This window comes from Caloranaerobacter longqiensis, from assembly GCF_050286925.1.
In the GTDB taxonomy this organism is placed as follows: Bacteria; Bacillota; Clostridia; order Tissierellales; family Thermohalobacteraceae; genus Caloranaerobacter.
In genome coordinates this window covers 115,344-173,014 of sequence record NZ_JBFWFX010000002.1, presented here as the reverse complement: position 1 = coordinate 173,014, position 57,671 = coordinate 115,344, and the positions used below count along the sequence as shown (strand labels likewise).

Here is a 57,671-nt window from a genome sequence, read left to right as displayed (position 1 = left end):
TCAATTTAAATCAATCTCACATTGGTTATGTTTTTACATTAACTGCTTTGGGAACTGTAATAGGAGTTACTATAGCAGCTATATTGAGCGATAAAATAGGAAAAATAAAATACAGCATATTAAGTTTCATTTTAATGACTTTAGTTCTAGCACCACTACCTTACATTAAATCAATACATCTAGTTATCCCATTAACATTTCTTTATGCATTAGGTCTAGATGGTGGATGGTCAGCATTTCAGACTATATGCTCTGAAATATACCCAAACAGAAGAACTGTATTTATGACACTACTATATTTCGTTATCTCTATATGTTCATTATTATTTACTATTATAGGTCCATCATTATTTGAATTAGGTGGATATAAGTTAGTTATAGGCATTGGAACTATAAGTAATATACTTTCTGTAATATTATTAATTGATGTATCGAAAGATAAAGGTTTTAATATAAAATAAAACAGAGAACAGAGCCTATGGTTTCTGTTCTCTGCTTGTTACTTAACAATTTTATTCTTTATTACAGAATTCTTCAGATATATTTTCAATTAATACTGATGGTTTGTCTTTATAATATATATACAATTCATGTAGAGGCCTTGTTATTGAAACATACAAAAGTTTTATATGCAGCTCATTGTTTGGATAAGATTTTTCTGAACAATCATGAACAAAAACTGCATCAAATTCTAACCCTTTAGCAAGGTATGTCGGAATTACAACTACCTCACTTTCATAAGCGGTATCTTTATCGGTAATCAAATGTAAACCTGTTATTTTATATTTTTTAAGACTTTCGTAAACTTCTTTGCTCTCTTTATTTGTCTTACATATTACTGCTATTGACTTATATCCCTTATCTTTTAATCCCTTTACTCTTTTCGCTATATCTTCAATAATTTCATCTTCACTATTCTTTCTTATTATATAAGGTTTATCTCCTGATCTTAAAACTGGCTCTGCTAAAGTAACATCTTCTTTTTTCCAATTTTTTATCACTTCGTTAGCAAAATTCATAATCTCCATAGTAGAACGATAGCACTTCCTTATTGTTAAATATTTAGTTGAATCTTCATCGAATACTTCTTTTATTAAATCACGCCAACTGTCGATTCCTTTATACGAATGTATCCCTTGAGATAAATCTCCTACAATCGTAAAAGAATTTCCGATATTTAACTTCCTTAAAATATACATCTGTAACTGGCTGTAATCCTGTGCTTCGTCTACTATAATGTGACTAAATTTACCTTTCAAATCTAAACCCAACAGTTTCATTTTCAGATATAATATAGCTGGTAAATCTTCTCTTTCTACTTCATCATTTTCAAAAATTTCTTTGCAGTAGCTTGTTATAAACTTAATTTTTCCATCCTCAATTTCCCCATTTGAATATTTATTCATTACATCAAAATCTGTAATAATACTTTTATAAAGCTCATCTATATCGATTTTAGGCCATATAGAAAAGTATTTATTTATAGAGTTTTGAACGGCTTTTTTTATCTCATTTATTTTTTTGTCCCTTTCGTCATATATATTAATAAGCTCCTTTTTTATTGCATCTTCGTTTAAATCCGATTTCTTTATCTTATCTACTAATTTTTCATAATCTTCATTGATACTTTCTGCAATTTTTTCTATTCTTTCTTTTATATTAGCTTTTATATATTTTTTTATTCTTTCTACTCTAGGTATGACAGGTAAATAGCTGTAGTCTTTATCAAACATTTCTTTCACTTCTTCGTATGAGTAAATTTCGTAGTCTAAAACCTTAAGACTTACTTTAGGAACGAAATTTTTAGTCATATCTCTTATATATTTATCTAAAATCTTTTTAAACATCATAGAACCTTTAAACCAAGATGTATATTTAATATTTTCATAGTATTCATCATTTCTGCCACTATTTTCTATTAATTTAATAAGCTTATCTTCAACCGATTTCAAATTATATCTCTTGTTAAGCAATTTCATTGCTAAATCCTCATAAGTAGCCTGATTTATTTCTTCAACACCCAAATCTGGAAGTACATCTGAAATGTAGTCTAAAAACAGATTATTAGGAACGATAATTAAAATATTTTCTGGAGTAAATACATCTTGGTAAGTATACATTAGGTAGGCAATCCTATGTAAAACTATGGTAGTCTTACCACTACCTGCAACCCCTTGTACTATCAAGGTCACATCTTTATCAGCTCTTATTATGTCATTCTGTTCACTCTGTATAGTCGTAACTATATCCTTAAGCCTATTGTCCTTCTTTTGCCATAATGCCTGCTGCAGAAATTCATCCATTGGAGTAAGTCCTTTGTCAAAGATATTAATAAGCTTTTTATTTTCAATTTCATACTGCCTCTTTAACTCTAATTCTCCAATTATTAGACCATCTGGTGCTGTATACATCACATCTCCTAATTCACCACTATAATAAAGACTAGCTATCGGTGCCCTCCAATCAATTACTAATCTCTTTTCATCTCCTCTTCTTACAACACTAGTCTTTCCTATATAAAAAGTTTCGAATTCATCTTTACCTAATTCCCTAAAATCAATCCTCCCAAAGTATGGTTTATTCTGAGCCTTTACCAATTGTCTATATTTTCTTTTATTAGCTTCTTGTATCGTAGTCTTTACTACCATTTCATCACTATAATTACCTCTAGTCGATTTTTTAAGCTTGTTAATCGATTCGTCCATCTTTTCAATTTCTTTTTCTAAATACATTATCTCATCAGATATACAATCGCAAGTGGTTTTTAAATATTCATTTTCTTTTTCATAATCAGGATGCTTATTTGCCAACATATTATCCCTCCTATATCCGCAAAGTGCAATAAAGTAATTTTATATGAAAACAGTAAAAAAATAAAGTATATATGAAAAAAATTTTAATGGCATTGCACTAGAGCAATGCCATTTATTTGATATTATGTAGACTAGTTAAAATAGCAATCAGATAAGTATTCATATATACAAAAGATATTATACCTGTATCATTTATAAAAACCGAAATGATAGAACTAATAAATATTATATAAATACATTTGCCTATATTTAAATCTTTAAAATCTCTCATACAAATATTCTCATCTCTATACAACCCATAAACATAATAAAGCTGTCCTAGAGAAATAATACTCCAAGGCGGAACTAAAACCATTATAATAAGCTGCTTAAGTTTATTTATTATTACATCAAATAACTCAATAAATCCAACCGTTTCAATTCTCGACAACAACCTTCCTATATGGTTTAAACTATATCCATTGAACTGTATTATAAAGCTTAACAAAAGAAATATAAAACCAAAGATTAGTAAAATAATACTTTTATTAATCTTACTATAATAAAACATTTCATATATCAAAATCAAAAATAGCAGAATAGAAGTTATATAGCCTCCAAAATTAACCCCATATTTTCCAGACAGAGCCAATATTATTAACGGAAAATACACTATAAGAAATAAAGATAAAACTATTTTATCTTTCATCTTTTTCCTTATACTAAAATAAACTATTATTGAAGTTGCTAATAAAACCCCCATAATTTCATTATTTAGTCCATAAAATCTTCCACCAGCTACTATGTTGTTATATCCTATAAATGAATCATATATTATATTATTGTTAAAAAAAATCCCATAGAGAATTAATATATTTGTAAAAATAGATAAATATTTTACAGTATTTTCTTTTTTAATTAATAAAAATGATAGTAAAAATGAAGACATTAATACTATTATGCAGTATATAATAATACTTTTGTGTATCTTAAAAAATCCAAATAAAAGAGAAAAAAATATAATCGAAAGTATCGTATCCATGAAAAATTTGCATGTTTGTTTTTTCAACTTTTTACTAAATATCACAAATAGCTGCAATGCTATAATTATCCCATGAAAGATATACTTTATTATATTCAAGTTAAGAAACTCTTTTAAATAGTTTTTACATTTTTTAATCGGCTTACTTTTATGTATAACCTTAATACTGTTGCCAATAAATCTATCCGTTGATATGCCAAACAAATTTGCCGCATCTGGAAAAATATCTAAACTTGTTATTACCCCTTCTCTCTTCGTTGTACTGCTTTTTAATAATCCTTCTTCCTTATCAGGTGTTATATAAATAACTGGGACTAAAGTAGTATTCCATCTTATATTTACATCTCCTGATATAGTCTTTGGAAATATAATTATGTTATATTTCATCTTTTCAATATATTTTTTTAATAGCTCAATCCTCTCTTCTTTATTATTTAATTTATATGAAAGTATAAGTATATCTGCATTTCCTAGTATCTCTCTCGACTTATGATTGAGCCATTTTTCTTCATAAACAACCTTATTCTCACCATACTCAATGTATCCATTTACATTCGCAGCAATAAGTGAAGAAGAATCATTACCGATATATCCAACTTTAATGCCTCTTTTACTAAAAAAGTCGCCAAATGTAGAAATTTCCCGGGAAAAAGTCAAATATTCTTTCTTTAACTCTCTGATTATATCTTCAAATCCAATTATATATAGAGTGCCATCTCTATTTTTTATTATCCCTTTATATAAACCTGAACTTATTTTAACTCTTCTACCTGTAGCAATAGTTAAAAAGTAGCTTTCTCTATTTTTTGAACCGTAAAAATATCCCGTTTTTGTATTCATAATCCCTACTGCATTTTTAGTATTTTGAGTTATTTTTTCAACTAAATCAAAATCTAGTTCATCTAATATAATCATTATTAATTTAATCCTATTTTCTGCAAATACTAATTTGCTAAAGAATGAAATGAAAATTAGCAGTAAAAGTACGGTTATCAAAAGCTTTTTTATCCTCATATATACACCCTTTAATAAACAATATAGTTTACTATAGAAAAAATCCCTACTATAACTGAAAGTATCCCTAAAAACAATTTGATTTCATAATAACTATCATAAACAAAATCCTCTTTTATTAAAAAAATTCTATCTTTAACAATTTTCTTTATATCATATCTTTCATAGATTATAAGAAATGCTCCAATAAGTATGAATAATATTCCCTTATACAGCAAAAAACCACCCCTATGTCTATATATACTAATATCTATATTGTAATCTTATTTTAGGTTTGATATACAATTTAAAATTGAAAAAAGACGGTAAAGCCGTCTTTATATCGTAAATAAAATATGAACATGATAATTAAATTAGTTATGACACAACAAGACCATCTTCTGCTTGTTCCCTATAAAACTGTGCTTGAGCATCAAACATCCTTTTATATTCTCCATTAAGCTCCATCAGTTCCTTATGTGTTCCCTGTTCAATTACCCTACCATTATCTATAAGGTATATTCTATCAGCCATAACAGTAGTAGATAGTCGATGTGTAATGAATATTGCTATTTTGTTTTCAGTGATATTCATCATATTTTCATACATCTGCTTTTCTGCTAAAGGATCTAATGAACTTGAAGGCTCATCTAGGATAACTACATCGTAATCTTTTATGTAGATTCTTGCCAATGCTAACTTTTGGGCTTCTCCTCCTGATAAGAATATACCTTCATTACTAAATTCTTTTGTAATTAAAGTATGAATGCCATTTGGAAGCTCTTTTACCTTTTCATACAGTCCAACTTGTTTTAATGCAAACCAAACTTTGTCTTCATCTTCTGGAGTTTTTACTTCACGGAGTAGTACATTTTCTGCTATGCTAGCTGAATATAATTGATAATCTTGAAAAACTAGTCCTATTTTAGATCTTAAGTGTTTAACTGAAAGTTTTGTTATGTCTTTATTGTTTATAAGTATTTTCCCTTTATTTACGTCATATAACCTGATTATTAGTTTGATTAATGTTGTTTTTCCTGCACCGTTATGTCCTACTATTGCAATTTTTTCTCCTTTTGATGCTTTTATTGTAACATTATGTAATACTTCTCGCTCTGAATAAGAAAATGAAACATTATCTACGGAAATGTTTGTAATTTCTTCTTCTAATATTTCTAGTGAGTTTGATGAATTTTCTATTTTAGATTCATAATCTAGTACTTCTTTTAGATTAGTAATGTATAAGCTGTGTTCATAAAACTGTGTAAAGCTATTAAAAAATACTTGCAATCTAGAACTAAATTGCCTACTGGCAATATATAAAGCCATAAAATCACCTAAAGTTAGTGCTCCATTATATATTTTCCAAGCAAGATAAATCATCGTAACGCCAATTGTCATTATAAACTCTACAGTGTCTCCTAATATATTAAGTAGTGTTAGTTTTTTCCCTCTAGTTTTTAGTACGGAATCTATTTTATCGATATTATTATCGTATTTTTTAAATAATAATTTACCAATTGGAAATATACGAATTTCCTTTGAGTATTGAACCTCATAAAATACTCTTTTAATATAGTTTAAGTGCTTTTCAAATGGAGTCAATAACCTTTCATATTTAAACTGGCATTTACCAGATATTAAACCGAATAAAGAAGATAATAGCATAGAAATAACAGATATTAATAACAATATAGGATCTAGTGTAACGATTACACCAAATAAGGTTAAAGTGTAAACTAAACTTAATAAAAAGTCTCTTGTTGAGTTAACTACGCTTAATGCTCTAATGTCAGCTTCTTTTAAAGCTCTGGTATATTTGTCATAAAAGTGTGCATTTTCATAACATTCCAAATCTAGAGATGCGGCCTTTTGCATAAGCAAATTGTTAATACCACCTTTAATTTTATTATGAGCTCTTGGAGTTATAAATTTATAATACCATGAATAATATATACTTTTTAATAATTCAACTGAAAAGATTAATATAACGATAGTAACTATCCAACTAAATGGTTTCTTTTGGCTTATGAAATCGATTATATATTTTGGCCCTAAAACGTCTGCTAACGGTGTTAGTATAGAACTGAATGAGATTAGTATGGAGGTAATTATATATATCTTGTAGTATTTCCAGACAAATTTTAACATAAATAAATTATTCTTATATACATCTCTAAATCGCAATTTAAAGCCCCCTTTTTTTTAGAATTGTTTGACTTATCAAAATAATCTAAAAAATTTAGCTGGATATATCTTGGGAGAAGAATTTATTGTAATTTCTCATAGGTAGGCTATAAACAGACCCTCATTGTTACGATGGAGAATGTTTTGATAGTGCGTTTCAATTCCTTATAGGTAAACTAAAAACTATGGCGAAGCAAATATGAAGAAACATGGACAAGTTACTTAGTTTCAATTCCTTATAGGTAAGCTATAAACATAACAGTAACTCAAGCAACTACTGGATAATGGAGTGCGTTTCAATTCCTCATAGGTAGACTATAAACCCTATCAACAGTAATATCAATCAAAGGTTTATCCACAGTTTCAATTCCTTATAGGTAAGCTATAAACAGGAAATCATAAATGAATCTGGAATAAGAAGTGCAAGTTTCAATTCCTTATAGGTAGTCTATAAACATGAAACCGAGGAGCAAGATGACCCTATGGTTGTAGTAGTTTCAATTCCTTATAGGTAGTCTATAAACAATGACTTTGAAAGAATAAACGTTTATACAGAAAAAGTTTCAATTCCTTATAGGTAGTCTATAAACAAATGAAAAACTAACTGCAAGATATTACAATTATGAGTTTCAATTCCTTATAGGTAGTCTATAAACTGCAACTTAAACTGATAAAACAAGAACAATACACCCAGTTTCAATTCCTTATAGGTAGTCTATAAACTCTCCGTTGTTTACATATTTAATATCTTCAATATAATATTGTTTCAATTCCTTATAGGTAGTCTATAAACCCATCACTTATATCGATATTACTATATTTTAAAAATTTTGTCAATTATTAATTTTTTGCGTTAATTCCTACTGATACACTAGGATTTCACCCTTCTAAATATTGAAATTTACACATTTTGTGCAAAAAACGAAATGTCGTCGATCCCCGGGGATTTTTGCACTACTGGAGGTCGACGACTTTTTGATATACTTTCCATTTAAACGGATTTCAATTTTTATTTTTTATATCTTTGATACCAATTTACAAAATCAATTAAATAGTAAAACTATTATATATAGAATTTTCAACACATTTTAAAATCATAGCATTAAATATTGATAATTATTTTCTTATTAAACCTTCTAATCCGACTATCAGCATTAAAATCATTTTTCCTATATAAAAATTCTTAATTTCACATCAATATTCTCTCTAATCTTCTTCAACTCAATAATGACACAAAATATAATAATTAACAACCTAACTTTTCTATTAAATTTCTTTATTAAATTCTAAAAAATATACAAAAACCTATAAGATAACCTTAACATTTACTTTTCCTGCTCCTCTACTTTTTTGACCACCTAAAACTTTTATATTTTGAATTGCAGGTAAAATCACTTCTTCTATCAAAATCCTTACTCTTTTATTTTTATCTGTTTCTTTCCACTTTTGCAACCATTTATCAATTACTACACCACCAATTTTTCTTGCATCACCAAATTGTATTCCTTGCATTTCTAATATTGGTTCAGAAATTAAAATACTTATACTACCCCTAAATACTGTTCCTGGTTTTACTTGTTCACTTTCAACTTTTGCACCATGTGCTGCTGTTCCTGTTTTTCTATCGATTCGTATACTTGTCTGATCTATAATGCTACTATTATATTCAGAGTATAAATTACTAAACCTTAAAAAACCCATAAGACCAGTAGTACCCATAAAATAACAAACTGGACATATACCTACATCACTATTAGAAATCTTTGGTGTTAAAATACTCTTATCATTTACACTAATCTGACATCCAACAATTTCTTTGCTACCTAATTTTGTTTTTTCTCGATACATTCCCATATTAATTAGTTCTTCTTCAGCTTTGGACGGTTTCGTAGAAGGCAAACAAGGCTTTAATATCTCTTTTTTAATTTCTTCTTTAATCTTTTCTTTATCTAAATCAAACATATCCTTGAATTCTTCAAATTTTTCAATGAATAATAATTCTAATTGATGCCTAAATGCCCCCTTAAAAGTAGTCGCTGGTATCACTGGAATTCTATCTATTTTAAATATTGGAGCATCTTTCTCTGAAAGTGGCGATTTTGCAGCACCTATATGTAAAAAACTGTTTTCAGCGACATCTATTGATATTGGTATTTCTAAAATTTTTACTTTTCCTTCCTTTTTTACCTCAATCTCTTTCTCCTCTTCACCTATTTTTATTTTTACTTTATCATTCATTCTATTACCTCCCAATATTTTGTTAACGAATTTAATTTTCTTACAAAATATGCTATTCTTTCTGAAGAAACTCCAGCATGATAAAGTTCTTTAATATATTCAAATACCTTTTCTAAAGCTTTCCTTTGAGAATAGTTTGTTCTACGGATTTTATCACTTAAATACTCTTCAACTATAGATATTTCATATTTTTCAATTATTTTACCGTAAGTTTCCATATTTGGTAGCTTGCATTCGACTAATCCATACCAGTCAAGAATTTCAATTAATTGCCTTAATAAATAAGGTTTATTATCAAATGCTGATTTAAGCCATTCTGCTCGTTGCTTTAATTCTTTAATTCTGTCTTCTCTCGACCATATTTTTTTTTGTTGTACCTTTTTAATTTTTTTATCTAACATGTTATCCACTTTTTCTTTAAATTCATCTCTTCTATCTTCATCTAATAATTCCTTTAATTTTTTCCAATCGTCTTCTTTAAAAAGCTTTAAATCTTCTTCTCCTCTAGGACTATCAAATATATCTGTATCATTCAAAATTTTTTTAAATACTTCGTCTATTTTACTCATCATAATATGTTACCTCCTTTAGCAATACTTCAGGAGCTTCTACTAAGCTTCCAGGAAATAATGCCCTTTTATAGAAACCCTCAACTAAGAAATCATCTGGTTCAAAAAGATATCCAAATAACGGAGATATTATCCTTATTCCAAATTTTTCAACTTCATCCTCAAATAATTTAACTTTTAAAATTCCTTGTTTAACCTTGGATTCAAACTCTTTAACATTAACAATTTCTGCTTTACCAAAATCTTTACTCTTAAGAGCTCCTATCTGAATCTTTGCATTTTTTAAATTTGTCTTTATTTCTAAATCTTTTTCAAAAGGTAAATATATTTTTGCTTTAATTTTTGAATTTTTAGGTTTTAAGTATTGAGTAATAATTGGCATCTTTGAGATATTAAGAGCTTTGTCTCTTACTGAATATATAAATTCATCAACTTCATAACTTCCTTCTTCAAGAAACCCTACAGCAGAAATGTTTAATCCAAAATAATATTTAAATGCTCCTTCAATAGTTGATGAAGGTATAGTACTCTGACATGGTCTAAATACTCCCCCTTTGATTCTTTCGCCAATAATTAATGAATCTATACGAATATCAATCTCTAATAATTTCATTTTTCTTCACCACCAATAATAAGTCTATAAATGTTTAAAATTTTTGATGGTGCTATCCCTTTTGATAACATTTCACATATTTGAGGATACTTTTTCCTATTATTAAATATTTCAATAGATAAATAAATCTCTGATTGAAAATTTTCTTCCATTTGAATTAACTTATGCAAAAAATAATTTGATGTTTCCGAATTAATAACCTTATTAATAATTTCTTCTATTTCATCTCTTCTATATTTTTCTTCAAATCTTCCATGATATCTAATATTAAGAAACTCTTCTGCTTCTTCAAAAAATTTCCAATGTTCTCTAATTGGATATTTTATATTAGCAACACTTAATGAAAGACGTATAGGAGACTCTTTATAATTTGTACAATCTGAAAAATAAATATCAAAAACCTCTAAAAATGTATCTATAATTTCTTTTACTCTATTTGGAGAATATTTTAAAACACCTAATTCATAATAATCTGGAATAGGTTTTTTAATATTTACTTGCTCTCCATTGTCTATTTTTTCTGATATTTTTTCCCAAAACAATTTCAACATCTCTTTATAATCCTTGTTAAAATCTACTTGTAAAGCAAGGGGTCTTAATTTATAATCCGAAATATCTTGAACATCTTGTTTTAATTTATCATTAACATACTCTTTAAATGCATTATTTATCCATTTTTCTAAACTATTCTGGTCTAAATAAAATTTAAACCAACATACTTCTGTCTCTTCCATTCCCCAAGTTTCTCCATATTCTCTAAATGGTTCACCCATCTCCCTTACTTCTTGACATCTCTTACATATCCATTCTCTTACATTTCCTTTTATTCGCTCTACACCTTGCATCTGCTGACATATATCACAAATAGGCGGTTTAATCCTATTCTGTAATTCCGGCATAAGATATTTCTTATATACTTTAGCCCCTCTATCTTTTAACTTTTTTAATAAATCTTCTAATAAATTTTTTAAGTATGATAACTTTTCTGAATCTGATAACTTTTCTAAATATGATAACTTTTCTGAGTCTAATAATTTTTTTAAGCCTAATAATTTTTTTAAATCTAACTCTTTTTGTTCATCTATTTTTTTTAATTCCAAAATCTTTTTATCCAATATAGAATTTAACATTCCTAAATCAGATAAAATTTCAGTAACTTCTACATAAAATCCCCATTCTAAAACAGATTTGAATATTTCACTTAAATCTTGTTGTAACGGTAAAAATAAAAGAATAAAATCTGATGTCATAAATATAACTTCATCTATATATCTTGATGCAATTTCATTTAATAATTCTTCTCTTTTTCTAATCAAATTTATATCCTTTAATCTAACAAATGAATGAGGAAATCTTATCCAGCATTTTACTAATCTCGCCTGCCATTCGCCTTTAGTTTTACAGATAATATATCTACCGCCTTCAGCTTCTTTTATTGTACGTACCGCTCTTCCACTATATTCTATCGAAATAGAACCATTATCTTCTTCTATCAATCTTGAATTCTTTTCAAGAACTCTGTAAATCTTACCTACAAGTTCAAGATGTGTATAAAGAGTTGTAACATTTTTAGGAGGTGTTTTATCTTCAGGAGTTAGCAACAAATTTTCCTTGTATTCTTCTAAAAATTCTTTCCCAGACTCACAATTTTGTATAATATCAAATAATTTTTTCAAATCATTCTTATCTTTAAAAGCCGCCCAATACTTCCCATTATTTCCCTCATTTTTATAAAAATTCTTATTCCAAAGTTTTAATACTTCTTGTTTATCACCTCCACTACTTATTCCCTCTACAATTCTCGAAAAAGATGCAGCTAAACGATCTGCAAGTATTAGTAAAAATAAGTGATACTTATCTTCATTAGATATCTTATTATCTTCATCCCAATTCCAATTATTAATATCTTTCTCTGTAATTCCAATTCTATTATGTTTATAATGATGATATTGCCCCCACCAAGATGGAGAAGTAGGTTTTTCTAACCCAGCTTTTTCAAAATCAAATCCAATAAATGTATGGCCATTCCATGAACTTCCTATTTGTTTTTTAAAATCTTCTTTAACTTCACTATCAACCAGTTTCCCTATATCATGAAGTTCAGGTATAAATTTAGAAGAACTTTTCTTAACCATTTTTTATTGCCCCCTAAACATTTTGTATAATATAATTCCTTACTTCGTAAAACTCTACAAAATCACATCATACCAATAGTTTTCATATATTTTTCCTACCTGATATCATAAAAGCTAAAAATCTTTTTATTTTACCTTAAATAATAATTATTAAAATTATTAAAAATTTTCGTTAATAACCTTGAAACTTAAATTCCTTTTTTAGTTAATTAAAAATGTTATATCTAAAATTTACGAATATAAAAAGTTTATCATTTATTATTATTTTATTATTAAAAATACTATGTCCTATATATTTATCAAAACTTAAATTACTTTTTAGATATTTGTTAGCTTTAAATTATAGTTATATATTATACAATTTTACTTTTTAATCAAGGCAAGAACTCATATTCTATTTCCTTTTTAAATTCAAAGAAAATATGACCATTAAATATATTCTTCTTTTTCTTCTTTTTTCCTGCAACTTTTTTAAAAAATTGTATTTTTCTACAAATTTTTTATTATACTTTATTTGTAAAATCTTTTTTTCCATTTACTTTATAAATACAACATAAAAAAATTTAGTTTTTTATGCTACAAATCATAAAAATTTACAAATATAAGTTGATAAAATATAAAATAATTGCTCAAATATTCTTTAGATGTGAAATATATAAAAAAATAAATATACTAGCTAATAAAAGTAATAAATATCAAGAGTAAATTTAAAATTTTTTGAACCTTGAAAAAATCATAATAAACTAATCATACAATATAATTCGCTAATTTGAGGGTATTGACTAACAGGCTTCCTAGAAGGGTTTACATAAATATTACTCTTCCAAGATTTTATTTTTTTGTCGTTTTGCAAACGATTACTGCTATGAAATTACATAAATATCACTCTTCCAAGAATGATTATATATAATTAGCCTGTTAGTTAAATCCCTTCTTAAATATTAACAGGATAACTGCTATATGATGTATATATCAGAAGAATATTGATATATGCATCATAATTTGGATTTCTATAATCCAACTAAATAAGTTGACTACCAACCCATAAAAAAATCACAAGGAGGGAGTAATTATGAAAAACAAAAGAATTAAAATGTTTATAACTCTAACGTTATCTCTAATTATGATACTTTCAATATTAAACATTTCCTACGCTATAGTAGAGAACAATATAAAAATTTTTATTGACAATAAAGAATTAGTTATACCACCAGAATATGGTAAAGTGTTCATTGACGACACTAACAGAACACAAATCCCTGTGAGAATAGTGGCATAAAATCTTGGACACAAAGTAGATTGGGATGCTGAAAATTGGATAGTTATTATAGATGATGGAAAAATAAAAATAAAGATAGGAGAGAGAAAGATAGAGACAGACAAGGGAATAGTAGAAATGGATACAGAAGCGGTTATCATAAATGGTAGAACTTATGTACCTTTACGTTTTGTTAGTGAAGCATTAGGTTACAAAGTAGATTATCGTTATGAAAGAGGTTATCATAGAATAGATATTACTTCACCAGAAAAACAAAATGAAGAAACATCAGACTCAAATGAAGAAGATGTAACTGTTATTGATATTGAAAATCTTAAAGCTCCTCATTATACACATCCTAGTGGAAAAATGTCTATATACGACTATTTAGGAATCTGTGATAATTCAGTCATAGGAAAAAGACCTGAAAATAGCACTTTAGAAGATGATATTAAACACTTCAATGAAACAGCTTTCAAAGGAACTGGATGGAAATTTACAAAAGAAGGTTATTTAACTTATTCTACACTTCCAGATGATGCTGCTCCTCAAGATTCTATCGTTATATTAGATAGAGACCCTCAAACAAAAGTTCCCATTATTCAAATAAGGCAATGGAGAATGGCAGAAGGAGAAGAGAATTTTACACGAGTTACAGTGTCTTTTTTAACTATAATTTAAGGACAAAACCAGTAATAATAGAAATAGAAGATAAAGTAGTAGAAAATGGAGTAGTAAAAACAGTAAAGAAAAAAGTATTAGCATTTAAACCTTATTATGATCCACCATCAAATGACAAGGATAATTTAAGAATAACTACTAAAAGTTCAGAAAACGAGAAATATTTTGGATGGTATAGAAGTGTAGGTTATGGATTATATGTAGACTTAATGGGTTCTCCTTACTTTGCAATAGATATAAAATACGGACAATTAAGATCAATATACAAAACAAGTAAATCAAATTATAAACAATTAGTGTCATTAGTATATGAACCGTCGAATCCAAACAATAGTTCAAAATTTGTATTTGCTAGTAGGTATAGTGAAAAATTCTTTGATTACTATAGAAGAACAAATGGAGGAAAAGATTTAAGTCAATTAACTAAAGAATCGCAAAGAGAAGAATGGAGAAATTTATTTGAATATGTAGCTTATTACATGAAGTTTAATCCTGATTTAATATTCGCACTAATAGAGAATGGAAAAAGAAATCCAGAACTGTCAAAAATGATAGATTATAACAAAATATTAATGGATATAAGAAGGATAAAGAACGATGCAAAAGACAAAGAAAACTTTACATATGTAGATGCATTAATGTCTACAGAACACTACAAAGATATGGTATATACATTTTATAAATTTTTCTCATTAACAGTAGCACCATCAAAATACACAGCAGGAATAGCTTATTATGCTACAAAAGAAAACACATACAGCTCATTAAACGTTCCACCATTTAAAAATATATCAGACTTATTTATATTAAATGATGAAACAAGAACAGGATTAGAATATATAGATGAAGATAACACAATAATAGTAGGGAAAAACATAGGAGAAAAAAGTTTAGGTAAAAAAAGTGGAATAGAAATATATCCATATGAAGAAGGTTCTAGTACATTAAACGGATGGATGCAGAGAACAAATCCACTACCAAAAGATAAATTAAAACTAGAACCAAATAAACCTTATGTATTAAGAGCTTATTTAGGATATATAACAGAAAAAACCAAGAGTCAAGAATTACATCAAAACGGTTATGGTTTATCATTCCACAAAGATATAAACCTATATATGAATGTGAAATATACTCAAGACAAAATTGATTTAAATACAAAATCGAATGTAGATATTAATAATGAAAGTAAATTTGGATATTATGCTGTATCAGTACCATTAGTAGAGCAGACATTAAAAGAAGATAGACATAAATCAAAAGAAAATTTTGATATGGATTTAGGAATAAAGAGATATGAGCCTAGATATGGAATATATGAAGCAGTATTCAAACTTACAGAAAATAGTTTAATGTATTTAGATAGTAATGGAGTTTGGCAGAATGCTAATACTACAATTAATACAAATCTTTTCCCAGATGCACTTTCAAAGATAAACTACAATACACTTGATTTAACACAAGTAAAAGGATATTACTTTGAAGTATTTTTATCACCTGAAAGAAACTATTATAAAGGAGATAAAAAATCTCTAATTGAAGCAAGTTTTATAAAATCAATATCAGGATTAGCAGATTCATATAAATACTTTTATACAAATGACAATCAATATTCATACAATGACAAAGCGGGATTATTTGCATTGTCAAGTGATGGAGCAAATTCATTTGTAGCATTTGGAATAACAAATTCTACAGTTTCTTTAGGAACAGAGAAATATAATAGTATTGTAATAGATAGAAAAAAAGAAGATGGAACATATGAGACAATAAAACCGAATTCAAGTTATGAATTAAAATTAAAGCAAGGAGATCAGATAAAAATAAAGGCATATGTAAAGAGAAGTGATCTGCCGATATATCCGAAAGAAGACCCGATAGCAGGGACGACAAATCCGATAAGAATAAAGGATGTAAGGTTAAAAAAGAGGTAATCTATGAAACCTGATTGATATAATTCCTTCCTCATCAACCATATCTGATATTGTTTCAATTCTTTATAGGTAAGGCTATAAACTGATAACACTAAAACTTTCTTTATTTTTGCTAGAAAATAGTTTCAATTCCTATAGGTAGTCTATAAACCATCAAAAGCAGTATCAACAGCATCAAGCCCTTTCACGTTTCAATTCCTTATAGGTAATCTATAAACAAGTAAACGTGATAAATGAAATTCCTCAAGTAGAATAGTTTCAATTCCTCATAGGTAAACTATAAACCCATCACTTATATTGATATTACTATATTTAAAAAATTTTGTCAATTATTGATTTTTTGCGTTAATTCCTACTAATGTGCTAGGGTTTCACCCTTCTATACATTGAAATTTACACGTTTTTAGCAAAAAACAAAAAGTCGTCGATCCCCTGGGGTTTTTGCACTACTGGAGGTCGACGACATTTTTGATAGTATTATCTGTGTATAACTTCCACAACTTTCATATTTTATCTTAAGTATCTTTTCACTTTATTTTACAATATATTTTCTTCTCCACTTTTTTAACACCTAATGTTTCAATAGCAGAATATTTCTGAATTTTGTACCCAATAAAGATATTTTCTACACGTTTTAAGAACTTTAGCAACTCTTTTCTGTTCTACATCATACACAAGTATAACAAACATTTTTACACCCTCTAACTTTATATTAAAACTTATATAGTTCAAATCAGATAAATACTCATTCTATCATTTGTAAATTTAAAATTTTAATCCAATCCTGCTAATAAATAAGCATTCGTTAGTTGGCTTTATCCATTATTTTATTCTCTTCTATGTTTCAATTCCTTATAGGTAGTCTATAAACTTTGAATAAACCTTCAACATTTAAACCTTCTGCCCAGTTTCAATTCCTTATAGGTAGTCTATAAACAAGGTAAAAGCAAGTATTTATATTGATAGAAATTTTTAGTTTCAATTCCTTATAGGTAGTCTATAAACTAGAGAGCTATTTGCCCCCTATGCTTATTAAACTATCTGGTTTCAATTCCTTATAGGTAGTCTATAAACCCATCACTTATATTGATATTACTATATTTAAAAAATTTTGTCAATTATTGATTTTTCATGTTAATTCCTACTAACATACTAGGGTTTCACCCTTCTATATATTGAAATTTACACGTTTTTGGCAAAAAACAAAATGTCGTCGATCCCCAGGGGTTTTTGCACTACTGGGGGTCGACGACATTACCATCTTGATATATAAGGCTCAAATTCACTCTCGCCTATTAAATGTTTTTCAAGCTTATATAACTCCATTCGCACAAGTCTTCTATATGATACTTTTCTTCCTAACTGTCTATGATTTATTGTCGTTTTTAATCTTTTATCAAACTCTTCTACAAAAACTTTTTTACCTTTATCTTTCAAAAGTATGCCACCCATATCTTCTTCAAAATCATTTTTAGTTATCATCTTCTTTGAAACTAGAGTAAATATTAATCTGTCAATTATTATCGGTTTAAAAATCTCTGCTATATCAAGGTTCAATGTAAAATGTTTAAAATTAGTAGCATGTAAATAACCAATTCTAGGATCTAAGTGAGTTTTATATATTTCCCCAAGCACCAGCACATAAAGTAGTGAATTTCCAAAACTTATAAGGGCATTTAGTTCATTTTGAGGAGGTCTTCTAGTTCTCTGATTGAATACAAAATCTTCATTGGAAATTATTTCATCAAAAGCTTTATAGTATGTATCTCTTATATTACCCTCTATAGCCATAAGTTCATTTACTTCATTACATTTTCCTATTTTCTCATAAAGCGAAATAATATTTTTCTCAATATTTTCCAAATTTTTACCACGATTTTTATAGTATTTTATTACGTTTAATATGTTCCTGCAGCTTCCTTCAACTATTTTTAAGGCTAAAGCTATTCGCTTATTTTCATCAAGATAATGCTCTGCCTGCTTTAATATAATATACCCTGAATTTAAATGTTCTCTTGGATAATATGTACCAACATAATAACCATAATGATTGAAAAAATGCAATAATATTTCTTTGTGAGATACAAATTCAAGAAATCTCTTATTTAAATCGACCTCTCCAAAAATGAAAAAATCACTTACATCTTCTATAGGAATATACTTTCTTCCTTTTTCTGTTTCAAAGTATAAAGTATTATCCTTTCTTTTAAGTTGTCCGTCATTGAAAATATAAATAGTTTTTTTCATTTAATCACCTCATTAAGCCCAACAAAATTCATTATAGGCACAATTTCTACAATATTTGTTTTTTTCAGGTGCATAAGGTATAGGTTCATAAATAATTCTTAAAATATCTTTTTCTACATTTTTAAGTTCTTTTATAAGTTCTTCAGTTAATATTATTTCTTCTCTTTTACGTTCTTTTGGAAACATTAATATACCAGTGCCTTCAATACCATGTTTTTTAAGTTCCCAAAGATAATAAGCAAGCTGCATTTTAGCACTTTCAATAAATCTTGAGCTCTTTTTTACTTCTCCAACTAAAACATGTCCATTTTTCTTGTTTATTACATCTACTTTTATATTTCCTAAAGAAATCTCCTTTTTTTCTCTCATATACGAATTCTCATGGATAAATCTGCCTAAATCTATATATTGATTATCTTGATCAGGAGTTAAATTATGAGCCATAAGCCAAACTTCTCTTTTACAGATATAATAGTACCAAATAAGAGTACCGTTTACTTTTACATCTTCCATAAAACCACCACCAAAATTAAATATAACTTTACTATCTATACAATATAGACAATTTCCCTCTGTGATAAACCTTATAGTTATAAAATAATTGTTTTATCTAAATCATTTCTATTAAAACCAATATCATCATTATATATCCTACCTTTGGCTTCTAAAGGCATTCTAAAAAAACTTTTCTCATCAATAAATTCATTTATAAATTTAATAGGTAATGAGATAATATATTCTCTAAGTTTAGGTTTTAATTTTAATAATCTATTATATTTTTTCTTGAAATCATTCTCTTCTAAAACCTCTTCTTTGTATTTGTTAAATAATTCTTTAGCTTCTTCGTTTATTTCAAAATAAACATCTATATAATCTGGTCTATTTCTTATAATTGAAAAATCCCTTAACCTTGTAAACTGCATATTATCAACAAATTGTATAAGTTTATCTGAATCATCTACAGAATTTACTTTTTCAACAGCCAAATTAAAGTAGCTTTGAATTAAATTAATAAATTCTGACTCTTTAAAATAACCTTTTTGTAAAATCTGATCAGTTAATAGCAATAAAGTTTTACCATAAATATAGCTACCATAAAACCTGTCATCCTTAACCAATTTTGCAACTCTTAATTCACCTTTTCTATCTCCATTTCTATTACATCTACCTGCTGCCTGAATTATACTATCTAAAGGAGCTAAATCTCTATATACTATATCGAAATCAAGATCAACTCCTGCTTCAACTACTTGAGTAGAAATAACAATCGGTTTAATATTCATCATATCCTTTATTTTTTTTATTCTTTCACGTCTTTCTTTAGGTACTATATTCGTTGATAAATATAATACCTTTCTATCTAATTTTTTCAATATATTGTATATTTGCAAAGATTGTCCTATTGTATTGCATATTATTAAATATGATTTATCCTCAATATTATTTGTAAAGTTTTCACAAAATTCTTCTATTGTAAGCTCCTTTCTATCATAAACTAGTGTTACTCTGTTTAATATATGAAAATATTTTTCATAATTATCTAAAAGTTCATAAGCATCCCTTAAAATTATTGGTCTAGTAGCTGTCATGGTTATAACTCTACAATCTAATTCATTACATATCTTTTTTAACATATAATCAATTAGTTTCCAGTATTTAATGTCTATTGTTTGAAGCTCATCTAATATAATAATTGAACCTTTTATATTATGAAATTTTTTCAACATTCTATTTCTATATCCTATAATTGTTTCAAAAAATTGTACAAATGTTGTAACAATTATAGAACTTTGCCATCCTTCCACAAGCAACTGTGAAGAATCTATTTCATAACTCTCCTCTTCACTTTTATACTCTATATCAGAAAGATGATGATGTTTTAGAATATACTGACTAATACTCTTTTCAAACCCTTTAATATTTTTATGTAAATCTAATATTACTGAATAATTCTGATCAATTATTGATGTATAAGGTAAGACATATATAATCCTTCTATTATCTCCTAAAAGTTCCACTAATTTTTTTGCTGCAAAAAAACCAGCTAAAGTTTTACCACTACCCGTTGGAGCAGTTATCGAAAAATATTTACTTTCTTTATATCCTTTAATAAGATTATTCTGTATCGTATTAAATATCTCTTTTCGTAAATCATTTAGCCCACCAGTTTTACTTCCATACAAATCTAAATATCTTTTATGTAAAAATGAATACGGAACAACTTTTATATTTGATAAAGGCGTATTTGATGCACTTAATTTATCTGCATCTATTAAACAAGAGTATAACAGTTGATGTATTGTATAAATTTTATCTTTTTTCATTTTATTCCTCTCAATTAATTTTCTTATTCTTAATAAGCTTCTTAAAATATCTTCATAAGGCTTTTTATCAATAAACTCTTTAAAATAGCTTTGCAACCCTAAAACTTCTGAATCATTATATATAATTTCATAGTTATTTTTCATATCTTTTATTTGTTTATCTACAGTATCTATTTTAAACTTTAATTCAGCTCTTAAAGATTCTAAATTAAATCTTAATTTTCTAGGTAAATTTTCATTTACATCTTCTAAATTCCCATGATGATGTAATATTACACTGTATAAAACTAGGGGAAGATAATTATCCTCCCCAAACGTTTTGAGTCCTACAAAAGCCCCAAACATTGCTGAAATGAACCCGTGATGCGATAAATCTCCATTATATTGTTTATCTAAATGTTTTTGAAAATATGTTGTATATTTGCCAAAATCATGACATTTACATATAATTCTCAAAGCTTTAATAATATTTTCTTGACTATTATTTAAAAAAGTAACTGAATATTTTTCAACTTCTAATAAATGGTCCAATAGTTTTTTATTCGGATGAGATTTAAATAGCATAATATACTCTCCTTACATAAACACTATATTTTCAACTATATCATTATATTTTAGTTTGACATAATTTGTATTTAACATTACTGATAATGGATTAGTATTTTCATCGTAAATATAAGACTCAACAGTCTTAATATTCCTATCTTCTGTAAATTCGCAAGGCATTTTCTCTTTCATAATAAAAAGACCTGTCTTATTAAACTTTATACCTCTGTCTTTTATTTTATTAAAAGGTATTACTGTAGATATATCAACTATATTATCAGAATATTCTTCACTTCCTATCACTCTATCAACATACCTAGTAATACATGAAAATGATACTACTCCTAAATAAGGTGAATAATAATATCTTTTTTCTTTAATTCTCTTTTCTAGCACATCTATAAAATCTTTATCTAAATGAGATACATATAATCTGTAGCTTAAATAACTATTTTCACCTAAAACTATTTCAAATGGAATTTGTGTATGTTCTTCTGGTGATTGAAAATGTTTTGACGAAGTTATTTTCATATAATTCAGTGTCTGCATAATTTTTCTAGTCTTCTTATTCTTTTTTACTCCTATAAAAATATTTTCTCTCCTAAAATCATCATAATATGTATCTCTTTCTAAACCCATTATTGCAGCTATCAGACCAGATAAAACTGTTCTTGGTGGTACACTATATGAAAGTGAAGATGAATTCGTATAAAATTTTCGAAAATGAGCTGCATATCCTTCTATATCAAATATAAGTACATCCCTTTTCATATATATCACCTTATTTCTATTAATTTAAAATCTTCAAAGATATCAACAAATTTCTTTTCAACTCCATCCATTAGTTTTAAATTCGAATCTACAAAATAATATATAGTTTTAATTTTTTCTTTATTATTATTAAAATGCTCCTTTAGTTTTGATATATCTAAAGCTACTTCTGAAATATCTCTTGGATTTTCTTTATTTTCAATTAAATTAATTAGATTCCTCATATCACCCAATATCGTTTCACTGTCATTATATTCAACTCTTAAATATAATCTTGGATACTGACCTACTTTACTCCTAGTAGCCAATAATGGAATAGATTTAACCATAGCTTTGTCCAGCTTCTTTACATCATCTTCACTAAGTAAAGTATGTTCAGCTCTATTCCCACTTATTACTCCTGAAAAAGCTATAAATGAATATTTTACTCTATAATCTCTACCCATAGCCCCTTGTTGATTCTTATTATCTGTTGAAAAATGAGAAGTTATTGCAGCTTCAATAAGTTCTACTTTATTCAATGAATAACCCCAGTTAAACTGTACTGGACCTGTAAATGTTTTAGTGTCACCTTCTATAGGCATAGTAGCACCAAACAATCTAACATCTATCAATTCTTTTAGTATATCTTCTTTGCTTAGTTTATCTTTACCTAAATCATTTTTTAACTTCTCTATTATTTTTTCTGGTTTTACTGACTTGTCTTCTAATTTTGTAACAAAAATTCTCTCTCCATTCATTTCAAAATAGTCTCTTATATATCTTTTAAGTCTTAAATCTGATACTAAATTTATGTCTCTTTCATAATCCATGCGAGGTCTATTTTCTTCATCAGGATCACCATTTGGATTAGTCATTTTAGCATCATATAAAAACAAAATTTCACTATTATTCATTATCTTCTCCCCCTTCTTTTAATATTGCTTTTGTCGTGCTATAAGAATATCCTGAAAGTATATAATATAAATTGTCATGTTTATTCAAACTCCAATTTTTAATATGTTTATCAAATAACTTTTTATGTGCAAAATATATTTTTTCATTATATTTTAATATTTTATTCTGTCTAAGTTTATCCACTATTTCTGATGAAAGTCTTTTCACTTTAGATAAATCCATACCATTGAAATTTAATTTGTTTAATATTGGCTTTTTGCCACTTCTCTCATTATATTGTTTATTACCAATCTTACCTACTAAATAACCAAGTAAAAACATAGCTGTTTCTTCTTCACTATATCTCATTTCTTCAATATATTTTTTTACATCTGATTCTATATCAAGTTTCTGTACTTCCATTCCTCTCCCCTCCTTTAAACATCCTATACTTTCTAAAAATTTTAAGAACATATTTGACTGAATCATAACTTCATGAATACTAGCAGGTTTAATAAAATAATTTTTATGATTATTAAAGTAGTGTATTTTTAACATATTCACTTGACTGTTAATTAACATATTTTTATTAATTTCTATCTGTTTAAAAATCGCATTGTATATATTCAATTGTTTTCTATATTCTACTGTTTTTTCTTTCCCTTTCTTATCTCTTTTCTTTCTAACTGGTATAAGATAATATACACTTTCCAATCCAAACGGTACTGTTAATTTTTCAGAAATTAAATTTTTAAATAATTGCCTTACATTAAAAGAATTATCAATTAACACCTTGAATCTTGATGGTGGCACATCTTTTATAAGTTTTTGGACTTTAAATGCTTGTGAACCTTTAGGAGCATTATAAAATAATATGTTTATTAAATAATAGTTGTCTTCTCCATTCAATTCAAAGGTATCTGATATTTCACTTTCAAAATTTACAATACTTTCTATATTTTTAGACATATTAAATGTATCTATAAGTTTACTTGCTATAAACTTCATATCATTAATATCCATGTTAGAATTGTATAAGAAATGTGGTATTAAATACACTTGAAAACTACCTAGATTAGTACTAAGATTATCCATTATAAACTGCTCACCTGTCATTAAATACAACATACAATTTTTACATAAAAGCATATTTTTGCTATAATTCGTTTTTGAAAAATTCGAAGGGAAATTTAAATTAGTAGTCGTGTAAAACTTTAACTTTAGTCTACTTGTATCTGATGACAAACCATCTCTACTTCCACATATTGAACAAGTTCCACTTTCTCCCTTTGCATAAGCTTTAAGTTTTTCTTCTACTATCCTTTTTTTGTAATTTAAATTATCGCTTATTGGTTTACCATTTATAGATAGAAAATATAAAGCTACTTCACTGGACTTTATGTCAAATTTTTCTTTTATATATTCGTTCACTTCTTTATCAACAGCTTTTATAAATTTCTTTATATCGCTTTTTTCATTTTTAAATATTTCTTCAAATATTTCTCTGTTCGATTTTAATTTCATCGATACTTTACTTAAATCTATTACATACCTATATCTTTCATTCTTTTTCTCTTGTTCCCCAGCATCAAAGAAAAATATTTCTAACAAAGGTTCTAATTCTTCACTTAGATTTTTAATTTTCATCCTAATTAAGTTAGGTATTGTTTGTGAAATCAAATAAAATGATTTATTCCCTGTTGTATACCATTGAGGCTTACTAGGTCCATCAGCTGTTCCTATCCAAAGTAACTCCTCAGCCGAAGATTTTCTCGCCTCTCCATATAATTTAATATCAATCTTTTCTTCTTTTGTATTAAAATCGATCTGAATTATATGTTTGGAATTCCCTTTCTTATCCTTAATATCAATATCTCTTTTAATAATGTTGGCTAAAAAATCTTTATTATTATAAACAGCTTTACCTATCTGCAATATCCCTTCTTGCATCTCATTCACCTCCTTACATTTATTATTTCAAAACATCCAAATCCTTGAGCGTTTTTACTGCCTAAGCCTGTATCATAGGCTAATTTAATCAATTCTTTAGAACCTTTCATTATAAACTCACCTATCCAGCCTTTAATGATAAATCCTCTATAATTAGCTGATATCATCTTTATTTTCTTATCATTAACTGGTGTTATTGAAAATTCGCATTCTGGTGCATCTTTTCCATAAAAAGATTTAAATTTTTTCTGCAAATTTTTGTATGCTAATTCAGAAAAAACTCCATCTCCGGGCTTGTAATAAATCGTTTTTTTCTTACCATGAATATCAACTGTACTGTATGTAACTACTGGAGACAGCATTTTTATTACAACCTCTTCTTCTATTTCACGATGTGAAAGTACCTCCATTTTTTCAAATTTTATTTGAGTTTTACCTAAAACGAGATTGTCACTTTTAATTATTGTACTAGCAAAATCATTAATAAAATCATCCAGTATTTATGAAACAATTAATTTAATAGGTGAAGTATAAGTTATATTATTAGACTGCTTGTCCATCTTAAATTGACCAAATATTCTTGAGAATGTAAATAATTTAAAACTTCTTTTTTCATATTTGTAGCCTTCATCATGTAAAAAACGTCTAAAAGCATTATCAGAAATATTTTTATAAATAAATCCTTGTACAATATGGTTGTAGTGTATTGGTAATACTAATTTGTCTTTAAATGAAAATTCTATACTTAGTCTCACCTTTATCCTCCTATAAAAAATTTTTCTATGTTTATATGTTCTATTTTTATCATTTATTTCCTTCAAAATTCTTAAAAAAATTAGCTGACAGCTAGCAGCCATCAGCTTATTCTTCAAAAAATACATCTAACTAATTCTTTCTTAGTTCCTCATAGGTAAGCTATAAACAAAATTGTTGGATGTGATCCTATCTCAAAAGGATACGAGTTTCAATTCCTTATAGGTACGCTAAAAACAAAGATTACTATTTTTACAAAAGATGGTGTATTTGAAATGTTTCAATTCCTTATAGGTACGCTAAAAACGTTTATTTTGGGAAAGAGCCTTCTAAAGTTGAAGTTATGTTTCAATTCCTTATAGGTACGCTAAAAACACATATACACAATAATACATTTAAAAGTTGTTTCTTTGTTTCAATTCCTTATAGGTACGCTAAAAACTTTCATCAATTGGTCCTGATTTATCAATCAATTTTTGTTTCAATTCCTTATAGGTACGCTAAAAACCAATTGCTTATATTGATATTACTATATTTAAAAAATTTTGTCAATTATTGATTTTTTGTGTTAATTCCTACTAATATGCTAGGGTTTCACCCTTCTATATATTAAAATTTACACATTTTTTGACAAAAAATAAAAAGTCGTCGATCCCCGGGGGTTTTTGCACTACTGGAGGTCGACGACTTTTTGATATACATTAATTAAATTTTATATCTTAAATATTTTCTGAAATTTTCATGTACAAATACCCTTTTTGTTACTACTTTATTATCTACTTTTGTTTCTTCTACTTTTCTTGCAGTAGTTGCATAAATTGGTATCCTGTTATATTTAAAACAAAAATCTACTATATAAAATGTTGCTCCAAAATCGCCTTGTACTAGAACATAGTCTTCCTCGTAAGACTCTTTTAATACCCAATCTCTAATGAGATTTAATTTATCTACAGGTAATTCCCCTTTAGGATTTAAATTAGACCATATCTCTTTTAATGTATCTGGTAAAGTCTTAATAGTACCTACATCTAGTTTAGATTTAGCCTCTTCTATTTGAAAATCCGAAAGTTCATGAGATAGTATTACTAATAAATTCAAAATCTCCACCTCTTATAAATCTATTATTGTTTTAAATAATCTTTTAACATTGCAAATTTATTATTAAAAGGTGAATAATCATTTTTATACTTTTTTCTTTTACTACTTTTATTATTTGAACTTCTTGATTGTTGAATATTAGTACCTTTAGATTTTTTTGTGTTTTTTACCAATCTTCTTGTCCACGCTAATACATAATGGATTTCTTTCAACCTTAAATTTTTAAACTGTTTATTATTAATAACAAATTTATCTTCCAATTTTTCTATTTGCAAAAAATCTTCAACAAACATCTTAAAGGATTTATTTAAAGTTCCTCCACCACCTATTATTTTACGTAAATTTGTATCCTTTATATTGTATATTATTTCAAGAAAGTTTTGCATCTGCTCATTTTCATCTTCATATCTTTCTCTTGATATTTCTAACATATCAATTATTAAACTAATAAAACCACCTGAACCATGTTCATTAATATATTTAGCAGCACTTTCAGCACAAATCAATAAATCGTTTTTAGAAACTCCCACCCCTACACCTCCTACTTTAAAAGTTACTTATTCTTTATATTTCAAGATTTCTATAAGTTTTTCAATGTTTCTCTTTATGTCTTTTTTATCCATATTTTTATATTCTATTGCTTTCTTCACCCATTTATCTTCTGCCAAAACTTTAATGCTTCCTAAATTATAAGACTTACCAAAACCTATTTTAGGATTTATATCTCCACTTAACCCTAAAGAAAAACATAAAAGTTGAACTTGTTCTTCCGTAAGATTTTTATACAAAATCTTTCCAACAAATTCAGCATCTTTCATTACAATTTCATGATATATACCATCTTGTATTGGTTGAATATTTAACCCATGTTTATAAAACTTATGCCCTTTATATTTACCGTTTTCATCTAAATAATAAGGGCTATCAGAATTAGGACTATATGATGGTGGAAAGGGCTTTATATCTATATTCCCAGACTTCATTACAAAATCACTTATTTGTATTTTGCTTTTAAAACCCATACTACCAAACATATCACAAATAATACATCTCTTATCTTTGCTATGCCTCTTTTCTACTAATTTTCTCCTATCCAACTTCGAAGAAGGTGAAAGGCAACTATAAGATATAGCTTCTGCAATACTTCTTACACACCCTTTAAAACTCGTGCCTGGTATAATTACTCTTCCGTTCACTCTAATAAATGTTTTGTATATAGTCTTATTATCTATAACATTATATCTACCAGAAAAAATATGTATTGGAGTTAAAGTTTTTATTCTTAATTGTATTTCTCCTTTTAATTCTCCTCTTTCTTTATATTCTTCACATTTTAAAAACGGAACAAAATCATATGGCTTGTTCATTGCTAATATCACGTCCTTCATCACCATAATCAACATTTTTAAATAAATCTGCTATACGTTCTAATCCTTCTATTTTTTTGTAAATATATAATCCATCCTCCTGATAATCCTCATTTTTCTTTGACTTATCATAATATCTAACAAGTAAATTGACATTATCAGCCTTCATGACCCCAAATCCCTTTGAAGTAAGTCCTCCAAATGTAACAAGACCATCATTTATATCCTCAAATATATCAATTATTAATTTTATATGCCATTTATAAAAGTTTTTAAATTTAATATTAGCTTTAAATTTACAATACTCCACATATTCAAAATCAAATAAAGCTCCTCTTTTACTTGCTCCTGTAATCCTGTCTATTGCTACAGCACTTCTCTTCCCTATTCTAAAACTACTAATAGGATAAGCATCACTAAATTGAACTCTACTTTTTAAAGCTGTTGACCCAAATATTTTGCATGCTAGACAGCTTTCTTCATATCTTTCCTGTCCATTCAATCTTTTTTCTAGTTCTTTTTCTTTTTCTCTAATTTTCGAACCACAATTATCTCCATTAAATAAATTACAAGTACTTGTTAATTTTTCTTCTGCTCTACTTCTGAAAACCCCTTTAAGGCTTGTCCCAGGTATAACAGGAACACGCTTTCCATCTTTATAAAATGCTAAATATGTATTTTCAGCTGAAGTTGGATTTAATTGGTCTTCTTCACTAGATTTAATAAATAAAGGACTTACAGTTTCTAGCTCAAATTCAATAATAGCTTCATTATATAATTTACTAAACATAATCCCACCTCATTTTTTCATTTAGTCCATCTGTAATATAATCTTTTAATGTATTTTTAGTTATTTTATAAACTTCAAAATCAACAAGTTTAATATTCCCAAGTCCAATGCTAGTTTTCCCACCTACTTTTAATTCTCCACTTTTCAATATATTTATAATATACTTTAACAATTCTTCATGCTCATCATCTAAATTATCTACACTCATATAAAACTCAAATTCTGTTCCTGCTGCGACTTGTTCGAACTCATACTTTCTTCCATCTAATGCTGTTCCTGTTTCTCTATCAATACATATACCATCTCTTCTCTCTACATAAGCCATATCTTGCTTTAGCTTACAATCTCTTATTTTAAGCTTAGAAGCAAAATAACTTGATCCAAATACTTTACATACATCGCACATCTTATCATATATCCTCTTTGCAATTTCATAATCTTTATTATCTATGTCTTCATTTTTATTAATATCTTCTTTTATCTCTTTCATGAATTTATCACTTATACACGGCTCATTAACAATCAAACAAGCTTTGTATTTTGAATCTATACCACTTTTTAGCAGTACTTCTATATAACTTCTTAAAACACCTTTTAATGAACTGCCCGGTATATACGGTTTACCATTTTCATCCCTTATTACTGTACTATCTACTTGAAGTGGGTCAAAGCTATTTTCTCCTGTACCTATATGTATTGGTGTCAAAGCTTTTATGCTGCCTTTGATTATATATCTATTATCAAATTTATCAAAAAACATATATCGCCCCACCTTTCTATTTGTCTCCTATTATTCTTTTTTTCCAATATAGAAAACCAAAAAATTTACTTATTTGTTTAAGAGCTTCTTTATCATTTTTATTACAATCTTCATAAATCTTATCTAAATAATCTATAATAACTTCACCAAATTTCTTTCCATTTTTATATTTCTCTTTATCCTTATAAATTGCATCCCAACCATTTCCCTTACTTGTTTTATATTCGATGAAAAGTCTAAATTCTCTATAACAATCCGTATTTAAAGCCATCACTGCAAGACCTCTTATATTAGTACTTCCTATAACTGCTTTAACTTTCTTTGCATTTCTGCCTTGACCATAATTGCCGTTCCAAAAATCTCTATTATTACCTATTTCATCTACATAACTAAGTAATATTTCTTTTGAAATGCTCATTCCTTCACACCTCCAAAGTAAAATATAAAGTCTCCAAAACCATTTTCATTCTCTTCGCCTAATCCATTTAATTTAGAAAAATATTCATAAATCTCTTCAAATGTCTTTGTTGTTCTAAATAAAATTACGCTGCCCTTTTCTATCATATGTACTGCATCTTCACGCTTGTCATCTTCTACTTTGGATGTATCATAGCCTCTAAAATTAAATATTTCTGCATATACCTTATAAATATCAAAACTTTCATCTATATTTAATGCTTTTTCCCACAAACTTTTGTACTCATCAGTAGTTAAATATCTAAACTGTGTTTGGTTAAACTTTACTTTTGCATCTGAAACTAATTTTATTGCAAAATAATTATACTTATTGTCTACATCTTTATTAAAACCTTTATACTTTTTATCAAATTGCTTTAATTTACCTAATATGTCTACTTTTTTATTGTTTTTATCCTTCTCTAATTTTAAAATACATTTACCATATCCTACTGATAAATACTTACCAACTCTTAATTCCTTTATCAGTGATAATTCTTGTTCATCTAACCCCTCTATACATCCTTCAAAAACATTTCTACCTTTAGAAGTTTCTAAAACAGCAACTATAGAATACAATTTGCCATCTTTAGAAGTTTGAGTATATCTATTTATCTCTGTTCTTGTTAAAACTATCTTCTTTACATCATAAATTTCATTATTTTTAATATATCCTGTTATATGCTCTACTCTACCATAACCTTTTTTACATTTAGGACATTCCTTATCTTGAATCAAACAATCTATAAAACCATGTTTTTCATCATTTTTACATATCATCGCAGTAAGCGGTATTATTTCAATGCCTTCAGGATAGAAGTATGAAAATTTTATTTTACTAAACTTTTGGCATATACTTTTCAACTTACATTCTTTACAACCTTCTTTATCTCTATAATAAACCCAATTTTTATACTCTTTACCGTCTACTACTACAGTTTCATCATCACGAAATTCGCTACAATTATTTAATATATATCTAGCAAATGCAGCTCTAATTACATTTCCCTGTATATAATTCAAACTCTCTATATAATTTGTAACTAATTTCCTTCCACCTACTATAAGAGGTGATTGAAATTCAAGTTTTACTTTCAAGACTATTTCACCTCCTGAATTTCCACTTCTACATGTCCACTGCCCCTACTTTTTCCATTTCCTATTGCATCTATCATTTTAACTGCTATTTCTAATTGATCTTTATATTTAATGGTATCTTCATCAAAATACACTAACATTTCACCTGTAAATACTCTGTTACATACTACTTCTTCACTATACAAAGCATTTTCTTTGTTAGTCCTCCTAAATCTATCAATGGAATTTCCGAATTTAATTTTTATTTCTCCTTCTTCTTCTGTATGAAAGTCATCAATAAATACTCTTGATGGATAATAACCTTCCTTCCCAAATATTTTACACATAGGACAATTACAATCTTTATCGTTGTGCTTTAAATCTGTTATCATATAGAAATTATTTTTTATTTTACCTTTTATTGTACTTGCCGGAATGTATGGTTTACCTCTGTATTTAATAGTGTATTTATTTATAAATCCACTATTATATTCTGCAGATGAAATATTAAAAGGGGTTATTACCTTAATTTTTATATTGTATTTAACTTGGTTCACTTTCTACACCCCCTGTGTAGTTCATTAAAAGTGCTATATCATCCCAAGGTGAAATGAAAATCTTTTCACCAGTTCTATAATCTTTAAGCTTAATCAATCCTGAAAAGTACCCATCCTCTATATCAAATATTTGACTTACATACTCTGTATATTTTGGTGAATTTCTGGCTTGCTGATATAAATAGAAAAGTTGAAACTCATTAATACTATCCATATTATTAGCTGCATATTTTAATTTGTAAATCTGATTTTTCTTTATATCTTTATCTTTTTTCATTTTATTTACTATTTCTAGCACTTTAAATAATCTACTGCAAGTCATAGGAAATAGGCTTGTCCTCTTGTCCCCTAAACTAAAATAACTACTTCCTTCAATAACAACAACATCTACCGTCCCTTCATTCTTACCAGTTTTTCTAGCATATTTTTTCGCATTTTTCAAACTTTGCAAACTTATATCGAACATATTTTGTAATGGAGTATTATATTTAGCTATACATATTCCGGCTGATATTGTTAATTTATAGTTTGAAGCTTTATCGAATTTTTCTATTATTTTAGCAATTAATGCAAGACTTACATCTGCCGGAACAATTAAGAAAACTTCATCGCCGCCAAGAGCAATAGCTTCAAACTTTGCATCTTCGCCCATTATTTCATATATAGACTCATATACACTTTTCTTTGTATTTTCATCAAGTTTTCTACTAAAATACATATGTGCAAATGGAGTTTTAATATTCTTTACTACATTTCCCATATTATTCCCATCTGCATATATAACAGCTACATACCCTCTTGTATCAGAAATATCATTAATACTATTAATCTTATATCTGTTTTTCATATTGTAGTCAGGCTTAAACTTAGCTTTAATATATTTGCAAAACTCATCATAAAATCTTTCTTTATCTTTTCCTACTGTATTTTTTCTCAAACAGGAAGGACATACCGGTATTTCACCTTCTGGAGTATATGCCTTATATTTCGCATCTCTAACACTACAAAGTTTGCAAACTTTTTTATCACTTATTTTTTCATATTTAAAGTAAATTTCCTTACCTTCTATTTTTATTTTCTCTAAATTATTATCTGGATTAATTTCATATATTTTTATTTTCTTTCTCTCTTCTAACTTTTCATTCAATTTCCTCATTATATCACTGTATCTTACTAAATCATTTAATTTACAAGTAATATGTTCAAATGCAACTTTAGCTGTTAAAGAAACTTTCGAATATAATTCTTCTAACTCTTTACAAACTTTTTGCCCTTCTCCCTTTGGAACAATTAATAGCACATTACCTCCACCACAATATATTGAACACTCTTTAACATATTTTTCTTCTAAATAATTTATTGTAGCTTCGATATTTAGATAATCTAAGATAGTGCTTGCTCCTCTTATATCTTTAATTTTGTTATTTTCGAGAAAATATTTTTTAATCTTATATATAGAACCTTTTACAATATCTATCTCTAAGTCTTTAAATAAATCTGTTTCTTCCTTTGCTGCTACAGAATATAAAAACTCTTTCTTCTCATCCCATTGCTCTTTAAAAAATTCTGCATAATATTCATTTCTGTCAAACTTCTGTTTATTTTCATCAACTAAATAACTAATCAAAACGTAAAAAGAAGCTACATCTTTTATTGACGGCATATTCTTGCTTTCTAAATTTTTTTTGAAATAATATGGAATGTTTTTATAATCATCTAAAATACAGTCTATTTTATTACTTTTTGAAATTTCCTGTTTTATTTTCAAAAGCTGTTTTTCAAAATCAGCAAAAGGAATTGGTTCTGGGCTAAAACCTATTAAATATTCATCATTATCATTGAACATCCTATTCCTCCTTTACCACATATTCACCAAAACCTAATAAAATATTGCTTCCAATAAGCATTTTTTCACATGCTAGAAGATAATCTATATATTCAATTGCATTATCTTGAAATTCTATACTCCCTTTAAATCCAATAATAAATTTATATGTATTTTGTTTTTTAATAAAATACTTTCTTTTAATTAAATTAAAATGAAAACTTTTTACATATGTATTTTGTTTTATTAATTTAAATTTTTCTGTATCTAAATCTTCCAATATATTTAATGTTCGCAATCTAATTTCTATAGCTTGAAATATATTATCCATATTCAAATCGATATAATTATTTTTTTCTTCAATTTTTATATAAGGAGTAATAAATTCTATTTTCTTTACTTTTTTAATACTTCTCTTTCTCATATCAATATAGCTATTAAGTCTATTTTTATTAATATTCTCTTCATATAAATATCCGTCCTTATATATTGGTTGACCTTTTTGATTATATATGCCTTCTAGTAAGTACTTTGATTTGTTGCTACCTATACCTATATCTCCCAATCTGTCAAATATATATATAAACTGGCTTAAAAAATCCATAGCTTGTCCAATTAATACAATATTAAATTTGAGAATACTGTCTTTTTTAAAATTGGTCTTTCTATCTGAACATTTTATTAAAAAAAGAGGTTGGATTTTTTCACTTTGAAGCACCAAAGGCTTTTGAGCATCAAAATTATTGCTCAATAATACTTGAATGCTGCAAATATTCTTAGATTGGCATTTTCCGCAGTCTTTATTGTTAAAGCAATATAGATTTAACATTTCATTTAAAAAAGCACCTACAAGCATAGAATTCTTATATTGGGGTAGTTTAGAATCGTCTAATAATTTTAACTGAAAATTAAGTTCGCAATACTCTGTATCTAACAAATAAATCACTCCATCATTAGTAAGCATATTCTAACTTAAGTTTTATCGTCTATCGGATGCTTTTTTACATATTCCTCAAATTCTTTATAGATATTTTTTATCTCTCTATGTAAATCGCTGCACTTTGTTGCAGTATCACCACTATATCCAAAATGATTAATGTCATTTCTTAATTTACTTAATCTATCAGCTATTTTACCTAATTCATCTTCTATATTATTTACAATGTACTCAACTTTCTTTTTAACTTCTTCTTTGCTAAACTTATCTGTATCTTCAATTTTCCAACTGTTTTTCTCTTTTTTTGCACCTTTTATAATTAAAGCTGTTTTTGCTATATTTTCTCTTTCTTTCGCATTTGTTTCATCTAATCCGAATTTCATACAAATATAAGTCTTTAATGTTTCTTCTAATGCAGTATAAGCCTGTTGAGTTAAGTTGTTTTTTATACTCCATTTCACTACTGCCATGCCTGTAGAAAAATTGTTAGCATTTTCAAAATTTTGAGTTTCTCTTTCTATTTTTTTAAACAAAGGTACAATTGGTTTAAGAACATGGTTTTCTTCTCTGACTACTTCATCAAGTTTTTGTTTCATCAAATTATAAGCATATTGAACAGATCTCTCATCTGCCCCTTTAACATTATCAATATACTTTCCTCTACATGTATATATACAATTTGTAAAATTTTCTAATCTTTTAATAAAACTATTAATCGAAATAGCCAGTTTGTCTCTCTTTGATAACTGTTCCTTCAGAACTGTTTTTGATATTTCTCTCAAATGCCCACTATTTCCATATTTAAGAAATGTATTAACTGCTTGAGTCCATTCTAAGAGTTCATCAAAAGCTGTTAAATTGAATATCGGTGCTTTTTCTTCCCCTTCTTCTAGAACTCTAGCTTCATATGCACCATAATATATTCCTTTTAATTTAATGTTTTTTAAGACCTTCGCATAATTAAGTATTACTAATGCCAACATAGGTAATGACCTAAAGCTATGCGTTATATCGAATATAATTTCATCACTTTCATCTATTTCATTCAAAACTTTATCAAATATTTCCCAAATTTCTTTTTCATTCTTTCCTTCAGGTACATTAACAGGTTTAATAATATCTTTAATTTTTATATCATATTTTTCAAAATATTTCTCAAATCTTTCTTTAAGCCTTCTATTAGGGTTCTCTTCATTATTCCAATTACTTTTTTCTGCTTCTTTAGTTAAAAAAACTATTACTTTATCCTCTTCATTCCAATCTTTACACAAAATTTTAACTAATGCTTCTTGGATAAATTTAGTTTTTACCTCCTCTTTAATATCATCTCTTTGAAATACATAACAGCATTCTTTATAATCATTTTTACCTAAGAAACTTAAAAACTTTCTTGCCAAACTACCACCTTCCTTTATCAATATTTTCTAAATATCGATTTATATCTTAAAAAATCATCCCACCTCCTATTACAAAATTATTTCATCAAAGGTTCTAAATTTTAGCTCATTTTCTATAATGTAAATTAGCTTATCTTTAGGCATATCAAACGCTTGAGAAATATACTCTAAAACGGCTGCTTCAAAATCTTCTTTGGGAGCATTTATAGTTTTAAAACCGTGAATCAAATTTAAATTATTTCTAATAATTCTTAATTCGTGAAGCTTCCTCTTTAAATTTTCATTAGAAACACATCTTATTTTTTCCTCTAATCTCGTACTTTGTCCTCTTGAGTACATAACACCAGATATCTCCAATGCACTTACAAGTCTTAATATATAACTTTGATAATCGATATCTTTATATCTTAAAGCACTTATATATCTGTCTAAAGCAAAATAAACAGATAATTTATCTTCTTTAAATTCTTTATATAAATCATTTGCTAACTCAATACTGAATTTTTCACTTCTATAGCCTAATTTAAATAGATTTTCTTCTATTTTTTCTACTCTTTTTTGAGAATTTTTTAATATATTGAGTCCTTTAATTTCCTCTGTATTTAAATATTTGTAATTAACTTCACATTCCTTATAATTAAAATCATTTCTTGACTCATATAGACTTGAAAAATAATATAGCTTCTCTATTTCTTGCAATTGTTTGTCCAATTTATAGTTCGGAAACTTCTTTGAGACAAATCTTAACCTATTTCTAATTTCTTTTGAAAATTTTCTAGCAGCTCTATATTGATAGGAATTAAATAGCCTTTTTAGTATTTTTCTCTCTATCGCACTAAATATATAATTAGGATTTAATAAGATTGTTATAAATTCTGAACCATAAACAGGAGTATCGTCCGAATATTCGGTAAAATCCATATATAAGATGTCTATATTATTTTTTTCTTCATGAAGTGAAGCGCCAAAAAAACCAGCTGCTATAGTGGGCTTTTTACCCCCTGTAATATCAATTGCTATTTTTTTATTTTTATATCTATTTATAACTTTCTCGATTTCATTATATATTTCAGCTGTATCTGTAGAGCCTAACACTTTTTCATGTTCTATGTCAAAATTTAAATTAAATCCTTTTTTAAATACCTCAAATACTTCTTTAAACATCTCACTTTTTTTGGTATAAAAAAATATAGCCTTTTCATTTGGATTAGTAACTTTCAAACTAAAAAGTAAAGGATAAATAGATAATCCAACTGTATATATTGCTATATCATAATTTCTATTTAAAACTTCCTTTATCTGCTTTTTATTTTCAAATGTTTTTAAATAAGCCATGAAATCTTTATCTTTAGTTTCAATAAGTTTTATTATCTCTTCGGGCTTGTTTCGTACATCACCTAACTTTTTTCTATCGAAATCCATATTTCACCCTCATTTCTTTTAATTTGCATTTTTATTGACAATAATATTTTTTCAACAAAAAAATAAAAAAACCTGCATCAAAAAAACACTAATTTTGTCGAATGCAGGATTTTATAACGTTATTACAAATGTTATGCTATTTCTTCATATATTAGCTCTAGTATCCCATCTAGGATATAATTGCCATTATCTATTTCTTTATATTTATTAGTCATAAGTTGCCTCCTATCTGGCTAATTCGGCCATTTTTATTATTTCTCCAATAGCCTTACCTTTCTTTTTCTCATTTCTAAGAATGAAACTAGTTTCTTGCTTGGATTAAGTTTATGAATATTTTTTATATCTTGGGGTAAATCCATTTCAATCCCTCATAGGTAAGCTATAAACTAAAAATAAAATTAAAAATAATAACTGTTACGCAGCCAATTATTTCAACCTTAAAAAGCCAAAATATTTCCACCTAAAAATAGAATAAAAACTACAAAAAACAGCAGATTAAATAATCTGAACATTGATAATTGAACAAAAAAGTCACAATATTTCATTCTTAAAAAGAAAAAAGAGGGCTCAATTTTTAAGCCCCCAAGATTAAATACTTTTAAGCAGTAATATTAAGTTCAGTTTGAGCCTGAAATACGATTTCATTGTCGATAGACTTAAGTTTCAGATTTGCATCTGATATAAGACACATTCTTGCTAGTGAATTTAATGTTTTTAAGCATCCATTGGTACTGGAATATAAAAGCTCAAAAGCACTATCTGTAAATATAGGTTCATGACAACCAGCAATCTTAAGTCTAGATAATATATATTCTTTAGTTTCATCTTTTGTAAGTCCCTTTAAATAATAATTTACAACAATGCGTTGTCTTAAAGCTTCATGAGGCTGTCTGCTAATCTATGTAATGAAAGGGGTTTGACCAGACAAGATTAAAATAGCATAGTCTTTTGAATCCATTTCAAAGTTAAAGATGATTCTTAAATCATCTAATACTGAGTTTTTAAGGAACTAAGCTTCATCTACGGTAATAACAGGAGTAATATTTTTGCTGTGATGATATGAATAGATAGATTCTTGAATTTGTTTAAACATCTCCATCTTTTTATGGGATGGATTAATACCCAAACCATTACATAAAGCCCTGTAAAAATCCATAACTGTTAAGGTGGATATAGGAATATATACACACTTAAATAAATTTGGATTTAAAGAATTAACAAAATATCTAAGCAGATATGATTTTCCTACACCAGGTTCATCAGTAATAAGACCAAAACCCTTAGTATTTTTCAAAAATTCTAGTCTATTTAGAGCTTGAGTAAAATCATTAGACTTAAAATGATGCTTAATTTCCATATTCTTAGGAAAAGAATCCATAGATAAACCATAAAAAGATTTAAACATACCTCCCGAAATAGTTTAATTAGCAGAGAAAGAAGAAAAATTAACAGGTTTAATATTTTGATTTCTTCGGATTTTAGAATTATCAATTTTCTTTACAGGATAAATAGTATCTAAAAGATTACCATCATCAGAAAAAATATATGCCTTATCCATAGAAGAAGGATCATAGCGTATATTAATTTTTTGTCCTACATACTCTAAAGGAGTTTCAAAGAGAATATTTTGAATAGACACAGTAGAATCATTTTTCACCTTACGAATAACCCTGTAAAGAAAAATATAATCAAGTTCCTGCTTGCAAGAGATAAACTTAATTCTATCTAAATGCTTAATAAACTTATCAATAGGTTTTTCATTAATAACAGAATGAATCTTTTGGTTGTAATCATTCTCAATATACTTAATAAGTGAAGCATTAAGTTCCTTAAGAGAAGAAAACTTAGACCAAGGAATAACATTCATCCACTGATCATGAAGGGTTCTAAACTATCTTTCGATTTTCCCCTTAGATTCAGGGCTATAGGGACGTGTGTAGCAAAGAATAGTGCCTAAAGAAGCGCAGATAAACTGCATCTGTTGACTCTTGTAAACTTTGCCATTGTCAATAAAAAGCTTTTTAGTGATACCCCTTTTGGCTACGCCATTTTTAAAAACAGACAAAAAAGATAGAAAATTATCAGACAAAAAAGCTTCACAGTGAACGATAAGTCTGCTAGCATCATCGATAATAGCAATAATATATGTTTTATGTTTTCTACCATTTATCGTAAGATATGGGCCTACAGAAATATCTGACTGCCAACATTCATTGGGGAATTCAAACTCAAAAGCTCTACGGTCCGTAGGACAAAGATTTTTAGAAGAAATATTACATTTAGAAATAAATCTTTGAATAGTCGATAAAAAAATTTGGTCATAAGCAACATATCCTTTAGCAACTAGTTCTTGATAAATAGATTTAGCAGAGCGTTTAGGAGAACTTAACTTACATGAAACAATAAAGTCCTTAGCTTCATCAGGTATTTTTCTAAGTCTACCTTTATCAGACCTAATTTTTGGATATAGACCATCAATACCATATTTTCGATAATTACGAAACCAGTCTTTTTTAAGGTAGCAGGAGTGTACTCTTTTTTCATACCTTGCGGAGTATCGTATTCTTTAGCACATACTTCCTCGAGATACTCCTTAGCAGTTTTTTGAGAAAACATATCAGTAATAATTGGTGCAATCAGAGAAGATCTAAAAAGTGCAATCTTCTGCCTTGAATTTTCATCCATACAAAAACCTCCTTTTCTTCAATTTAATATTAATTATTTGTAGTATAAGAGGTTTTCAGCCTTAAAAAGTTATGTGGGATGAAAAATTGAGCTAAAAACAAAAGTATTAGTAAAAATAAAAGCCTAAAATAAAGTGAATAAAACAGAAAAAAACAAAAAAATTCTTAAAATATAAGCAAAAAACTAAAAAAGGACACACTTCACCCATAAAATCAGATAAATATCAAGTTTTAGCAAAGAAATATCTAGGCATATTATCAAAATATAAGAAATTAAAATCACTTTCTTTTTCGATAAAAAGCTTAATTTTTTTTACAACAGATTCAATAGAAGGATTGTTCATGTTATAATATAAGTCATTAAAATTAACAAAAAAAGAATTAGTAATGGAATTTACACTATTCATACACTTCTTGTAAAAACGAATATTTGAAATGCTAAACGAAGTTTTAGGATTTAACTGTTTAAATATACTTACAATCTTAAGATAAGAGTGTTTTTTAATATAGATATAATAAAGACATAAAAAAATAAAATCAAAAGAATATTGATAATATGGGATTAAGAAACTAGGCAAAAGAGAATAAGTTTTATTACAAGAAGGATATTTTACCCTAAGAATGAAGATTTGATATGCAGTATATTGAGTAATAACATTGCGAGAATAAAAACCATGACGATGCAATTTACCAATATAACCACAGTTTTTACATCCATATTGAGTAGGAAATATATTTGCTTTCCCTAATTTTTCGTATTCAGTTATACTTTTTAGAAATCTGGTTATACTTATCATATAACAGAATACCTTTCTATATGGATTTAGGGAAAGCTTAGTGATATGGGCTTTCCCTTTATCTTATTATTGACAATTTTTTAGTTTTTTTCATTAAGTCAGATTAAATAATCTTACATTTTTTTAGTCAGATTATTTAATCTGACTAATGCTTATAAAATGAAATAATTTGATGTTTTTGGGATGTTTTAGAGTGAAATAGAGTGCTGCTTAACACTTTCAATAACTTCTTTAATATATCTTTCCTCAAATTTTCAAATTCAGATTTTTTACTAGCCGGCGCCAGAAGGTAAAAATTACCTCCACCATTGTATATAATATTACAATTGGATAATTTAAGTTGTCTAATAATATACTTAACAATAATATCTGAGAGTAAAGAAATATATACCGAATGCCCCTTTAAACTCTTAGAAGCTCCTTTACTTGATACATTAAAAATAAAATCTTGTATACCAGACATGTCTCCTTTAATAAACATAAAATTATTATCATTTACTAAACACACATTTATAGCAGCAGTTAATTTAGCAATATCAAATACAGAAATATCGCAATCTCCATTATTTAATACTGGCAGGTTATAAAAATATTTAAGAATTATATAATAAATTTGATCTAACTGGTTTACTTGCTTAATCTCTTCAATAAAATACTCAAAATAGTTTATAAGTTCTTCTTTACTATGTATCGATTTCTCACAAGGATATAGTTCTGATATATTACATTGAAGTAGATTTAATTTTAAAAATTTAACTTTTTCTGGCGAATTCCCAAGCAATTCATTAAAAATAGATTTTAAACTAAATACATTTTCACCACTACCTGTACTTCTTTGCTGTTTAAAAGCCAATTCAAACGCTTTTTTACATAATTCTTCATTAAATAGTTCATTTTCTTTCAATTGACTGAGCTTAACGGCTTGTGTAAATTGTTGGCTCAATTTCTCATTTATAACTCTTAAGTATGAATCAACTATAAATAGCATACTTATTATAGAGAGCTTTTCAGCATTCAACTTATTCACTTCCCTATCTGTAATTTGCATTTTTTATAATCCATAGGAAATTATAATAAAATCCCATATTTTAAAAAATTAATGTTGATTTTATTGAAACTTTATCTGGCATGTTTACATGCCAGAGTCGTTATAGACTACTTTAAATTGTGGATAAATTCAAATATAATTTCCGTTTATGAATTTCAACAAAATCTATCTTAATTTATTTAAATCGAAGATTTTGTTCTAATAAAAATAAAATCTATAAATTTAAAAATAACTTATTTTTATATGCGTTATAAAACGTTTTGTTTCAATTTATTTATCACCCCCATTAAAATCATTGTTTATATTTTAAGAATAACAAATATATCTTAAATATTTTGTCGTATTTTGTCTTTTTTAATTTATTTTTTACATTATTAACTTATTAGATTAAAAATATTTGAAAAATCAAAAAAATAATAAAAGATATTTAAATTTTAAACAAGTATAATAAAAAGATAATTTCCAAAAATTAGAATAATTATGCCAAATCTATTTTAATCCCATGCTAATACGATTAAAACAAGGAACAGGTAAACTATCTCCCAAAGTTTTCGTTTTTTCCTGCATTGATAACATCCATACCAATTATAGAGTCTAAATCCAAGGTTAATTCTTTGTACTCTTTTCCTTCAGAAGAATATGTATTACTCAAAACTATTTTTTGCATAATTCCACTTCTTCCCATGATATAATTTAATTGTAATTTAAATATTGGTAGGTGATTATTTATGTTTGATAACATTTTATATTACTTAGTAAAGATATTTTTATGGGGGTTAACCTTATCTTTATCAATCATACCTGGAATAATTGCTGGCTACATTGGTGAAGTTCTATTAGGGAAAATAGGATATTGGCTAGGTTTTATCCTTGGTGTTTTAGTTTTTCTTGTATACATGGGACCTCTTTTAACTTTTAATGATGATAAGCCATCAAAAAAAGAATACTACCTATAAAACCGTGGTTCTTCCTTATTCTCTTTCCTTACTGGTATTTGGCTAGGACGTAAATTTTTCGGTAAAGATGATTAAAATTAAAGACCCGCATATATAAATAAAAATAGCGGGTCTTTAAAATTTTAAGCAAGACCAAGAACTTGCCTGATATCTTTTAAATAATCTTTTCCATTTATCTTACAAATGTAATTGTACTTATCAATCTCTAATATTTCATTGCCATCTAATGATATCTTAATATAAGTTACTTCAAACTCATTTGATGCATCAGATGTCGCACTTACATCTAGTTTGTCGAGTTCTGTTTTTTTAGGTATACATCTAACTGCAACTTTAAGAGGAAATACTTTATATTATTCTGTTCATGCATTATATACCTGAATAGCATCCCTCAAGTCAAAATTGTGAGATTTCTGTTGTATTTCGTTGTACTAGATGTACTGTTGACTTCGTAACCGTACACCAGTTCAGTTTTAGAGTAGTGCTGACAAAAATTCCAATTCCATACTGGTACGATTAAAACTATGTTAAGTAATATGTGTGATGTAGCAGATGAAAAATTTCAATTCCATACTGGTACGATTAAAACATCCATATTTACAGTTTAAAAAAGATGTATATTTAAAATTTCAATTCCATACTGGTACGATTAAAACCATAAAAACTATCAGATTTATGATAGTTGACGAAAACATTTCAATTCCATACTGGTACGATTAAAACCCATACAAAGAAAGCGTAGAATACATCACACTACCAGAATTTCAATTCCATACTGGTACGATTAAAACTTCATTTAATTCTAGTAGATACCATTCAGTTCCATTATTTCAATTCCATACTGGTACGATTAAAACCCCATTAAAAATCGCTAAAAATAAAGACTTACCATAATTAACCTTTCAATTTTATAAATATTATAACATGAAGTTATGCGAGTTTGAAGTACTTTTTTATTTGTCGACCCTCAGGTGTTTTTGCATCACCGAGGGTCGACAAACTATTTTTTCTCCATTATATAACCCATTCCTATACTATTATTTTCTCCTATTCCACAATCAACAGCAACCTTCTTAATATCATCTGAGCACCTCATCACAAAAGGAGCAATATAACCTTTTATCGATATGCCTTTGAAATTAATTAGATGTCCTCTTCTGTTATTTTTTATATATTCCTCATTAAACTTTATATCAATACTCATATTATCAGGTAATTTACCATAGACTAAAAAATATTTCTTTATTAAATTATTCTTGATATTTTCAATAAATTTATCTTCTGTTATATGTACTGTTCTTGACCTAATTCCCCCATTTCTTTCTTCACCGGTTGTTACAACGATTGGTGATAATGTAATAAACTTAGTTTCATGATTAAATTTAACACTATCTTTTAGATAAATATTGTTAATCTGAAATTCTTCCTTTCCTATTTTCATGCTCCCTCTTTTAATAAGTGAATTCCCTAAACTATTAATAAACTCTTTTATCGGAGAATTTACATACAATCTTGTAATTCCTTTTTCTATAATCATATTACTACCATCTATAGTAAACTTTTGTGGCATAAGCCTTGAATATACAAATAATTTAAATCTTTTGTTACCTATTTTATATCCTTCATTGTGAAGCATTTCAGAAAAATCCTTATTATGTTCAGATATAAGATTATAAATTGCTGATGTAATATAATAGTTATAATTAAAATTGATTTTTTTGGTTTTATTAATAATAAATTCTATTTCTAACCTCATGAATAACCCCCATATTTACATTATTAAATAAAATTATCTGTTGAATTTTTTTCTACACCCATTATTTCTTTTTTAATCCATTTATCACTTCTAGCAATAAAAAATATTATAGAATCTTCTTCTTGATCAGTAAGACTTTTTAATTCGTTTCTCTCCTATATACCACATAAACACGTAAATGACAATGTCCCAGACTGTTAAAAATAGTTAATTTTAATTCCTTATAGGTAGTCTATAAACAGGCAGCAAAAGAAAAGGCAACCTGTTATCATTGCAGGTTTCAATTCCTTATAGGTACACTATAAACTCTTAAAAGTTGCAAAAGAGGAGAAGGTTTATTAATCTGGTTTCAATTCCTCATAAGTACACTATAAACATGTCCAAAATCAGCACCTATTGCGGTATCAAAAACTGATGTTTCAATTCCTCATAGATAGTCTATAAACTTGTGGCAGAAAAAAAAGAAACGGTTTTACATTATGCTAGTTTCAATTCCTCATAGGTACACTATAAACTTTCAAGTAGAATCACAAGGAATGAAAGATTTATTAGGTTTCAATTCCTCATAGGTAAACTATAAACAGTTCAACCTTCAAAAGCTCCCTACCATCTTAAAAAAAGTTTCAATTCCTCATAGGTAAACTATAAACATATTTCCCTTCATAATTTGGATGATTATATATGTGTGGTTTCAATTCCTCATAGGTAAACTATAAACCCATCACTTATATTGATATTACTATATTTAAAAAATTTTGTCAATTATTGATTTTTTTGCGTTAATTCCTACTAATATGCTAGGTTTTTACCCTTCTATATATTGAAATTTACACATTTTTGCAAAAAACAAAAAGTCGTCGATCCCCAGGGGTTTTTGCACTACTGGGGGTCGACGACATTTTAAATAATATTATCTGTATATAACTTCCAACTCTCATATTTTATCTTAAGTATCTTTTCACTTTATTTATAATATATTTTCTTCTCCACCTTTTTTAACACCTAATGTTTCAATAGCAGAATATTTAGTAGTTCTAAATCTATATATTATAACAGAATCTTTATCTTCTTTTATTATCCTTTTAAGTTCAGTTTTTAATTTTATTAAATTTGCTTCTGTTATTTCTCCTTCTAAAACTGAATTTTGTACCCAATAAAGATATTTTCTACATGTTTTAAGAACTTTAGCAACTCTTTTCTGTTCTACATCATACACAAGTATAACAAACATTTTTACACCCTCTACCTTTTTGATATACGGCTCTCATATATTAAAAATACTAATCAAGCTTATACAATTCCAATCATATAAACATTCTATAATTTGTCAACTTAAAATTTTAATCCAATCCTGCTGATAAATAAGCATTCGTTAGTTGGGCTTTATCCGTTATTTTATTCTTTTCTATATTTCAATCCCTTATAGGTACGCTAAAAACTCGAAAAGAAAATGATGTAGATTTATTAAAAGCTGTGTTTCAATTCCTCATAGGTAAGCTATAAACAAGCATGATAAAAAGAAAATGAGGGATGCTTTTATTCGGTTTCAATTCCTTATAGGTAAGCTATAAACGCTTGATTTTTAGACAAATTAATTTTTCAGGTATTCTGTTTCAATTCCTTATAGGTAGTCTATAAACCCTACTATCTCAAAACTACAGCGATAGAGGATAGAAAAGGTTTCAATTCCTTATAGGTAGTCTATAAACACAATACATTGAAGGGGCTGAAGCAGTTATTAAACATCAGTTTCAATTCCTTATAGGTAGTCTATAAACTTGAAAAAACGAAAGGGGGATTAAACAAAGAAGAAAGTTTCAATTCCTTATAGGTAGTCTATAAACTGTAGGAGCCGTTGTAATGGATGGAAGTGGAGAAATTGTTTCAATTCCTTATAGGTAGTCTATAAACCCATCACTTATATTGATATTACTATATTTAAAAAATTTTGTCAATTATTGATTTTTTTTGCGTTAATTCCTACTAATATGCTAGGGTTTCACCCTTCTATACATTGAAATTTACACATTTTTTGCAAAAAACAAAAAGTCGTCGATCCCCAGGGGTTTTTGCACTACTGGGGGTCGACGACATTACCATCTTGATATATAAGGCTCAAATTCACTCTCACCTATTAAATGTTTTTCAAGCTTATATAATTCCATTCGCACAAGTCTTCTATATGATACTTTTCTTCCTAATTGCCTATGATTTATTGTCGTTTTTAACCTTTTATGAATAAAACTAGAAGAACATCGTTTGGTCATTATCTGTAATAAATCCATATTCATCAGAATAATAATAATCTAGATTTTCAATCGGTATTTTCCCATAAAATCTATCTCTCACAAATGGAAAATCTTTGATATTGATATTAATTACATAAGAAAGAAATTTCTCTTTAATCTCTAAAAATTTATTCATCCTTTCAAATCTATCTTTTATGTCAAATAATTCCTCATATTTTGTCCATATATAAGTAGCCTCTTCATCTTTTTCAATAAATACAGGCATTATGTATAAACTGTTATTTTCAATCAATTTAAACTGATTATTAACTTCATTGAAGTTAAGTTGATTAATATCTTCTATAATTCTATTAGAATAATCATCACTCTTATCTTTATTTATTTCTTCAAAATAATATTTTGAATAGTCAAAAAAGTCATGTTCGAATATATGAGAATTATTTTTCAATATTTTTTCCGTCTTACTAATTAAAAACCTTCCATAAACTATATTGGCAAATACACTTTTTTCTCCTTTCAACTTATAAATATAAACATCCCCTATATCTCTTTCATTATTTCTATTACATCTCCCAGCACACTGCACTATACTGTCCCAAGGACCTATATCCCTAATAACAACATCATTATCAATATCGACTCCTGCTTCGACTACTTGTGTAGACACTAAAATGTATTTATCTAATTTCTTTATTTCCAAAATTCTCTCCTTCCTATCTTTTGGTATTACTGATGCCGACAGAAAAATAACCTTTTTATCTGCAATATTTTTGATTTGTTTATAAACTTCTTGTGCTGACTTAACAGTATTTAAAACTATCATTATTTTATTTGCTTTTTCTATAATTGGCTTTATTTCATCAATAAACTCATCAATACTCCTTTCTTTTAAATCTATGTTTAATTTTGTTCTTTTAAAGATTTTAAAATATTCCTTAGTATTTTCTACAAGCTCGACCTCACCTTTAAATATCAATGGCTGAGTAGCTGTCATTAAAATAAAATATGTATTTAATACATCTGATAATACTTCAAAACTCTGCCTAATTAATTTCCAATATTTGTAAGGTATGTTCTGAACTTCATCAAGTATAACTATGCAATTTGCAAGTTTATTAAATTTCAATAATTCACTATTCTTATTAGAAAATATACATTGAAGTAGTTTTACAAAAGTCGTTACAACAATTTTAGAATCCCATGTCTCTATTAAAAACTTACTCTTTTCTGTTTCAAAGTAATCTTCATCATCTTTATACTCTACTTTTGATAAATAATGATGTTTCAACACATCTGATGTTCTATTACCAAATATTTTTTGAAATATTTCATAGGTCTGATCAATGATACTTGTAAACGGAAAAGTGTAAATAACATTATAGTATACACCTTCTTCTTTATATAATTTTTCTCGCAATTTTAGTGCAAAATTTAAACTATTTAGTGTCTTTCCCATACCCGTTGGTAAAGTCAATGTGAATATTTTTTTATTTAAATTTTCTATTTTACTTTCAACATTAATTCTTGCTTCATTTCTCTTATCATTAATAATATTCTTACATTTAGGAAGTTTTTCAATAAATTCTTCTAGCTTTTCTATTTTTATCTCTTTGCTTTTTTCTCTTTTCTTATCAAATATAACAGAAAATTTATCGCTATATATTAGAATTGAATAAAAATACTTCAATTTGAAATACTCTTCAATATTTAAAAGCATATCATCTTCATAGTAAATTACAGCTTCCATTTCATCGAATAGCTCTATAAATATGTTTTTAATCTCTTCACTTTTAACACATGGCAGATTAAATTTTTCTAATATCAAGTTTAGTTCTCTAAAATCTATTGTTTTTAACTGCTTGTCTAAAGTTTCCAATTGACTTTCTACTTCTATTTTTTTCATAGACAGTTCATCATACATATTTTGAATATTGCCATGATGTCGTTTTACTATCAAAAAACCTTTAAGTGCTTTATCTTTATCAAATTTTTTCTGCAAAATACTATAAGTAAATAAAGCTGACAGAAAGCCATGATTTTTAATAGAACCATGGCTTTCTATTTTTTTGATATAATCTTGAAAATACGATGTAGCTTTTCCCAAATCATGTCCTATTAGAATGATTTTTAAAAATTCTTTGTCTTCAAGAAATAATTTATTTTCCTCTAGTATTCCAATTCCACAGTTATAAACATTTTCAAGATGATCCACTAATAACGTTTCTGGATGGGATAAAAGTTTAAATGAATACAATTCTATCCCCACTTTCCAATTTATAATACACAGGTATATTGCACATAATAGTTTTTCCTGTTCTTTCATATAATACACTTATGTATTCTGTTATCTCCCTTTTTTCATTCATTTCATTATAAACAGTATCCTTTAGATACTCTCTACCATCTTGAATTTTTATACTAATACTTTCATCAAAAGGTATTAATGTATCTATTTCTACAAATTCTTTATTCTCAAATCTTTCTGCTTCAAATTCACCAATAAATTTATAATTAGCTATTAACTCTGATAAGCCTAGACAAATACTATAAATACATTTTTTATCAATCAATAATTCTTTTAAATTTCTATAAAGTTCATTATTTTTATGATAAAAATATATCCTAAATTTACAGTCCTTTATCACCTCAAGATTTACCTGGGTTCTATTCTTTATCTTACTCATATCAATAGCCTGTTTTGTATCAATATAATTAATTGGTATTCTTGTTTTCTTCACAGGATTTATTATTTTTATGGCTACTTTACAGCTTTTATTCTGAAAATATTTCAAATACTCACTCTTATCTATACCTAAAATTGCAGATACTAGTCCATATATAGCCGTTTTAGGAGGAAAAGAAAATGTCAAAGGTGAAGATGTAGTAAAGTATTTTCTAAAATGACCATAGTCTCCCCATACATCAAAAACTAAAACTTTCATATTACATCACCTAAATTATTAATTCATTTGCCTTTATTCCGATTTCTTCTAGTGCTTTAAATATATCAACATTCATATTTAACCTACTATCAACTTTAATTTCCACATCTTCTATCTTATCTTTATTTTCTTTTAATACTTTAATAAAATCATCAATGTTTAATATAAAATCTTCTACATCTCTTATTTGTTCATCTTCTTTGTCTGATTCTATTTTCATTGTTTTTAAAAGGTCTCCTATATGATAATATTTTTCTTTATAATTAACTTTCACTAATAACCTCGGTACTTGTCCTATTTTTGATCTTGAAATTAAATTCTTCGTTCCATTCCAAATTGCTTCTATAAGAAGCTTAACATCTTCTTGGGTAAGTTTAGTAGCTTCTGCAGCCTTTTCATTTATAATTCCATAAAATCCTATAAATGAATATGGAAGTATAAATTCTTCTCTAAAAGTCTTATTATCCTTATTCTGTCCTGAAGCAAACGCTCCTGTACCTTTAATTCTCTTTATTTCTACTTTATGTAAGCTTCTTCCCATAGTAAATTGAACTGGACCTGTAAACGTAGCTGAATCTTTATCTAATGGTATAGTTGCACCAAATAATCTTACATCAATACACTGCTGTAAAATATTTTGTATAATCTCCTCTTTTTTCTTTCCAAAATCTTTAGCTCTTGTTTTACCATCTTGTACTTTGCCTTGTTCGTTCCTAATTTCTCTAACAAAAATTTCTTTGCCTAAATAATCATATAAATAATCTCTTATAGTTCTCTTAAGCCTTACATCTGTAACTATATTTATGCCTGTTTCTTCGTCAATCCTAGGTTTATTCTGATCTATTGGGTCACCATTTGGATTATTATCTTTAATATCGTATAAAAAAATTATTTCACTTCTATTAAGCATTTTCATCTTCCTCCTTATCAGTTAATATAATATGTCTTTCTAAATTCATACCTAATGAAAAATAGAATGGTATATCAAGTTCTGAAATTGCCCATTTTTCTCCAGCTTCAAGCAAATATTTAGATGCTAAAGCTTGTATATCCCTATAATATTCTGCATCATATTCTATAAACTTATTTTGTATTTCTGGCAAAAGTCTCTTTATATCTTTTTTAGATAATCTTAATCCTTTTAACCTACTTATAAACGGTTTTCTCTTTTCTTTAGCATATTGTAAATTTAGTAATTTTTGAGTTAAAAAGCCTAATAAGAATACAGCTTTTTTATCGGGAGTAGTAAAGAAATCCATATTTTCATTAAATAAACTCTCAAATAATTCTTCTTTTGAACTATAATTAGCTATATTCCACTCCATTTTCTCCATAACTTTCACCTGCCCTTTTTCTTTAAATAAAACGCCTAATAATCTTAAATACATTAAAAATCCATACGATTTAATAGTTTCATAATAGAAGTATTTTCCTTCATCCTGATTAAATTTTTCTATAATGTGATTACAAATGTGAGATATTATGAACTTATAATCAATTTCCTTATCAGAGAGTATAATATCAATAGTTTCAAGGAAATATCTATTGTACGTTTTTCTTGGGAATAATGTATTTAAAAATGAAAAATTTACTTTAATATTCTCACTGGATTCATTATTACTAAGAATAGAATTTATTTTAGTCATATTTTCGTATATTTTTCTAAATCTAGAAGGTAAGATTTCTTGTACATTAAGTTTAATATTAAGAGCAGAATTATTTACTTCAAAGAAAAGCATATCGAAAGTTGCGTAATCTTCCACTTTAGAAAGCCTTTTTATAATCATATCTTCTGCATTTTCATATCTATCATCAATATTTCTATCATCTAATTTGGTTAGAGTTTTTAACACTTTATCTAAATTCTTTTTATAAAGAAGTTTTGGTATTAAATAAAAATCTCTTCCTTGAAACTTAAACTTTAAATTTTCATCAAGATATTTTTTGCCAAGTTCAAGATTAATTGCACAATCTTCACAGACAGGAAAATTTCTCCACGAATCTAATTTCCTAAAGCCACCAGCTACATATCCTTTTTTATCTACAGTATAAAACTTAAATATGTTAGCATTACCAAAAACCTCTTCTTTCTCCTCTTTACAAATTGAACATCTTTTGTTTTTTCCTTTTGATTCTTTTTTATCTATTAGATAATAACTTTTTATAGCTTGCTTTTTAACTTTATCTTTAAATATTTCAAAATCACCGATATATTTTTCATCATATTTTATTGTTAAAATATATTTATTTTTTGAATCTATATTACTCATAATATCATCTATTATATTTTTTGAATTCTTTTCTAATGTTTCTAATAGCCTCATTATTATATTTGTTTCTTCATGTTCCTTATACTCTTTAACAGTATCTTTTAAGCATTTCAGTATTTTGTTGTTAAATGTTTTATCTGGTGTTGTTAATTTAGCAGTCGGTGTGTAATCAGCTCCATTAGATGCACCTTTTTTATATAAATATTTCAAAATAAAACCTTTTTTGAACTCAGTTATATTTATTCCTATGTAATCAAAGTCTTTATTTAAAGTTATTTCCAATACAGTATTGTATGTACCATTATCATTAGGATTTTCAACAAATAATTCTAACACATCACCTTCATTTTTACTTATAATATCTTCTAGTCTTTTCTTTCCAAGCTCACATACTGCACTTAGTTCCATCCCCTCACCTCCTTACACCTACTATTTCAAAACAGCCAAACCCTTGAGCGTTTTTACTGCCTAATCCTGTGTCATAGGCTAATTTAACCAATTCTTTAGAACCTTTCATTATAAATTCACCTATCCAGCCTTTAATAATAAACCCTCTATAATTAGCTGATATCATTTTTATCTTTTCATCATTAACCGGTTTTATTGAAAATTCACATTCTGGCATATCTTTTCCATAGAAAGATTTATACTTTTTCTGCAAATTTTTGTATGCTAATTCAGAAAACACCCCATCTCCAGGTTTGTGATAAATTGTCTTTTTCTTACCATGAATATCAACTGTACTATATGTAACTGTTGGAGATAACATTTTTATAACAACCTCTTCTTCTATTTCTGGATGAGAAAACACTTCTATTTTTTCTAATTTTATTTGAGTCTTCCCTAAAATAAGATCGTCTTTTTTAATTAATGTACTAGCAAAATCATTAACAAAATCATCTAGTATTGATGAAACTATTAATTTAATAGGAGATGAAAATGTTATCGTATTAGACTGCTTGTCCATTTTAAATTGTCCAAATATCCTTGAAAAAGTAAATAACTTAAAACTCCTTTTTTCATATTTATAACCTTCATCATGTAGAAAACGTCTAAATGCATTATCAGAAATGTTGTTATAGATAAATCCCTGTAAAATATGGTTATAGTGTATTGGTAGTACTAATTTGTCCTCGAATGAAAACTCTATAATTAATCTCATTGTCATCCTCCTGAAATTCTTTGTATTTTTGTGTTTATATATTCTATTTTTTTCATAGATTTCCTTCAACGTTTTTTTAAATAAGTTAACAATTACCAATGAAAATCGATAACTTTTTGACTTAATTTATAGAAATCTTTTTATTTCAAAAGGAATTCACGTATATTTTGTAGAATAGTATCATTTGTGCAAGTCGGAAGGAGGGATTAGATTGAAAATTGCAATAGTTGGTGCTGGTAATGGTGGAACAGCTATTTTAAAATCATTATCGCAAATAGAAGAAATAAGTATCGAAATGATTGTTGATACAAATTTAAATGCACCCGGTATTTTATTGGCTAAAGAATTAGGCATAAGATATTCTGATTCAATAGACGATATAGACTGTAATGATTTAGATATGATTATTGAAGCAACTGGTGTTGAAAAAGTATCAAGACTTTTAAATGAAAAGTCTAACGGCAGTTGTAAAATAATAGATTCAGACGGTGCTTTTCTTATAATGACATTGGTAGAAAGAGAAACAAAAACTTTAGAAAAACTAAATTCACAGATGTCGGTAATTGCTGATACTTCTTCAGTAGTTCAAAAACAATTAGATGAAATAACATCTTCAATAAAAAGTATACATAATGTCAGCGAAAATCTATTAAATACAGCTGAAGTGTCAAATAAGTACATAGAAGAAAGTGATAAAATTGTAAGTTATGTTAACAAAATAGCTCAGCAAATCAAAATTCTTGGTTTAAATGCAAATATTGAAGCAGCAAGAGCAGGAGAACATGGAAGAGGTTTCTCCGTTGTAGCTAATGAAATTCAAAAACTTGCTAATAATAGCGAAACTTTTGCAAAAGAAATAAATGAAATGTTGGTTAAACTAGCTAATGAAATAAGAAAAATTAATGTTGAAATAGATAATCTAAAAAAACTTTCACAAATTCAATTGAATGCTTCAGAAACTGTAAGTGCAGCTGTTGAAAAGCTTAAATCTGAAACTACTATATAAATTATAAGATGTGGTCAAAGGCCACATCTTGATTTTTTTCTCAATTTTACTAGTAATACCTAGAATAAAATAGTATAGATATTATATACCTAGTTAATAATAAATAACCGTCCTATATCAAAATATTTTATAAATTACTGCCTTTTTTGAAGTTTTACTAATTAATATATTAGGAGTACTATAATGTGTGGGCATAGAATGCACTATTTTGAAAAGTGCATTTTTTATATTTCACTTATTGGATATATTTATTATTTTTGGTTTTATTTTTTATACAAATCATATCAAAAGAGGTGGTTATTTATGAATCCTTTCATGAGTGTAGGTATTGCACTAGTTTTAGGTATACTATTTGGACAACTTATGAACAGATATAAGATTCCTGCTGTTGCTGGATATATAATAGCAGGACTTGTAGTAGGAAAATCTGGACTAAATATCGTAAATAGCGATATGATAGAAAAATTGTCTTTTTTAAGCGACATTGCATTAGGTATAATCGCATTCAACATAGGAAGCGAATTGAAAATACCTGTAATTAAAAAACTGGGCAAACCAATTTTTATAATAGCTGCTTCTGAATCAATGGGAGCTTTTATACTTGTAACTTCAGTAATGCTTTTATTAAAACAAGATATCGGTACAGCTCTAATATTAGGAGCAGTATCTTCAGCAACTGCACCAGCTGCAACAGTTATGGTATTAAAAGAATGTAATGCAAAAGGTCCTTTGACAAGCACTCTTTTAGGTGTAGTAGCAGTTGACGATGCAATATGTTTAATGATTTATGCAATAGCTTCTTCAATTGCAAAAGTATTTATAAAACATGAAGTTGTTACAGTTTACAAAGTTTTAGTTCATCCAATTGCAGAAATAGTTTTATCATTACTAGCAGGTTGTATTGCAGGTATACTTCTAGCTTATCTAATTAAAATATCTAAAAAAGAGAACGAAATGTTGCCATTTACAACAGGAGTTATCATATTACTTGTAGGAGTTGCTTTAAAATTCCATCTATCTCCATTATTATCAGCAATGACACTTGGCGTTATGGTTGCTAATGTTTCTTCTAATAGTAGAAGAGCCTTCTCTGCAATCGAAAAGTTTTCACCACCTATAATTGCGACATTCTTCATACTTGCTGGCTCAAGACTTGATATTTCTCTATTACCACATATAGGTTCAATCGGTCTAGCATATCTTGTATTTAGGATCATAGGAAAAGTGTTAGGTGCTTCAATTGGTGGTATAGTGTCAAAAGCTCCTCACAGCGTAAGAAAATATCTAGGTTTGGGACTTTTATCTCAAGTAGGGGTAGCAGTAGGTTTAGCAATTGTAGTAAGCAGAGAGTTTCCTGGAACTCAACTAGGTTCTATTGTAATTACAATACTTCTAGCTACAACAATTATTACAGAAATTATAGGACCAATTGCAACCAAAAATGCTATAATAAAAGCTAAGGAGTGTAATGTATAATTAAAGGAGGTATTGAGGTTGTACGCTTTATTTGCTGTTATAAATGAAATATATAAGCTTGATGCAATTTTAGAAAGATTTTTTGAATTAGGAGTAGGTGCTACTGTAATCGATAGTGTCGGTATGGGAAAAGTACTTCTTCAACATAATGTAGAAGTTCCTATTTTCTCAAGCATTAGAAGGATGATAGAAGGCAATAGACCTTACAATAAAACTGTAATAAGTGTTATCAGAGATGAGACAAAACTAAGAAAAGCAATAGAGGTTATAAATGAAGAATTAGATTATATAAACAATCCAGGAGTAGGTTTTGTATTCGTTGTTCCTGTATCAGAATGCTATGGTTTTGGTATAGAAAAAAATAAAGCATAAAAACAGGGAAATCTTTCCCTGTTTTTTTAACTAGCTATAAAATTGTTTATCTTATTCGATAGTTCTAATAATTTGTCATTTATATTACCATTTATATTACTTATTTTTTGTATAATATTATTAGCTATTTCATATTGTCCTAATTTATAAAACGTAAGAGCCTTACGATATTTAATATCTTCTATTCTCGAATTATCCTTCTCTTTATTTCTAGCTAACATACTTTCTGCTAAATTAAAATAAACTAACCCTTCGCTAAAATTACCTTTGTTGTATAAAATTATTCCAATATATTTATATACATCAGAAATAGATATATAATCATCTAATTTTGAATAATAAATTAATGACTCTAAAAACAATGTAATTGCACAATTGAAATGATTTCTTAAAAACTCATTTTTCGCTTTTAAAAATAATGCTTTAGCTTTATATTCGTCCAAGCCATATTTGGTTGACAATAGTATGACTTTATATAAATTTGAATTTACTTCATAAGTACTTATATTATTTCTTGATTCAACATATGTAAGCCACTCTAAACACTTGTCCTTAGCCATATCTTTTTCAGTTTTCAGAAACAAAGAAGCACTTACATTCATATCAATGCCTTTTTGTTTAGCTAACTTGTTAATCTTATCTGAAAGATAAATTGCATTTATTATATTTATTTTCCTTTTATCATTTTCAAACATAGAGATATAATTTTTAGAAAATTTTTTGCCAGCCAATTCTTTTTGATTAACATTTAAAATTTTTCTAATTCTTTTTAATCGCTGTCCAGGACTTAATAATTCTATATCTTCCATCTAATCACTCCCCCCAGAAACCAATAACTATACATATTTGTTATATATTATTTTATCATAATTTTCGAAATTTTGTTGTTATTTTTTGTCGAATTATTTATTTTTTTCTGACTTTTGTAGTGATGCTGATAAAATTTTTCATCTTAAATGCTATTATAGTTATGATATAATGTTTAAGGCAGTAGAAATTTACTTCTGGAGTGATGTAAATGGAGAAGTTATTAACGCCAAAGAAAGATAATAAAATATATATAGCTTACTTAGAACTAATATTTGTTTCATTTATGTGGGCAGTTAGTACAATTCTTTTAAAAATGTATATAGATAAAATCCCCCCATTCCATTTATTATTAGGAAGGTTTTTTATTGCCTCATTAACTTTATTTCTATTCTCTCCCAAAAAAGTTTTAAAAATAAAAAAAGAAGATTTAAGAATTGGCTTTATTTTAGGAGTTTTAATTTTCATAGTATATGCTCTACATATATTAGGACTAGAACGTACAACTGCTTCAAAGTCTGGTTTCTTAGCATCATTATCTGTATTATTTA

At 27.1% G+C, this 57,671-nt stretch carries 53 protein-coding genes, 2 pseudogenes and 3 CRISPR repeat arrays (2 of these 58 cut by a window edge); of the genes and pseudogenes, 9 read left to right on the top strand and 46 right to left on the bottom strand.

Features of this window, described 5'->3' with window-relative positions:
- Positions 1-461, top strand: the 3' portion of a protein-coding gene (locus AB4Y15_RS02880; protein ID WP_427338341.1) for an MFS transporter. It extends 703 nt beyond the left edge of the window; only the last 461 of its 1,164 coding nucleotides appear in the window; the start codon falls outside the window, past its left edge; it ends in the stop codon at positions 459-461.
- 51 nt (positions 462-512) lie between these two features.
- On the opposite strand, the gene helD is transcribed toward AB4Y15_RS02880, so the two are convergent.
- The 8 genes from helD to AB4Y15_RS02840 all read right to left on the bottom strand — a co-directional run bounded on the left by helD (position 513) and on the right by AB4Y15_RS02840 (position 12,569).
- Positions 513-2,813, bottom strand: coding sequence for an RNA polymerase recycling motor HelD (gene helD / locus AB4Y15_RS02875; protein WP_427338340.1), 2,301 nt, complete (start codon positions 2,811-2,813; stop codon positions 513-515).
- Between the two features lie 112 nt (positions 2,814-2,925).
- Positions 2,926-4,848, bottom strand: a complete 1,923-nt coding sequence (locus AB4Y15_RS02870; protein ID WP_427338338.1) for a V-type ATP synthase subunit I domain-containing protein — start codon at positions 4,846-4,848, stop codon at positions 2,926-2,928.
- 11 nt (positions 4,849-4,859) lie between these two features.
- Positions 4,860-5,066 (bottom strand): hypothetical protein, encoded by a 207-nt coding sequence (locus AB4Y15_RS02865; RefSeq protein ID WP_427338337.1) that lies wholly within the window; start codon positions 5,064-5,066, stop codon positions 4,860-4,862.
- A gap of 139 nt (positions 5,067-5,205) precedes the next feature.
- A complete protein-coding gene (locus tag AB4Y15_RS02860; RefSeq protein WP_427338336.1) occupies positions 5,206-7,014 on the bottom strand; it encodes an ABC transporter ATP-binding protein in 1,809 nt (602 codons plus the stop codon).
- 1,305 nt (positions 7,015-8,319) lie between these two features.
- Positions 8,320-9,252 (bottom strand): RAMP superfamily CRISPR-associated protein, encoded by a 933-nt coding sequence (locus AB4Y15_RS02855; RefSeq protein WP_427338335.1) that lies wholly within the window; start codon positions 9,250-9,252, stop codon positions 8,320-8,322.
- Positions 9,249-9,824 (bottom strand): hypothetical protein, encoded by a 576-nt coding sequence (locus AB4Y15_RS02850; protein ID WP_427338334.1) that lies wholly within the window; start codon positions 9,822-9,824, stop codon positions 9,249-9,251. Before AB4Y15_RS02850 ends, AB4Y15_RS02855 begins: the two co-directional genes overlap by 4 nt.
- The gene (locus AB4Y15_RS02845) at positions 9,814-10,434 is read right to left on the bottom strand and encodes a hypothetical protein (protein ID WP_427338333.1); all 621 of its coding nucleotides are present in this window, start codon (positions 10,432-10,434) and stop codon (positions 9,814-9,816) included. Before AB4Y15_RS02845 ends, AB4Y15_RS02850 begins: the two co-directional genes overlap by 11 nt.
- Entirely contained in the window at positions 10,431-12,569 is a 2,139-nt protein-coding gene (locus AB4Y15_RS02840; RefSeq protein WP_427338331.1) for a hypothetical protein, read from the bottom strand. Before AB4Y15_RS02840 ends, AB4Y15_RS02845 begins: the two co-directional genes overlap by 4 nt.
- A 1,072-nt stretch (positions 12,570-13,641) precedes the next feature.
- On the opposite strand from AB4Y15_RS02840, the gene AB4Y15_RS02835 reads away from it, so the two are divergent.
- From AB4Y15_RS02835 to AB4Y15_RS02825, 3 genes and pseudogenes are all read left to right on the top strand, one after another.
- Positions 13,642-13,848 (top strand): hypothetical protein, encoded by a 207-nt coding sequence (locus AB4Y15_RS02835; protein WP_427338330.1) that lies wholly within the window; start codon positions 13,642-13,644, stop codon positions 13,846-13,848.
- A 15-nt stretch (positions 13,849-13,863) separates the two neighbouring features.
- Positions 13,864-14,508: pseudogene (locus AB4Y15_RS02830) on the top strand (copper amine oxidase N-terminal domain-containing protein); the annotation flags it as partial.
- Positions 14,442-16,442: a hypothetical protein gene (locus tag AB4Y15_RS02825; protein ID WP_427338328.1), complete on the top strand. Its 2,001-nt coding sequence runs from the start codon at positions 14,442-14,444 to the stop codon at positions 16,440-16,442. The pseudogene AB4Y15_RS02830 and the gene AB4Y15_RS02825, both read left to right, overlap by 67 nt.
- Before the next feature lie 579 nt (positions 16,443-17,021).
- Here the strand turns inward: AB4Y15_RS02825 and AB4Y15_RS02820 are convergent.
- From AB4Y15_RS02820 to AB4Y15_RS02685, 28 genes are all read right to left on the bottom strand, one after another.
- Positions 17,022-17,132, bottom strand: a complete 111-nt coding sequence (locus AB4Y15_RS02820) for a CRISPR-associated endonuclease Cas2 (protein ID WP_427338327.1) — start codon at positions 17,130-17,132, stop codon at positions 17,022-17,024.
- A 564-nt stretch (positions 17,133-17,696) separates the two neighbouring features.
- Entirely contained in the window at positions 17,697-18,689 is a 993-nt protein-coding gene (gene cas1b / locus AB4Y15_RS02815) for a type I-B CRISPR-associated endonuclease Cas1b (protein ID WP_427338326.1), read from the bottom strand.
- 12 nt (positions 18,690-18,701) lie between these two features.
- Positions 18,702-19,202 carry a CRISPR-associated protein Cas4 gene (cas4, locus tag AB4Y15_RS02810; protein WP_427338325.1) on the bottom strand — a complete coding sequence of 167 codons (501 nt, stop codon included), beginning with the start codon at positions 19,200-19,202 and terminating at the stop codon, positions 18,702-18,704.
- A 77-nt stretch (positions 19,203-19,279) separates the two neighbouring features.
- A complete protein-coding gene (cas3, locus tag AB4Y15_RS02805) occupies positions 19,280-21,577 on the bottom strand; it encodes a CRISPR-associated helicase Cas3' (RefSeq protein ID WP_427338324.1) in 2,298 nt (765 codons plus the stop codon).
- Positions 21,578-21,589: 12 nt separating this feature from the next.
- A complete protein-coding gene (gene cas5b, locus AB4Y15_RS02800; protein WP_427338323.1) occupies positions 21,590-22,330 on the bottom strand; it encodes a type I-B CRISPR-associated protein Cas5b in 741 nt (246 codons plus the stop codon).
- Positions 22,331-22,335: 5 nt separating this feature from the next.
- Positions 22,336-23,226 (bottom strand): type I-B CRISPR-associated protein Cas7/Csh2, encoded by an 891-nt coding sequence (gene cas7b, locus AB4Y15_RS02795; protein ID WP_427338322.1) that lies wholly within the window; start codon positions 23,224-23,226, stop codon positions 22,336-22,338.
- Positions 23,219-25,156, bottom strand: a complete 1,938-nt coding sequence (locus AB4Y15_RS02790; RefSeq protein ID WP_427338321.1) for a TIGR02556 family CRISPR-associated protein — start codon at positions 25,154-25,156, stop codon at positions 23,219-23,221. Before AB4Y15_RS02790 ends, cas7b (AB4Y15_RS02795) begins: the two co-directional genes overlap by 8 nt.
- 5 nt (positions 25,157-25,161) lie before the next feature.
- Positions 25,162-25,641 carry a CRISPR-associated endoribonuclease Cas6 gene (gene cas6, locus AB4Y15_RS02785; RefSeq protein ID WP_427338455.1) on the bottom strand — a complete coding sequence of 160 codons (480 nt, stop codon included), beginning with the start codon at positions 25,639-25,641 and terminating at the stop codon, positions 25,162-25,164.
- A 15-nt stretch (positions 25,642-25,656) separates the two neighbouring features.
- Positions 25,657-25,911, bottom strand: a complete 255-nt coding sequence (locus AB4Y15_RS02780; protein WP_427338320.1) for a hypothetical protein — start codon at positions 25,909-25,911, stop codon at positions 25,657-25,659.
- Between the two features lie 206 nt (positions 25,912-26,117).
- Positions 26,118-26,417: direct repeats of the CRISPR family, unit length 30 nt; unit sequence GTTTCAATTCCTTATAGGTACGCTAAAAAC.
- A gap of 197 nt (positions 26,418-26,614) precedes the next feature.
- Positions 26,615-27,007: a CRISPR-associated protein Csx20 gene (csx20, locus tag AB4Y15_RS02775; protein WP_427338319.1), complete on the bottom strand. Its 393-nt coding sequence runs from the start codon at positions 27,005-27,007 to the stop codon at positions 26,615-26,617.
- 23 nt (positions 27,008-27,030) lie between these two features.
- Positions 27,031-27,537, bottom strand: a complete 507-nt coding sequence (locus AB4Y15_RS02770) for a hypothetical protein (RefSeq protein WP_427338318.1) — start codon at positions 27,535-27,537, stop codon at positions 27,031-27,033.
- Positions 27,538-27,564: 27 nt separating this feature from the next.
- On the bottom strand, positions 27,565-28,395 hold the full coding sequence (locus AB4Y15_RS02765) for an RAMP superfamily CRISPR-associated protein (RefSeq protein ID WP_427338317.1): 831 nt from the start codon (positions 28,393-28,395) through the stop codon (positions 27,565-27,567).
- Positions 28,358-29,164, bottom strand: coding sequence for a type III CRISPR-associated RAMP protein Csx7 (gene csx7, locus AB4Y15_RS02760; protein WP_427338316.1), 807 nt, complete (start codon positions 29,162-29,164; stop codon positions 28,358-28,360). Before csx7 (AB4Y15_RS02760) ends, AB4Y15_RS02765 begins: the two co-directional genes overlap by 38 nt.
- Positions 29,157-29,924, bottom strand: a complete 768-nt coding sequence (gene csx7 / locus AB4Y15_RS02755) for a type III CRISPR-associated RAMP protein Csx7 (protein ID WP_427338315.1) — start codon at positions 29,922-29,924, stop codon at positions 29,157-29,159. Before csx7 (AB4Y15_RS02755) ends, csx7 (AB4Y15_RS02760) begins: the two co-directional genes overlap by 8 nt.
- A 16-nt stretch (positions 29,925-29,940) precedes the next feature.
- The gene (locus tag AB4Y15_RS02750; RefSeq protein WP_427338314.1) at positions 29,941-30,342 is read right to left on the bottom strand and encodes a hypothetical protein; all 402 of its coding nucleotides are present in this window, start codon (positions 30,340-30,342) and stop codon (positions 29,941-29,943) included.
- Entirely contained in the window at positions 30,339-31,478 is a 1,140-nt protein-coding gene (locus AB4Y15_RS02745) for an RAMP superfamily CRISPR-associated protein (protein WP_427338313.1), read from the bottom strand. The genes AB4Y15_RS02750 and AB4Y15_RS02745 overlap by 4 nt, the downstream gene beginning before the upstream one ends.
- 2 nt (positions 31,479-31,480) lie before the next feature.
- The gene (locus AB4Y15_RS02740) at positions 31,481-32,014 is read right to left on the bottom strand and encodes an RAMP superfamily CRISPR-associated protein (protein WP_427338312.1); all 534 of its coding nucleotides are present in this window, start codon (positions 32,012-32,014) and stop codon (positions 31,481-31,483) included.
- Complete coding sequence (locus tag AB4Y15_RS02735) at positions 32,001-33,860, bottom strand: Cas10/Cmr2 second palm domain-containing protein (RefSeq protein WP_427338310.1); 1,860 nt, start codon at positions 33,858-33,860, stop codon at positions 32,001-32,003. Before AB4Y15_RS02735 ends, AB4Y15_RS02740 begins: the two co-directional genes overlap by 14 nt.
- 1 nt (position 33,861) lies before the next feature.
- Complete coding sequence (locus AB4Y15_RS02730; protein WP_427338308.1) at positions 33,862-34,803, bottom strand: hypothetical protein; 942 nt, start codon at positions 34,801-34,803, stop codon at positions 33,862-33,864.
- Between the two features lie 8 nt (positions 34,804-34,811).
- Positions 34,812-36,173, bottom strand: coding sequence for a TIGR02221 family CRISPR-associated protein (csx2, locus tag AB4Y15_RS02725; protein WP_427338307.1), 1,362 nt, complete (start codon positions 36,171-36,173; stop codon positions 34,812-34,814).
- 69 nt (positions 36,174-36,242) lie between these two features.
- Positions 36,243-37,595 carry a hypothetical protein gene (locus AB4Y15_RS02720; protein ID WP_427338306.1) on the bottom strand — a complete coding sequence of 451 codons (1,353 nt, stop codon included), beginning with the start codon at positions 37,593-37,595 and terminating at the stop codon, positions 36,243-36,245.
- 1,009 nt (positions 37,596-38,604) lie between these two features.
- Positions 38,605-39,000, bottom strand: coding sequence for an AAA family ATPase (locus AB4Y15_RS02715; RefSeq protein ID WP_427338305.1), 396 nt, complete (start codon positions 38,998-39,000; stop codon positions 38,605-38,607).
- A 15-nt stretch (positions 39,001-39,015) separates the two neighbouring features.
- On the bottom strand, positions 39,016-39,462 hold the full coding sequence (locus AB4Y15_RS02710) for a Mu transposase C-terminal domain-containing protein (protein WP_427338303.1): 447 nt from the start codon (positions 39,460-39,462) through the stop codon (positions 39,016-39,018).
- Between the two features lie 24 nt (positions 39,463-39,486).
- The gene (locus AB4Y15_RS02705) at positions 39,487-39,867 is read right to left on the bottom strand and encodes a DDE-type integrase/transposase/recombinase (RefSeq protein ID WP_427338454.1); all 381 of its coding nucleotides are present in this window, start codon (positions 39,865-39,867) and stop codon (positions 39,487-39,489) included.
- A gap of 113 nt (positions 39,868-39,980) precedes the next feature.
- The gene (locus AB4Y15_RS02700) at positions 39,981-40,280 is read right to left on the bottom strand and encodes a hypothetical protein (RefSeq protein WP_427338301.1); all 300 of its coding nucleotides are present in this window, start codon (positions 40,278-40,280) and stop codon (positions 39,981-39,983) included.
- Positions 40,281-40,503: 223 nt separating this feature from the next.
- Positions 40,504-41,076, bottom strand: a complete 573-nt coding sequence (locus tag AB4Y15_RS02695) for a DUF6431 domain-containing protein (RefSeq protein WP_427338300.1) — start codon at positions 41,074-41,076, stop codon at positions 40,504-40,506.
- Positions 41,077-41,221: 145 nt separating this feature from the next.
- Positions 41,222-42,103, bottom strand: a complete 882-nt coding sequence (locus AB4Y15_RS02690) for an HD domain-containing protein (protein ID WP_427338298.1) — start codon at positions 42,101-42,103, stop codon at positions 41,222-41,224.
- 556 nt (positions 42,104-42,659) lie between these two features.
- Positions 42,660-42,791, bottom strand: a complete 132-nt coding sequence (locus AB4Y15_RS02685; RefSeq protein WP_427338297.1) for a hypothetical protein — start codon at positions 42,789-42,791, stop codon at positions 42,660-42,662.
- Between the two features lie 61 nt (positions 42,792-42,852).
- Between AB4Y15_RS02685 and AB4Y15_RS02680 the strand changes: the two genes are divergently transcribed.
- Entirely contained in the window at positions 42,853-43,080 is a 228-nt protein-coding gene (locus AB4Y15_RS02680; RefSeq protein ID WP_427338296.1) for a hypothetical protein, read from the top strand.
- Positions 43,081-43,202: 122 nt separating this feature from the next.
- On the opposite strand, the pseudogene AB4Y15_RS02675 reads toward AB4Y15_RS02680, so the two are convergent.
- The 9 genes and pseudogenes from AB4Y15_RS02675 to cas6 (AB4Y15_RS02635) form a co-directional block, all read right to left on the bottom strand.
- A pseudogene (locus tag AB4Y15_RS02675) lies at positions 43,203-43,412 on the bottom strand (phage major tail tube protein); the annotation flags it as partial.
- Positions 43,413-43,573: 161 nt separating this feature from the next.
- A CRISPR array of direct repeats spans positions 43,574-43,937; the repeat unit is 30 nt; unit sequence ATTTCAATTCCATACTGGTACGATTAAAAC.
- A 143-nt stretch (positions 43,938-44,080) separates the two neighbouring features.
- Entirely contained in the window at positions 44,081-44,836 is a 756-nt protein-coding gene (cas6, locus tag AB4Y15_RS02670; RefSeq protein ID WP_427338294.1) for a CRISPR-associated endoribonuclease Cas6, read from the bottom strand.
- A gap of 967 nt (positions 44,837-45,803) precedes the next feature.
- Entirely contained in the window at positions 45,804-46,067 is a 264-nt protein-coding gene (gene cas2 / locus AB4Y15_RS02665) for a CRISPR-associated endonuclease Cas2 (RefSeq protein ID WP_035164980.1), read from the bottom strand.
- Positions 46,068-46,244: 177 nt separating this feature from the next.
- Positions 46,245-46,747: a CRISPR direct-repeat array (repeat unit 30 nt; unit sequence GTTTCAATTCCTTATAGGTAGTCTATAAAC).
- Between the two features lie 182 nt (positions 46,748-46,929).
- Positions 46,930-47,103, bottom strand: coding sequence for a hypothetical protein (locus AB4Y15_RS02660; RefSeq protein WP_427338293.1), 174 nt, complete (start codon positions 47,101-47,103; stop codon positions 46,930-46,932).
- The gene (gene cas3, locus AB4Y15_RS02655) at positions 47,081-49,339 is read right to left on the bottom strand and encodes a CRISPR-associated helicase Cas3' (RefSeq protein ID WP_427338292.1); all 2,259 of its coding nucleotides are present in this window, start codon (positions 49,337-49,339) and stop codon (positions 47,081-47,083) included. The genes AB4Y15_RS02660 and cas3 (AB4Y15_RS02655) overlap by 23 nt, the downstream gene beginning before the upstream one ends.
- Positions 49,326-50,027: a type I-B CRISPR-associated protein Cas5b gene (gene cas5b, locus AB4Y15_RS02650; RefSeq protein WP_427338291.1), complete on the bottom strand. Its 702-nt coding sequence runs from the start codon at positions 50,025-50,027 to the stop codon at positions 49,326-49,328. Before cas5b (AB4Y15_RS02650) ends, cas3 (AB4Y15_RS02655) begins: the two co-directional genes overlap by 14 nt.
- Positions 50,028-50,037: 10 nt before the next feature.
- Positions 50,038-50,937, bottom strand: coding sequence for a type I-B CRISPR-associated protein Cas7/Csh2 (gene cas7b / locus AB4Y15_RS02645; protein WP_427338289.1), 900 nt, complete (start codon positions 50,935-50,937; stop codon positions 50,038-50,040).
- A complete protein-coding gene (locus AB4Y15_RS02640) occupies positions 50,930-52,705 on the bottom strand; it encodes a TIGR02556 family CRISPR-associated protein (RefSeq protein ID WP_427338288.1) in 1,776 nt (591 codons plus the stop codon). Before AB4Y15_RS02640 ends, cas7b (AB4Y15_RS02645) begins: the two co-directional genes overlap by 8 nt.
- 4 nt (positions 52,706-52,709) lie before the next feature.
- A complete protein-coding gene (gene cas6 / locus AB4Y15_RS02635; RefSeq protein ID WP_427338287.1) occupies positions 52,710-53,459 on the bottom strand; it encodes a CRISPR-associated endoribonuclease Cas6 in 750 nt (249 codons plus the stop codon).
- 211 nt (positions 53,460-53,670) lie between these two features.
- On the opposite strand from cas6 (AB4Y15_RS02635), the gene AB4Y15_RS02630 reads away from it, so the two are divergent.
- The 3 genes from AB4Y15_RS02630 (at position 53,671) to AB4Y15_RS02620 (ending at position 56,313) form a co-directional block, all read left to right on the top strand.
- Positions 53,671-54,465 carry a methyl-accepting chemotaxis protein gene (locus tag AB4Y15_RS02630; protein ID WP_427338285.1) on the top strand — a complete coding sequence of 265 codons (795 nt, stop codon included), beginning with the start codon at positions 53,671-53,673 and terminating at the stop codon, positions 54,463-54,465.
- A 303-nt stretch (positions 54,466-54,768) separates the two neighbouring features.
- On the top strand, positions 54,769-55,941 hold the full coding sequence (locus tag AB4Y15_RS02625) for a cation:proton antiporter (RefSeq protein WP_427338284.1): 1,173 nt from the start codon (positions 54,769-54,771) through the stop codon (positions 55,939-55,941).
- An 18-nt stretch (positions 55,942-55,959) separates the two neighbouring features.
- On the top strand, positions 55,960-56,313 hold the full coding sequence (locus AB4Y15_RS02620; protein WP_427338282.1) for a P-II family nitrogen regulator: 354 nt from the start codon (positions 55,960-55,962) through the stop codon (positions 56,311-56,313).
- A gap of 26 nt (positions 56,314-56,339) precedes the next feature.
- Here AB4Y15_RS02620 and AB4Y15_RS02615 read toward each other — a convergent pair whose 3' ends face one another.
- Entirely contained in the window at positions 56,340-57,122 is a 783-nt protein-coding gene (locus AB4Y15_RS02615; protein ID WP_427338281.1) for a helix-turn-helix domain-containing protein, read from the bottom strand.
- Positions 57,123-57,331: 209 nt separating this feature from the next.
- Between AB4Y15_RS02615 and AB4Y15_RS02610 the strand changes: the two genes are divergently transcribed.
- Positions 57,332-57,671, top strand: partial view of a DMT family transporter gene (locus tag AB4Y15_RS02610; RefSeq protein ID WP_427338280.1) — the beginning only. The gene runs 539 nt beyond the window's last position; the window shows 340 of its 879 coding nt (coding positions 1-340); the start codon lies at positions 57,332-57,334; the stop codon falls past the right edge of the window.

What these genes read in the sequence shown, in the direction of transcription:
- helD (WP_427338340.1), bottom strand. Translation starts at nt 2,813, where the DNA reads ATGTTGGCAAATAAGCATCCTGATTATGAAAAAGAAAATGAATATTTA.
- AB4Y15_RS02870 (WP_427338338.1), bottom strand. Translation starts at nt 4,848, where the DNA reads ATGAGGATAAAAAAGCTTTTGATAACCGTACTTTTACTGCTAATTTTC.
- AB4Y15_RS02855 (WP_427338335.1), bottom strand. Translation starts at nt 9,252, where the DNA reads ATGAATGATAAAGTAAAAATAAAAATAGGTGAAGAGGAGAAAGAGATT.
- AB4Y15_RS02850 (WP_427338334.1), bottom strand. Translation starts at nt 9,824, where the DNA reads ATGATGAGTAAAATAGACGAAGTATTTAAAAAAATTTTGAATGATACA.
- AB4Y15_RS02845 (WP_427338333.1), bottom strand. Translation starts at nt 10,434, where the DNA reads ATGAAATTATTAGAGATTGATATTCGTATAGATTCATTAATTATTGGC.
- AB4Y15_RS02840 (WP_427338331.1), bottom strand. Translation starts at nt 12,569, where the DNA reads ATGGTTAAGAAAAGTTCTTCTAAATTTATACCTGAACTTCATGATATA.
- AB4Y15_RS02835 (WP_427338330.1), top strand. Translation starts at nt 13,642, where the DNA reads ATGAAAAACAAAAGAATTAAAATGTTTATAACTCTAACGTTATCTCTA.
- AB4Y15_RS02825 (WP_427338328.1), top strand. Translation starts at nt 14,442, where the DNA reads ATGGAGAATGGCAGAAGGAGAAGAGAATTTTACACGAGTTACAGTGTC.
- AB4Y15_RS02820 (WP_427338327.1), bottom strand. Translation starts at nt 17,132, where the DNA reads ATGTTTGTTATACTTGTGTATGATGTAGAACAGAAAAGAGTTGCTAAA.
- cas1b (WP_427338326.1), bottom strand. Translation starts at nt 18,689, where the DNA reads ATGAAAAAAACTATTTATATTTTCAATGACGGACAACTTAAAAGAAAG.
- cas4 (WP_427338325.1), bottom strand. Translation starts at nt 19,202, where the DNA reads ATGGAAGATGTAAAAGTAAACGGTACTCTTATTTGGTACTATTATATC.
- cas3 (WP_427338324.1), bottom strand. Translation starts at nt 21,577, where the DNA reads ATGCTATTTAAATCTCATCCGAATAAAAAACTATTGGACCATTTATTA.
- cas5b (WP_427338323.1), bottom strand. Translation starts at nt 22,330, where the DNA reads ATGAAAAGGGATGTACTTATATTTGATATAGAAGGATATGCAGCTCAT.
- cas7b (WP_427338322.1), bottom strand. Translation starts at nt 23,226, where the DNA reads ATGAATAATAGTGAAATTTTGTTTTTATATGATGCTAAAATGACTAAT.
- AB4Y15_RS02790 (WP_427338321.1), bottom strand. Translation starts at nt 25,156, where the DNA reads ATGCAAGAAGGGATATTGCAGATAGGTAAAGCTGTTTATAATAATAAA.
- AB4Y15_RS02765 (WP_427338317.1), bottom strand. Translation starts at nt 28,395, where the DNA reads ATGAAGGACGTGATATTAGCAATGAACAAGCCATATGATTTTGTTCCG.
- csx7 (WP_427338316.1), bottom strand. Translation starts at nt 29,164, where the DNA reads ATGTTTAGTAAATTATATAATGAAGCTATTATTGAATTTGAGCTAGAA.
- csx7 (WP_427338315.1), bottom strand. Translation starts at nt 29,924, where the DNA reads ATGTTTTTTGATAAATTTGATAATAGATATATAATCAAAGGCAGCATA.
- AB4Y15_RS02750 (WP_427338314.1), bottom strand. Translation starts at nt 30,342, where the DNA reads ATGAGCATTTCAAAAGAAATATTACTTAGTTATGTAGATGAAATAGGT.
- AB4Y15_RS02735 (WP_427338310.1), bottom strand. Translation starts at nt 33,860, where the DNA reads ATGTTCAATGATAATGATGAATATTTAATAGGTTTTAGCCCAGAACCA.
- AB4Y15_RS02730 (WP_427338308.1), bottom strand. Translation starts at nt 34,803, where the DNA reads ATGCTTACTAATGATGGAGTGATTTATTTGTTAGATACAGAGTATTGC.
- AB4Y15_RS02720 (WP_427338306.1), bottom strand. Translation starts at nt 37,595, where the DNA reads ATGGATTTCGATAGAAAAAAGTTAGGTGATGTACGAAACAAGCCCGAA.
- AB4Y15_RS02715 (WP_427338305.1), bottom strand. Translation starts at nt 39,000, where the DNA reads ATGTTTAAATCTTTTTATGGTTTATCTATGGATTCTTTTCCTAAGAAT.
- AB4Y15_RS02710 (WP_427338303.1), bottom strand. Translation starts at nt 39,462, where the DNA reads ATGAATGTTATTCCTTGGTCTAAGTTTTCTTCTCTTAAGGAACTTAAT.
- AB4Y15_RS02700 (WP_427338301.1), bottom strand. Translation starts at nt 40,280, where the DNA reads ATGGATGAAAATTCAAGGCAGAAGATTGCACTTTTTAGATCTTCTCTG.
- AB4Y15_RS02695 (WP_427338300.1), bottom strand. Translation starts at nt 41,076, where the DNA reads ATGATAAGTATAACCAGATTTCTAAAAAGTATAACTGAATACGAAAAA.
- AB4Y15_RS02685 (WP_427338297.1), bottom strand. Translation starts at nt 42,791, where the DNA reads ATGCAAAAAATAGTTTTGAGTAATACATATTCTTCTGAAGGAAAAGAG.
- AB4Y15_RS02680 (WP_427338296.1), top strand. Translation starts at nt 42,853, where the DNA reads ATGTTTGATAACATTTTATATTACTTAGTAAAGATATTTTTATGGGGG.
- cas6 (WP_427338294.1), bottom strand. Translation starts at nt 44,836, where the DNA reads ATGAGGTTAGAAATAGAATTTATTATTAATAAAACCAAAAAAATCAAT.
- cas2 (WP_035164980.1), bottom strand. Translation starts at nt 46,067, where the DNA reads ATGTTTGTTATACTTGTGTATGATGTAGAACAGAAAAGAGTTGCTAAA.
- AB4Y15_RS02660 (WP_427338293.1), bottom strand. Translation starts at nt 47,103, where the DNA reads ATGACCAAACGATGTTCTTCTAGTTTTATTCATAAAAGGTTAAAAACG.
- cas5b (WP_427338291.1), bottom strand. Translation starts at nt 50,027, where the DNA reads ATGAAAGTTTTAGTTTTTGATGTATGGGGAGACTATGGTCATTTTAGA.
- cas7b (WP_427338289.1), bottom strand. Translation starts at nt 50,937, where the DNA reads ATGCTTAATAGAAGTGAAATAATTTTTTTATACGATATTAAAGATAAT.
- AB4Y15_RS02640 (WP_427338288.1), bottom strand. Translation starts at nt 52,705, where the DNA reads ATGGAACTAAGTGCAGTATGTGAGCTTGGAAAGAAAAGACTAGAAGAT.
- cas6 (WP_427338287.1), bottom strand. Translation starts at nt 53,459, where the DNA reads ATGAGATTAATTATAGAGTTTTCATTCGAGGACAAATTAGTACTACCA.
- AB4Y15_RS02625 (WP_427338284.1), top strand. Translation starts at nt 54,769, where the DNA reads ATGAATCCTTTCATGAGTGTAGGTATTGCACTAGTTTTAGGTATACTA.
- AB4Y15_RS02615 (WP_427338281.1), bottom strand. Translation starts at nt 57,122, where the DNA reads ATGGAAGATATAGAATTATTAAGTCCTGGACAGCGATTAAAAAGAATT.